We start from the raw sequence: 44,177 nt of genomic DNA on the forward strand, positions 1-44,177 counted from the left end.
TAGATATCTTCATTGGTATAACGAAGATCGGATTAAGATGTCTTTGGGTGGCATGAGCCCGATACAGTATAGAATAAGTTTAGGCTTATTGCCTACAAAGTGAGGACGGTCCAAAAAAACGTCTGCACCCCCCAGATGAAAAATACGAAAAACTGGCAGCCCTATTTCCCAATGCCATTACTGAAACGATTGATGAAAACGGCAACGTCGTCCGGGCTATCGATAAAGACGTACTTATGCAGGAAATCAATACGGATGTTGTAGAAGGACCGCAGGAACGCTACCAGTTTACCTGGCCGGATAAACGGGAAGCAATCCGCTTGGCCAACGCGCCCATAGCCAAAACACTGCGCTTGGACCGGGAAAAATCTGTCGGCCGCGATGGCACCCCTGGCAATATCGACACAGAAAACATCTACATCGAAGGCGATAACCTCGATGCCTTGAAACTGCTGCGGGAAACGTATATGGGAAAAGTGAAGATGATTTACATCGACCCACCCTACAACACGGGCAATGACTTCGTCTATGAAGACGATTTTTCCCAAGACGCAGGCTTATATGCAGAAAACAGTGGTCAGACCGATGACGAAGGAAACCGCCTGGTGCAGAATACGGAAAGCAACGGGCGTTTTCATACGGATTGGCTGAATATGATCTATCCGCGGCTGAAACTGGCTAAGGATTTTTTGACGGATGATGGTGTTATTTTTATTAGCATCGATGACAACGAACAAGATAATCTGTGTAAAATATGTAATGAAATCTTTGGAGCCCAAAACTATGTGGCTACTTTTCCATGGAGAAAAAGAACTGCGAAATCGGATGTTCCCTTTGGCGTTTCTCAGGATTATGAATGGGTCCTTTGTTATGCAAAAAGCGATGCATTTATCGCTAGTATTGAAGGTAAGGGACGAAAATATTACAAGTCTCCTGATTTTCCGGGGAAAGAGTGGAGAATTCATGATTTAACAAAACAAACTACCGCTAGTGAAAGGCCTAATAGTTTTTTTACAATTATAAATCCTAGAACGGGAGAAGAATATCCAGCTAATCCGAATCAGACCTGGAGAATAACGAAGGATACATTTGAAGAATATGATCAAAATCATAGAATTGTGTTTCCAGGAGATTATGACTTTTTAAGAATATCTAAACCAGTGCTTCGGTATTGGAAAGATGATGATATGAAAAAAGATGGAGAAAATTTCGGCAAGGTAGCTGTGAGTACGAAATTCCCTGAAGACATAGGTATGTCGAAAGATGGAACGAAAGAAATTACACAAATTTTAGGAGGAAAATACTTTCCGTTCCCTAAGCCCTCTACTTTAATTAAATTTTTAATATCGATACATTCTTCAGAGGATGATATCATCTTCGATTTCTTTTCTGGTTCCGCGACTACGGCACAAGCGGTTATGCAACTAAATGCAGAAGATAAGAATAACCGTAAATTCATCTTAGTACAACTACCAGAATTGGTTGATGAAAAGAGTGAAGCACGTAAAGCTCATTACCAAACAATTTGTGAAATCGGCAAAGAACGGATCCGCCGTGCGGGAAAACAGATTAAAGAAGAAACAGGAACTGATATTGACTATGGCTTCCGTGTCTTTAAAGTAGACAGTTCAAACATGGCAGATGTGTATTACCGGGCGCAAGACGTTACTCAGGAACAAATGATGGAAATGTTTACTGAAAACATCAAGGAAGGACGGATACCAGAAGATTTGCTATTCCAGTCCATGCTCGAATTAGGGATTCCTCTTTCATCGCCAATTGAAGAAATCACAATTGACGGCAAAAAAGTCTTCTCCGTTGAAGATGGCTATTTGCTGGCCTGCTTTGACGATAAGGTAAGTGATGTAACCATTACGGAAATCGCTAAGCGGCAACCTTTTTATGCCATATTCCGCGATAGCAGCCTGGAAAATGATGCGGTCATGGCAAATTTTGAGCAGATTTTTGCCACCTATAGCCCGCAGACGGAAAGGAAGGTCTTATAAGTGGCGGACATGAAATTCAGATATACAATCCAGCAATACCAGACGGATGCAGTCAATAGTGTAGTCAATGTATTTAAAGGACAACAAAAGACAGACGATTCGACGTATATCAGAGATAAGGGGAATAGAAGAAAGGATGTCAATCTTTTCGAAAAAGAACCGGTTGAGGGGAATTTGGGCTATGCGAACGAACCGGTGCAGCTCGATGCCAATCAGCTTTTAAAAAATATTCACACTATTCAGGCAGAAAATATTATTACCCCATCGGATCAGCTCGTTGCCAATGGCTTAGGCATTTGTTCTCTTGATGTAGAAATGGAAACCGGTACCGGCAAGACCTATGTATACATCAAGACCATGTATGAATTAAATGCCCATTACGGATGGAGCAAGTTTATCGTCGTTGTGCCTTCTATCGCAATCCGCGAAGGTGTACGCAAGAGCTTTGAAACGACGCAGGAACACTTTATGGAATTATATCACAAAAAAATCCGTTACTTCGTGTATAATTCCAGCAAGCTCGATGATATTGATGACTTCAGCAAATCTTCTGCTGTGTCCTGCATGATCATTAATATGCAGGCTTTCAATTCCGCGTTCAATATTGAAAAGAATAAAGAAGGCCGCGGCGGTGATGCGGCTGCGCGTATTATTTTTACCAGCCGTGATGAGTTTGGCTCCCGTAAGCCTATTGATGTCATTGCGGCCAATCGCCCCATCGTCATTATGGATGAACCACAAAAAATGGGCGGCGATAAGACGCAAAAATCGTTGAAACACTTTAAACCCTTGTTTTGCTTAAACTATTCGGCAACTCATAAGGAACATCATAATCTTGTATATGTCCTCGACGCCTTAGACGCGTTCCAAAAGAAGCTGGTAAAGAAAATAGAAGTCAAAGGCTTTGAACTGAAAAATCTGCAAGGGGCCAACGGCTATTTATTCTTAGAAAGCATCGTTGTATCGCCAAGTAAACCGCCACGGGCACGTTTGGAATTTGAAGTGCGCCACAACACGGCTATTAAACGGGAAACGCATATCGTTGACGTAGGCGATAATCTTTTTGTCTCATCCCATGATATGGAACAGTATCGCGGCTATGTCATCAATGAGATAGATCCCATTCGTAACCTCATTTCTTTTACCAATGGCCAGACGTTACAGACAGGAGAAGTCACTGGTGATATTTCAGAAGAAGACTTACGCCGGATACAAATTCGGGAAACCATCCGCTCCCATTTCGAAAAGGAACGGGAACTCTACGGTAAGGGCATCAAGGTCTTGTCCCTGTTTTTCATTGATGAAGTAGCCAAGTACCGTAAGTATGATGAAGCAGGGGAAGAAGTCAATTCCCTGTACGGCCAGATTTTTGAAGAAGAGTACAACCACATTGTCAGCGAATATATCAACCTCTTTGATTCGGCCTATACGGACTACCTGCAAGGCATAGAAACCAGTAAGACCCATGCCGGTTACTTTAGTATCGATAAGCACGGCCATAAAATAGACAGTAAGATGAAACGTGGCAGTGAGGGTAGTGACGACATATCTGCATATGATCTCATCTTAAAGGATAAGGAACGACTCCTGTCTTTAGATAATCCTGTACGCTTTATCTTTTCCCATTCGGCGCTGCGTGAAGGCTGGGATAATCCCAATGTCTTCCAAATTTGTACCTTGAAGCACGGTGGCGATTCGCCGACACAAAAACGTCAGGAAGTAGGTCGCGGTCTGCGCCTGTGCGTCAATCAGAGTGGTCTCCGGATGGATGCAGGTGTCTTAGATGATCAGGTACAGGAAATCAACCAGCTCACAGTCATCGCCTCTGACGGCTATAAGCAATTCGTCTCGGACCTGCAAACAGGCATCCAGAGCGATCTTTATGAACGTCCTACGCAATTAACCCATGAATATTTTGAAGGCCGGCAGCTCGTGCTGGATGGTAATTTGATCACCATTACAAATAAGCAGGCAAACGCCATCATGCATTATTTGATTAAGAACGACTACATTGATGATGATAACCATCTAACCGCAGCCTATCGGAGTGCTGTCAGTGAAGGAAAACTGGCTCCGTTGCCGGAAATATGCCAGAGCATAGAAAAAGGCGTCCATGCTCTCGTGCAACGTGTATATGATCCCCATGCCCTCGATTTTATGATTCCTGATGGACATGCCCCAAAGATTCATGAAAATGACCTGAATGATAATTTCTACAAGAAAGAATTCCAGACCCTTTGGAACTATATCAATCATAAGTATGCCTATACCGTGTCCTTTGATAGTGATGAACTCATTGCCAAGGCCCGGGACCATATTGATGATAAACTCTTTGTATCCATGCTGCAGTACACCGTCGTTTCCGGAACGCAGAACGAAGGCTGGAGCTCGGATAAGCCCCAAAAAGGGGAGATGTTTGTCGTCGACAAGAGCAGAACCTTCGTAATGAATCCTGCAGCTAGCCAGGTGAAATACGACGTAGTCGGTAAAATCGCTGAAGGAACACACCTGACTCGCAGAACCGTCGCTACGATTTTGTCGAAGATTCGCCCAGTCAAGTTCGCCATGTTCCGTCAGAACCCGGAAGAATTCATCTCTAAGGTGATTCGCCTGATCAATGAAGAAAAGGCTACCATGATAGTGGAACACATTTCCTATAACCAGACGGAGGGAACCTATAATAGCGATATCTTTACCAGTGAAAAGCACACCGATTTTTCCCGTGCGTATCGAGCGAAAAAGAATGTTCAGGATTACGTCTTTGATGATGGCTATGCCAGAAACGGCGATAGCGTAGAACGTGCCTTTGCTAAAGATCTTGATGCGGCTACGGAAGTATGCGTCTATGCTAAACTGCCTAAAGGATTCGCCATTCCCACGCCGGTAGGCAACTATTCCCCAGACTGGGCCATTGCCTTCTACGTCGGCACAGTAAAACACATCTTCTTCATCGCCGAAACAAAAGGCTCCATGGAATCTATGGACCTCAAACCCATCGAACAGGCTAAGATTTCCTGCGCGAAAAAACTGTTCCAAAACCTATCGTCAAAAGATGTCGTCTACCATGAAGTAGACTCGTACCAGAGCCTGTTGAACGTCATGGACTCTATCTGATAAAAATTCCACCTGTTCAGTGCGGAGTGGAGAATTGAATCGAAAAACAGAATCACACTGAAGGCTTTAGAAGCCGGAGAGGATGTATGATGGCGGGAATATATACGTAGTTACATCAGTAATGGGCGGATTGAATGCTAGTGTTTTCTGCTATGGGTCTCTATCCCTTGTTATTTTATCAACCTCTATCGGCCGGTATCGCAGTATCATTTTATATATCAACCTCTATCGACCGCTTCGCGGCCACTTTCTCCGGTCACGGAGAAAGCCTTCCGTCACAGGGAAGGCACAGGGAGAAAGCATTCGGGTCATGCATTTTAAATTTAATAAGGGTTTTATTGTAAAACATTTCTTTCTTAGTATTTGAAGAACGGTGGCTTTCCCCGGCGTTCGACCGGGGAGAGTACGCGCGGCTCGTCCGCGGGGGAGAGAGGTAGGGTGTTGAAAAGCTGAAGGGGGTAAACCGCATGCCAAGGCGTGGCAAGAATATACAATTATATTTAATGGATGGTGAGGCTGGTGGCCGGATTAAGTGCACGCTGGCTAATTGGACTGGTGTAGCTTATAAGATCCCGCGGACGGAGCTGGAGCGGTGTCGTGATCGTCAGGATTTGAAGCAGAGTGGTGTGTATTTCCTTTTTGGCAGTTCTGATGAGACGGGCCGTGGTGTTGTGTATGTTGGCCAGGGCGGGGCGCGGAAGAATGGCGAAGGGCTTCTCATGCGGCTGCAGGCTCATAAGCGGAATCCGGAGAAGGATTACTGGACCGAGGCTGTGGCTTTGACGACGACGAATAATTCTTTAGGGCCGACGGAGATTAGTTACCTTGAGAACCGGTTTTGTAATTTGGCCTTAGAGGCAGGGCGTTTTGAGGTTAAAAACGGAAATGAACCGACACAAGGGAACATTACAGAAGAGAAAGAGTCGGAGATGGAGGAGTTCATCGACTATTCTAAGGTCATCATAGGCACGTTAGGCTACAAAGTATTCATCCCGCTCGATAGGACGAAGGAACCGGATCGTGATGATGCGGCCCAGGCGGAGGCGGTGCGGTTGCTGTATTTGAAGCGGACAATCAAAGGCGTAGGTCATATCGAAGCCACAGGGAGTCAGACGGCAGAGGGCTTCGTCGTCTATCGGGGCAGCGGGATTGCTACGCTTGATGATAATACGGTTTCGCAGGTCATGAAGGAGCGCAGAAAAAAAGCGATCCAAGCCTTTTCGGAAAACGGACATGAGGGACAAGCAGGTGAAGAAAGCGGCTGCGTCCTGCTGCAGGATGAGCTTTTTACCAGCCCGTCAGCAGCGGCTATGTTTGTCACCGGGAAGAATGCCTATGGCATGACTAGCTGGAAGACGGCTGATGGCGTGACACTGAAGGAACTGGAGAGAGAAGCGGGTTGTTGAGATTGCTTTCCCCGGCGTTAGACCGGGGAGAGTACGCGGTGCCTTCCCCGTGGCGGGCACAGCGTGCCTGTGTGCACGCTGTGGTTCTTGCGTCCGCAAAAAGGACGCAGGAAGGGGAATGGGTGGCCGCGTAAGCGGACGGGAGAAGCGTATCGTGCGCATTGGCTACCTGATTGAATTTTTCAATCAGGTAGTAGTAAGGCCGCAATGCCCGCACAGGGGCATTGCGCATTACGCTTCCGTCCAGGGAAGGCAAAATGGGGAAAGCCAATGTTTTATATAATTTAAATTTATTAGAAATTACAGTTTAGAAACTTTATTGTTTTTTGTATCAACCTCTATCGACCGGTATCGCATCAACATCATTACTACTAATTTCGACTCTTCCGTCACCTTCGCCGTATCGTGCACACGGGCACGATACGCCTTCCGTCACAGGGAAGGCACAGGGAGAAAGCACGGTATTTCCATAGAAAAAAGCCCGGGCGGCGTGTGCGTTTACGTCGTTCGGGCTTTTTCCTTTTGCATTTGAACTTCCTATATATCTTTCCCTGCTCCTTTGGGGGCGGAGAGGGATTGATACCGTTTGGTTATGGGTGTTCTATTTTTTTGTCTAATATGGCATTTTTATATTATCTATTATAGAGACTGATGGATAGGTCCGCAATTATACGAAAGTATATTGTTTTGGCCGGAGGATGTTCCAGGGGCGCTGCTTGGAGGTATGGATATGACAAGAAAGGCCCGGGCGTGTGCGGTCGCCCGGGCCTTTCTTGGTTCTTAGTCTTGTATGTGCATCCAACCTCTAAAGTGGGGGAAGAGTGATGCTTTGGTTCATTTGCTTTCCCCGGCGTTCGACCGGGGAGAGTCCGCGGTGCCTTCCCCGTGGCGGGCACAGCGTGCCTGTGTGCAAGAGGAGAAACTGGTAGCTAAAACGTGGAGCTAATAAAGCCTAATAAGCGGGGGAGAGAGGTGAGTTGTAGACAATTATATGTTTTATTATCAACCTCTATCGACCGGTATCGCATCAACGTCATTACTACTAATTTCGACTCTTCCGGCCGCATTGCGGCCACCTTCCCTCCAGGGAAGGCAAAATGGGGAAAGCCAATGTTTCATATAATTTAAATTTATTAGAAATTACAGGTTAAAAACTTTATTGTTTTTTGTATCAACCTCTATCGGTTCCTTTGGAACCACTTTCTCCGGTCTCGGAGAAAGCCTTCGCTTTATCGCATCAACGTTAGGGCTACTAATTGGCTCGAGACTTGATTTCATTCAAGTCTTGAGTAGTAACGGCGAATCGTGCACATTGGCTACCTGATTGAATTTTTCAATCAGGTAGTAGTAAGGCCGCAATGCCCGCACAGGGGCATTGCGCATTACGCTTCCGTCCAGGGAAGGCACAGGGAGAAAGCACACAGCGGTCCGCTTTAATGGCCAATGATTGGCTCCATTTTGATCCTGTTTATTTTGTGTATTCAACCTCTATCGGTTCCTTCGGAACCACTTTCTCCGGTCTCGGAGAAAGCCTTCGCTTTATCGCATCAACGTTAGGGCTACTAATTTCTCCTCTTTCGAGCGCTTCGCGCCCACCTTCTCCACATGGAGAAGGCATAGGGAGAATGCTAAAAAACCCACGTGACGAGGTGGGAAGTTTCCCCGTCATGTGGGTTCTTTTCTGCCAGCAGGCAGTTATGGGAAGCTGGGCGTTGGTTCCTTAGCGAAGGGAGCATATTTCTTTGAGAAAGATTTATTGATATACCAACGCCGTGCTGTACCATCAGTGTAAGTTCATCATGGTGATGCCGGACTCTGTTGTCCAATTTCGAAGTGGTTGTGGTAGGTTGTTGTTTGTAGGAACTGCGGAAGTGTAGGTGGGTTTAAGCCTGTCCGGGGCCTGCACCGGATACCCCCATATCCATTGCTGGTGCAGGCATGCCGTACGGGCTGTAGCGACTCTACTACTTCTTTTGACGCAGTGGTTACACTTTTCCGTGTCTTCGGATATATTCTTCCTTAACAATAAGAGAAAATCACGACCCCGTTAGCAGCAGGGTAATTTTTCTTATATATATCGTCAGATCTTGTCAACCTGTAAGAAACAGAACCGGTATCGTGTGCCGCGCCTTGTTTGTCTCCACATGTTTATCATAAACGGTCTACAATTACTTGTCAACTACGTGAAATAAAGTAGAAAATTTGTAAACAAAATGCCTGAAAACCGCATAAGATAGACTTTTGTGAGGTATTGTTAGCTTTGTGTGAATATTTCGTATGGAGAAATGAATATTGCGTTTTGCAATAATGGTTTTGGAAATGAAAAGAATTAGTCTAAATCGTAAAAAACAACAATTAGTCAAAGAGATAAGGGGAAAAAATATTTATTGATAATAAACATCCAGAATAGACTTAAAAGCGCATAAAATGGCCTTTTGTTTGATAGAAGATTAAATCAGTATAGTTTAAAATATAGCAAAATGATTGTCCATAGCGAAAAGACATATAAACGTACTGTTATTTCAATACCCAAACCGCATAATTGAATGGCTAACTATATAAGTTTTGCATATAACAAAAATAAACATAAAAAGTGTTGCTATTGCAATTGACAAAGGTACTGATACCCTCATACTAATGATCAAATGGAAATATGAACTGATTGGGGAAGGGGTGTTATGGAAAAGATGTCAAAATGCGAATTGTTCCTGTTTGCAGGGAGATTGCGCTTTATTGGCTGCTGGATTGAGACTAGTTGATGCTATGTGTTTTTGTGGATTCAACCTCCATCCCCGGTTATTAGGCTTTATCATATCAACGCTATTACTACTAATTTCGACTCTTCCGGCCGCATTGCCGTATCGTGCACACGGGCACGATACGCCTTCCGTCAAGGGAAGGCCATGCTCCCGACCACTTTCTCCGCTCTCGGAGAAAGCCTTCGGGGCCGTATACTTTGAGCCTGCTGATGTAGTTGATTTGGGAGCCTGGTTCTTTTTTTAGTATCAACCTCTATCGACCGCTTCGCGGTCACTTTCTCCGGTCTCGGAGAAAGCCTTCGGTTCATATGTTTTAAATTTACTAATGATTTAAGATTTGAGTCTTTATTTTTTTGAAGTTGGAAAGCGTTGGCTTTCTCCATTTTGCCTTCCCCGTGGCGGGCACAGCGTGCCTGTGTGCACGCTGTGGTTCTTGCGTTCGCAAAAAGGACGCAGGAAGGGGAATGGGTGGCCGCGTAAGCGGACGGGAGAAGCGTATCGTGCCTGTGTGCACGATACGGCCTAACTACTACTAGATTGAAGTCATTCAATCTAGTAGCCAACTAGTTGCCATAGCGTTGGTACAATAAAGCTCACTAACCGCGGTCGATAGAGGGTAATTTATAGACAATTATATGTTTTATCATCAACCTCTATCCCCGGTTATTAAGCTGCATGGAATCCACGTTATTACTACTAATTTCGACTCTTCCGGCCGCATTGCCGTATCGTGCACACGGGCACGATACGCCTTCCGTCAAGGGAAGGCCATGCTCCCGACCACTTTCTCCGCTCTCGGAGAAAGCGTGAAACGGCCCAGCTGATTTCTCAGCTGGGCCGTTTGTCTTACTTTATTTTTTTATTTGGTGATGGGTGTTCCGTAGATGTCGCGTTGGTCTTGTTGGTCTTTTTTGTTTTCGTTATTGACGCGTACGCGGTCTACTTTGTAGCGGTCGTTGTCTTCACCGGAGATGCGGTCTACGCGGAAGCGGCCGCCGGAGATGACTTGCATTTCGGGTCCGAATTCTTTTACGGCTTTCTGCATGGGTTGGTCCATGGGTGCGCCGTGCTGGAGGGCCCGGTAGAAGAGGGCTGCCCATTCGTAGCGGGTCATGGTGCGGTCGCCGTGGAAGTCGCCGTCGGGGTAGCCTTCGAGGTAGCCGTTACCGGCGAGGGTGGCTACGTATTTGTAGGCCCAGTGGTTTTCCGGTACGTCCGGGAAGTTCTTTGTCTGGTCCGGATTGAAGCCGTTAATGAAGGCGTTCATGCGCTGATCCATTGCGTCGAGGCGGGATTTGAGGGCTTTGTTTTCTGCCTTGAGGTCGAGGATTTCCTTGGCCATGGCGACGCGGGAGGTGGTTACGTGGTTGCTCTGGCCGAGCTTGAAGCTGACGCCGGCGTTGACCATGTTTTCGCCACCGCCGAAGCTGCCGCCGATGGAGAACATGGTGTCTTCGTTCGGGCGATAGAAGGCGCCGACGGATACGGCATGGGCATCCTTATAATTGCCGTAGCCGGCTGCAAAGTCCCACTTGTCGTCGGGATCGAAATCGAGCGGATGGAGTGCTGCGAGAGCGGCGGCTCCAGCGCCTACACGATTTACGCGGCTATCCAGTCTGTTGATGGAGGTGCCCAGCTGGCCGACGGAGTTGTTGATCTTTTCATCGAGGTTCTTCGTTACGGTGTAGACCTGGCCACCGTTGACGGCGTCCTGAGAGCCTTCAGAGATGTCGCCGTTCTTGACGTTGGTGATCTTAGAGCCGTTCACGTTGACTACTTCGTCGCCGAGGGTGACGGTCGTGTTGCTGCCGTTGCTGATGGACGTAATGCCCGTCAGGTCTTTGGCCAGACGCACTTTCAGGTTGTCTTTGCCGTCCGATACGACGCCGATGTTATCGGTGGTCGTCAATTTTGTTTGGTCTGTGATACCGCCGATGACGTTGACCTGGTTGTTCAGCTTCTTGGCAATGACGTCGCCTGTATCGCCGCCGTATTTCATGCCGTCGTCCAGAGTAGCTACCTGGTGTTCACCGGTCTTGTCTTCATAGACGATACGGGTGATGCCGTCTTTGCCGTCTACGCCGGTTGCGCCGTTGACGCCATTGGTGCCGTTATAGCCGTTCTTCACGGAAATATCGACAGCATTGGTGCCATCTTTGCCGTTCGTGCCGGCCGGGCCTGTGAGGCCGATATGGCCGACGCCGTCTTTACCGTTAATGGCGACAGCATCTTTGCCGTCAGCACCTTTGATGGAGATACCATCATTGCCGTTGATACCGACTTCGCCTTTGTCACCTTTGACAGAAATACCGTCCTTGCCATCGATGCCGACACCGGACTTGCCATCCTTGCCGTCGACGCCGATATGGCCGTCCACACCGTCCTTGCCGTCTTTACCAGGGCCGCCAATGTTGAGGTTTTCGGAAAGATCGACAGTGTATTCCTTGCCGCCTTCGGCATTGGTGCCTTCCGTAACGGTCAGGTTCTGGTTGTTTCCGGCTTTAACGGTCGTGTGCTTACCGGCTTCTTCGCTTACGTTCGTAATCTGCGTGTTGATGTTCTTGATGGCGTCAGCGTTCTTGCCAACTTCGTTGGCTACGCTGTAGAGCTGGCTGCCATTTACGGCATCGGTGCTATCGGCGCTGATCTTGCCGGCAGCTACGTTGATAATCTGCCGTTCGCTGCCCTGGGCGCCTACGCTGACAACGCCAGCCGGGCTGGTGCCGGCAAAGCCGCTGTATTCACGGGTCGTGCCGTCAGAGAGGGTAATGGTGCCCTTCGTTTCACTCGTAGCAGCACGGTCGGTGGATGCAGAGCCGAGGACGACGCTGCCCGCCTGGGTCGTCGTCACGCCACTACCCAGAACGAAGGTATTTTCCTGTTCTACCTTATTGCGTACACCTACGGCAGCAGAATTTTGTGCCGTTACATGGTTGCCGTTACCTACGGCAGTGGAAGAGAGCGCCGAAGCTTCATTGCCTACGCCGAGAGCAGAGGACCATTGGCCCGTAGCTTTGTTCGAATAGCCTACAGCTGCGGCCCGGTCGCCCGCTTCGGAATAGAGGCCGGCTGCCAAGCTGAAATTGCCTGCCTTGCTGTTATCACCAATAGCGACACCGCCGGCAGATGTTGCGCCTGTACCGATGGCGATGTTGCCAAAGAGATAGTTGCTGTCCGGCGAGCCGGCTGTAGCGCCATCGCCGATGGCAATACCGCTCTTGCCGATGGCCTGGCTGCCGTGGCCAATAGCCGTTGCATTCGTTTGTGTCGTTTTAGCGTCAAGGCCTATGGCTATACTTTGCTCGCCATATGCATACGCATTCACGCCGGCTGCCAGAGAATCATGGCCTTTGGCACCGTCATTGTTGTAGTTGGAGCCAGCGCCCTGTTTGCTGCTCCTTACACTGTAGTAGTGCGTAGCAGAAGCGGAAACGGAATCGTTTACTACTTGGTTCAGCTGGGCCAAGTTGACGGCGTCTGTAGCTGCCGTGCCGGTTGCTACGTTGGTGATCTTCGAGCCATTCATGTTGACTACCTTGTCGCCGAGGGTAATCGTCGTATTGCTGCCGTTGCTGATAGACGTAATACCCGTCAGGTCTTTGGCCAGACGTACCTTCAGGTTGTCTGTGCCGTCCGATACGACGCCGATATTGTCGGTGGTCGTCAATTTTGTTTGATCTGTAATACCGCCGATGACGTTGACCTGGTTGTTCAGCTTCTTGGCGATGACGTCGCCTGTATCGCCGCCGTACTTCATGCCGTCGTCCAAGGTGGCTACCTGGTGTTCGCCGGTTTTGTCTTCATAGACGATGCGGGTGATGCCGTCTTTGCCGTCTACACCGGTTGCGCCGTTGACGCCATTGGTGCCGTTATAGCCGTTCTTCACGGAGATATCGACAGCATTGGTGCCATCCTTGCCATTCGTGCCGGCCGGGCCCGTGAGGCCGATATGGCCGACGCCGTCTTTGCCATTGATGGCGACAGCATCTTTGCCGTCAGCACCTTTGATGGAGATACCATCGTTGCCGTTGATGCCGACTTCGCCTTTGTCGCCCTTGACGGAAATGCCATCCTTGCCATCGATGCCGACACCGGAAACGCCGTCCTTACCATCGATGCCGATGTGGCCGTCCGTACCGTCCTTGCCGTCTTTACCAGGGCCGCCAATCGTGAAGGTATCGGAAAGGTCTACAGTGTATTCCTTGCCGCCTTCTGTATTGGTGCCTTCCGTAACGGTCAGGTTCTTGTTATCCCCGGCCTTGACGGTCGTATGCTTACCGGCTTCGGTGGTGACGTTTGTAATCTGCGTGTTGATATTGCTGATGGCGTCAGCGTTCTTGCCAACTTCGTTCGCTACGCTGTAGAGCTGGCTGCCGTTTACGGCATCGGTGCTAGTGCTGGAGATATTGCCGGCTGCTACGTTGATGATCTGACGTTCCTGGCCTTGAGCACCGACACTGACCACGCCTACAGGGCTGGTGCCTGTGAAGCCGCTGTATTCACGTGTAGTGCCGTCGGAGAGGGTAATGGTGCCCTTCGTTTCATTCGTAGCGGCCCGGTCGGTAGAAGCGCCGCCAAGGACGACACTGTTATGCTGGGTTGTCGTAACCTTGCTGCCCAGGACAAACGTATTTATCTGCGCTACATTATTGCTTACGCCTACGGCAGCAGAACTTGCTCCGCTTACCACGTTAGCATTCCCTACAGCCGTAGAGGAGATTGCAGTCGTCTGGTTGCCTACGCCCAGGGAAGATGAAAAACCTCCCGTAGCATGATTCGAATAGCCTACAGCAGCGGCCCGGTTGCCAGCTTCGGAATAGAGACCGGCTGCCAAGCTGTAATCTGCAGCCTTGGTGTTATCACCGATAGCAATACCGCCGGCAGAAGAGGAACCTGTACCGATGGCGATGTTGCCATAGAGATAATTGCTGGATTCGGAACCGGCTGTAGCGCCGTCGCCGATGGCTACACCGCTCTTGCCGATGGCCTGGCTGCCGTTGCCAATGGCTACGGTATTACGGGCGCTTGTCAGTGTCCCATTACCGATGGCGACGGAGCTGGAGCCATTGGCCGTAGCACTCGTGCCGGCTGCCAAGGAGTCACTGTTTTGGGCAGCGGCTGCTTTACCAATAGAAATGGCATGTTCGTGGCTGGCAATAGAATCTGTGCCAATAGCAATGGTATCTTCGTCGCTGGCTGCGGCATTCGTGCCGATGGCAGTAGCATTCAGTGCTGTCGCTTTGGTCATGCGGCCCATGGCGTTCGTGTTATCGGCGACAGCCCGGGCGTTGAAACCGATAGCTGTCGACTCTTTACCCAGGGCAACAGGGGAAGAGCCAATGGAAATGACGTTGCGCGTATTCGTCGTGGTGCCATAGGCAGTGGTGACACCTTGAGCCGCACCGTTGGCAAAGTTACCGATCATGACGCCGCGGTCGTTATTGGTATTTTCGCCGCCTGCCTGATTACCGAGAATAATCGTACGGTCCAACGTAGAGTTATACCCGGACAAATGGCCCATGAGGATGTTACCATCACCTACGGTCATGCTGCCGGCAATGCCACCGATGGCAATGTTGTCATCACCAGACAGCCCTTGAGCTGCTCGGGCACCGATGGCGATGTTCGCACCAGAGCCAAAACCTGGGAATGTCTGATTCTTGCCGTCGTTACTGGATAAACCTTGTCCGGCATAGTCCCCTAAGAGAATGTTGTGGCCGGCATTTGTGTCCGTAATGTTTTCACCGGCACCACTGCCCAAGGCGATGTTGCCATAGGAAGCGGCGTTATGGCCGGCATCTTTACCGATAAGAACACTGGGACTACGGTTGCCATCAGCTACAGCGGCCTGGTTTTGTTTGGCTGTGTCACTTTCGATGTAGCCTGCCTGGAAACCAATAGCAACGCTGTAATCCTTTTTGGAGTTGGCACTGGCCTGGGTACCGATGTTGACGTTCTGGATATTCCAGTTATCTGGCGTGCCCTTGCCAGCGTCTTCACCAATGGAAATGACGCGGCCGCCGTCGGCTGTCGCTCCGACACCGATGGCGATGTTATCCCGCTTGCCTACAGTCGTACGGTTATTCGGGTCCTGAGGATTGCTCATGTCATCACGGCCAGCTGTACTGCCATCACCAATGGCAATGGAGCCGGCCGTTACAGCCGTGCCCGGCACAATGCCGCCATTGGCAAGTGGAGCTTCCGCCAGCGCTGCAGAAATGGGCAGTGCCAAGGATGCCGAAAGACAAAGAAGGAGATACTTTTTTTGCTGTTTGTCATACTGATTGCCCCTTTTTTTCGCAAGTGAGTCGGCTTGCTAGTCTTTGCATCTGGGGGAAGATGCAAGAAGAGGAAGAACGTATTTCTTCCAGGTGTGAAGACAAAAAGGCGCAAGGTAGTAAGACACTCTTTAAGTTAGAAGTTAAAATTATAAAATATGAAAGAGTGTACCTTAAACTTATAATAAAAAGGGGTCATTTTACTGTCAATGTTAAATACTTATTAATACGAAATATTCGATAATAGAAAATTATGATTGATAGCGGCAAAACAGGCTGTACTATGATGGTTTTGCCAAAATGGGGCAGAAACGTTCAAAAATGGGGCAGAAACGTTCAAATAAGTAAAATTTTTTTTCTCACTTATGGATATTGGCAGGCAATGTAGTGTGTAGAAGCGGCTCTGACCGTGTAAGGAGCCCTAAAAAAGCACAAAAAAAGAGCAGCAACAGAATGATCAGTTCTATTAGCTGCTCTTTTTTTGTATGGAGGGGTACCCTTTGGGAAGGAGGGAACCTTGCTACTAAAGTGGGGTCTTACTGTGCGTTCAGTTTGGAATCGACAAACAACTGGCTTGCACGGCTGTCACCGGCAAAGGTGAATTCATCGACCAGATCGCGGGCGATGGCTTCTTCTTCGACCTGTTCGTTGACGAACCAATCGAGGAAGTTTACTGTTGCATAGTCTTTTTCTGCTGTTGCCAGTGCGTAGAGTTCGTTGATCTTACCGGAAATGAGCTGTTCGTGGGAAAGGACGATTTCAGCTGCTTTCAGCGGATTGTCTACTTTGGTTGCAGAAGATTTGATGTCGCCAAGAGTAACGCTTTCATTGCGTCTGCCGAGGTAGTCTACAATCTTAAAGGCGTGATTCATTTCTTCCTGATAGTGTGTGCGCAGCCAGCCGGAAAATCCTTTGAAGCGTGCGTCAGCCATGGAAAGGGAGAGTGCCAAATACAGATAGGCAGAGTTGAATTCAAAAATTACTTGGTCGTTTAATGCTTTTGCTAAATTCTGATTCATATACATTACCTCCTCGGCGAAACTACTTGTTTGCTTATCTCTAAGTACAGTTATATTCTAACACATTAAATAGTAAATATCAACGGATAATTGTAATTTTTTAATAAATTCATAGAAGAACATATAGCTATACAAAACAGAAAAATAAACCCATAAGAATGGCTTAGGTATGGCGTTTTTCTTATATTTTGGCTGTCATATGATATGATAAATTGATATATTAAGATTAGGAAAAATGACCAATTTTTGCTAATTTGTTATCAAATAATTTAAATAACAAATAAAATACAGCAGCCCGAAAACGGACTGCTGTATGGATAACGTATATTTTTGGCTATGTCTATTCGTACTTCTGTACGAGGGCTGTGAAATCAGCGACATGGGCAGGATACCAGGCAAGGAACGGCGACTGGGCGGCGTTGAGGATTTGTGTCAGTTCGACGAAGAAATCCGGTACCTTGTCTTCGACGATGGTGCCGACAGGATCGCTCATGTGTTCTTTACCGACTGCGTAGTTACCGCCGGCGTAGATGAGGAAGGCCGGGACTGGTTTGTCGTCGACGCGCTTGGACGAGCCGCGCAGGCCCAAGGCCCCGAGCTGCTGTGTCGTGCACGTCGAGGCGCAGCCGGAGAAGCGGCATTGCGGCAAGAGGGATGTATCGAGGCCTTTTTCTTTCAGTGTCTGGAGGACGCGGACGAGCATACCATGAGAATCGCGCAGGCCTTGCTGGCAGACCGTGGCGCCGATGCAGGAGACAGAGTTTTCAAAGGCTGTAACGGCAGCATCGCTTTCTGTAATGGCTGCGATCTGGCGGGCTTCAGCAGCTGTCAGGTTGATGATATATGCCGTTTCATCGGCATTGAGGCGGATTTCTACACCGTCCAGGTCAGAAGCGGCTGTGAGGAGCTGGTGGAAGACGCTGATATCCGGCGTGCCACCGGTGGGATGGTAGGCTACATAGTAGAGGCCGTCCTGTTTCTGGGCGTGAATGCGCGGGTTCGAAAGGACCGTGTCGTCTTTGCCGCTCTTGGTCAAAGCCGGTTCGGCTGTGACCTGCAGGCGGAAGTTTCCTTCGGTGCGGGCTTTGGCAACTGCTTCGCGGACGATGCGGCGGAATTCGTCGTCACCGAACTTAGTAAGGATGAAACGGGAACGGGCGGTGCCGCGGTTTTTGTAATCGCCATGGTCCATGTAGACATGGGCATAGCCTAAGACGTAATAGGGAGTATCGGCCGGGTCGATTCCTTCGTCGACGCAGATGCCGATACGGGAACCGTTGACGCCGAAGCCGCCGCCGGCGTAGACGTCGACTTTGCCGTCCGGACGGGCGACGAAGCCCAGATCCTTGAAGGTAGCGTGCCCTTCGTTGTCGGTGCCGTTGGAGAAGCTGATCTTGTATTTACGCGGCAGGTTCAGGCTGGGAATGATGTTCATGACGAAATCGGCCGTGCCTTTGATGTAGGGTGTAAGGTCGAAGTATTCCTGAGGATCGACGCCGTGGAGCGGGCTGGCCGTAAGGTTACGCGGGTTGTCGCTGCCGGCACCGTAGCAGTATACGTCGTGATCGAGACAGTCCTGATAAAGATCGAGGAGTTCTTTTTCTTTTAAATGATGTACCTGCAGTGCTTCGCCGGTCGTGAAATGGACCAGTGACGGCTGGTACGTGTCCAAGGCGTGGATGAGAAATTTCATGTTGGCCTGGGTAATAGCGCCGCCGGGAAAACGGAGACGCAGCATGCATGCTTCGCCGCCTTTTTCACCGTAACAGCCGAACTTGCCCGACGTCCCCTTGTATTTCGCCGGGGGCAGTTCTTTAGCGAAAAAAGCGTGCGTTGCTTCTGCAAATTTTGGGAAACGAGAGCGGATTTCTTCTTTTGTTTCCGGTGTGATTCCTGACATAATACATACCTCCTAATTTGTCTACTGTACGATAATAGGTCTTTCCCTATTATACAGCAGATTGTTCAATATACCCATAGGAAATTATAGCAAATATCACTTTTTTTGTCAGGTATTAGAATGTAATTCGCTACACTTTTAGAACATAATTCTATTACTAATACTCATGTATTGGAAAAGTGGTACTGGAAGAAATGTCACAGTTTTCTACAACGAATTGTCGCTCATTTGGTATATCTTTGTCATAGAATTGTCACATTCGTTCGCTATACTGTGTAGTATCAAAAGGGAAGAGGAGTTGACCCACTATGATGAAACTAAATAAGATGTTAAAAATGGTAATGGTCCTTGTCGTGACGCTCGTAAGCTTTAGCGGTGCGGCACTGACGGCGCAGGCTGCCGGCCCGGGCGGCTGGCACAATGACCAGCGTTGGGAACAGCGGGACAACCGTGGTGATCGCAACTGGCGCAATGACCGCAGACCGGAACCGCCAAAAAAAAAAATACACGGCCAGCGACAAGAAAGCCGATATCGCCATTGGCGTGGCAGCCGTGGCGGCAGTCATCGCCCTTTCGAAGTAAGCCACGATAAAGAGTACGGCCGCTAAGGCGTACCTTGAAAAAACAGGCTCTGCCAGACAGGAACTATCCTGCGGGCAGAGCTTTTTTGCGTACTTTTTTCGCAGCTCTTTTGCCTTATGCAGGTACGCAGGCAGGTAACATAGAGTTGACAAAAATTTTTTTAAAATGGTTTTTTATAAGTGTAACAAATTTGAACAAAAGGGCGTGGGAAACCGTTTTATGTAGCCTGCGAGAGCCGCTTTTCATGTCCTTTTACGCACCCGTTACGTAGATATATAATAGTATGGCGGACATACATATGTCCTTTTGTGCGAAAATATTACAAAATGCTTGCTAAAAGTATGATTTATGGAACTAAAAGTTATTTTTGTAGTAAAATAGTGCAGAATTTTTACTACGTATGATTAGATAAGAATTTTTCTTTAGAAAAATATAATTGATATATAGCAAAATGGCAATTACTGAAAGCTATAAACAGAAAACGTGCATAAAAATTTTAAGAATTAACCAAAACGTTATAAGATAACAAGGGAAAACTCTTTAAAAATTTACATGGATGTGGTAATATGATATTGAAAATATGTAATATTGCTATGAGTTATACGTAAAAAGAACTTAAAAATAGCAATGCGATTTATCAATAAAATAAAATAATTAAAATTGTTATTATGCAAAAAATATGCTTATTGTAAAAGCAATCGCCACTGCTGCCGGCGACGGGAAGAGAATTCCTGTTCGATAGATGACAGCCTATATATGGCGTCACATTCCACATGAAAGTGACGTGGGATTTTCAATATCTTTGAACTAGCAATCTTTTGCTACGTACCTCATCCCAACCTCAAACCTCAAGAAACAGAAAAGCCTCTGCCAGACACCCATTGTGTCGTGCAGAGGCTTTTCTGTTGCAGCAGAGGTTGGTGACTCGCAGCCATAAGTCCGGGGGAAGAATCATATTTTCTTGTGACGATGTAGAGGACACGTTAGGAAATAATCTTTCTTTATTTTCATATAGCTAATGAATAAAAACGAATCAATATAGCTATAATATACTATACTGATTGAGCATAGGAATACTGCGGAAAAAAAGAGGATAAAGAAAGTCTTGAAAATTAAGAATGCCCTATTTTCCCACTACAAAAGTATTAACCCATATGATAGAATAATCGTAAGATTGTGTAGTAACATAATTTAGTACGCTAAAATATAAGGAGAGATCAGGATAAAATTACAGGAAAATACAAAAATAATAATGCTAATAAAAGGCAGTCTTATTGTTTGTTTGAAATAGACATGTCTTGCCAATTTTTAGGAAATACTATCTTTTAAATGTTGCAAAACATACGGGAATATTTTGCAATGTACGTCGTGGGAAGGCGTACATGAAATGAGGTATTAAATACATGAGAAAGAATTGGGGAAGAAGAGAGTTGACTCTCGTATTGACGCTGAGTATCATGGGCGCAGGCCTGGGTGCACAGAGCGTACAAGCTGATTCGAGTACAATAACAGCAGATCGGACGGGACCGGTCTATACTGCGACGAAGGATGGGACCTCTTACGCGGCCTTAACCATAGGGGACGCTCAGGCGTCGCCGACCATAACGGGAAATGCATATGGAGGTCTCGGCACTGCTGGCGGCAGTGCGTCTTATTTTAATACGGCAGCGCTGCAAAACGGCACGGTCACGGGCAGTCTGTATGGCGCCTATGATACGGATGCTGCTACGTATAATACGACGACGGTGTATGCCGGCAGCGTCGGGACTAATGTCTACGGCGGTGCGTCGGCTGAAGCTGGCGCAGATCATAATACGGTCCAAATCGGCGTCCCGGTCAATGACGGCGATACGCTGGGCACCATTTCTATCGGCGGCAGTGTCTATGGCAATGCTTCTGCTACGGGCGGTGGTGCGGCGCAGGTCACCATCGGCCAGGGGAGTGGTGTGACTACGACCATTACGGGCGATGTCTATGGCGCCTATGTCACGGGTGGCGGTTCCGATACGAATACCGTCACCATTACAGGCGGCAGCCTCGGCGGCAGTGTCTACGGCAGTTATGGCACGGAAGGTCGGTCCAACACGCTTACCCTGGGTGCTGCGGACAGTACGACCGGTCCGTCTATTGACGGTTCTCTTTATGGGTCCTATGGCACGTCCGGGCAGGCCTATGCCAATGGTCTTACGATCAACAGCGGCGAGGTGAAAGGTACCGTCTATGGCAGCTGGGGAAGCCTGGCTACGCAGAATACGCTGACCGTAAACGGCGGCACCATTGATCAGGGCATCTACGGCGGCTATGCCACAGGTCTGGTGGGCAATAATACCATTACCCTGAAGGGCGGCACCGTGTCCGGTAACGTGTATGCCGGTTATTCCACCGAAGGCTCTGCCAACGACAATACGATCAACCTCTACGGCGGCACCCTCACTGGCGCCAGCCTCTATGGCGGTGTCGGCGCCACCGGCAGCGGAGACAACACTTTAAACGTCTATACCTTGGGAAATACGCTCCAAAATCTGGGCGCCTTCCAGAATCTCAATTTCTATGTTCCTGCCGCAGCTGCTACGACGGCCAATGCTACCATGCTGACCGTCACAGGGACGGCCGATGTGACGGGCAGCACGATCAGTGCCGGTGTAGAAAATATCAACGACTTTGCGACGAATCAGGTCATTACCCTCCTGACGGACAGTAACGGCATTACGGGCCTCGATGGCGTCACCTTTGGCACCCTGACAGACGCAGGCTTTGCCCAGACCGGGTTTTATCTTTCCAAGACGGCAGATAACCATACGGTCACCCTGACCATTGGCACGAAAACGGACGACAGCGGTTCTAGTGATTCCGGCGACGTGACACCGGTGGCAGGTGATGCCGTAGAAATCACCACCAATGGCACCACTGCGTCCTACGGGGATTATCAGACCAGCTACCTGACCAGTGCCGCCGATAACGTGGTTACCGTCAAGAGCGGCACCTATACCAGCTCCATCTATGGCAGCTATGGCGGCGACGGCGGTACCAGCAACAAGGTCAGCATCGGCGCAGTCGGTACGGACGGCCCGTCCATCACAGGCGATGTCCTGGGTGACAGTGGTACAGGGACAACGTATTTTAACGAAGTTACGGTAAACAGAGGTACCATCACGGGCACGGTCTACGGCGCCAAGAGCAATACGGCGACCTACAATACGATTACCGTAAACGGCGGCACCATCACAGGCGGCATCTACGGCGCCTACAGCACGAGTGATGCCAACGGTGCCATCAATAGCAACACGCTGAACCTCCTGGGCGGCAAGGTTTCCGGCGCTATTTACGGCGGCTATGCCGAAAACGGTTCCATCGGCGGCAACACGATCAACCTGAATGGCACCGATGTATCCGGCGCCAGCCTTTATGGCGCGGCCGGCACGGGCTCGGGCATGGACACGAATACGCTGAACGTCTACACCCTGAATAACAGCGTCGTGAACCTGAGCGGCTTCCAGAATATCAATTTCTATCTCCCTGATGCGGCTAAGACCACGGCCGATGCCACCATGCTCACCGTCACAGGGACAGCAGACATCACGAATACAGCTATCAAGGCGGGCATAGAAGACCTCACAGGCTATGCGGACGGCACGATGATTACGCTCCTGACGGATACCAATGGGCTTACGGGCCTTACGAGTGCCAATGTCGGTACGATCACGGACGAGGGCTTTGCCCAGACAGGCTTCTATCTTACCAAGTCCCGGGATGGCAAATCTATCGTTCTCACTATTGGCGAGAAACCTACGGATTACGTCACTATCGTCACGAACGGCAATACGGCGTCTTACCCGGATTACCAGACGGACTATCTCTCCAGCCAGCAGCAAAACAGCGTCACCCTTACGGGCGGCACCTTTGCCGGAGCTATCTATGGTGCCAAGGCCGACAGCGGCGACACAGGCGACAATAAGGTTACCATCTCAGCCGGCACGGTGCAGGCCTCGGTCTACGGCGCCTCCGGCGGTACAGGCGGCGGCAGCAATACCGTCACTCTGGGCGACAGCGGCACGGACGGCCCAACCATTACAGGTAATGTTTACGCCTATGACGGCACGGGTGTGTCCAGCTTTAACGCGGTGAGCGTAGCCAGCGGCTCTGTGAGCGGCACGATCTACGGTGCCAAGACCGATACGGCAACGTACAATACGGTCACGGTGAGCGGTGGCTCCGTGGGCAGTATCTATGGCGCCTATAGCAGTAATAGCAATGGCGGCATTGTGGATAATAACACGGTCACCCTCTCGGGCGGCACTGTCACAGGCGATGTCTATGGCGCTTACGGGGTAAGTGCTTCCGTAGGTTCCAATACGGTAAACCTCTCAGGCAGTACTGTCACAGGCAACGTCTATGGCGCCTATGGGGTAAGCAATTCCGTAGGTTCCAATACGGTAAACCTCCAGGGCAGCACCGTCAAGGGGAGCGTCTACGCCGGCACTTCCGAAAGCGGCTCAGCCAGCGGCAACGCCATCAACCTCTACAGCGGCGACCTGACACAGGCCAGCCTCTACGGCAGCAGCAAGGAATCTGATACGGGCAATACGCTGAACGTCTACAGCGTAGGCAATACGGTGGCCAATCTGGGAGCGTTCCAGAACCTCACGTTCTATGTCCCGGACACTGCCGTGAGCGGTGCTACCATGCTCACCGTGACAGGAAAGGCCGACGTCTCTCATGCGACCCTTTCAGCCGCTGTACAGGACCTGACAACGCTTGTAACCGGTGACGTCATCACCCTCCTGTCGGATACCAATGGCATTACCGGTCTCAATACGGCCTCCATCGGCACGCTCGTAGACAGCGGCTTTGCCACGACGGACTATTACCTTACTAAGAGTGCCGACGGGAAATCTGTCACGCTCACGATCGGCGCGAAGCCTACGGATTACGTCTTTGTCACGACGGACGGCGTCCTTTCGTCGTACAGGGATTACACGACGGGCTATCTGGCCGGTAATTCCGGTAATACCGTGAGCATCACCGGCGGCAATCTGACGACGGATATTTATGGCGCCAAGACTGCTAGCGGCGGCGACACGAGGGATAACACGGTCACCATCTCAGCGGGCAGCGTGACGGGCTCAGTCTACGGCGCGTCCGGCGGCACAGGCGGCGATAACAATACGGTCACTCTCGGTGCCAGCGGCACGGATGGACCGACCATTACAGGAAATGTCTACGCCTATGACGGCACAGGTGTGTCCAGCTTTAACACAGTAAGCGTAGCCAGCGGCTCTGTAGGCGGCACAATCTACGGCGCTAAGACCGATACGGCAACGTACAATACAGTTACCGTAAACGGCGGTACCATCACTAGCGGCATCTACGGTGCGTATAGCATTAGCGACGCCAACGGTGTCATCGAGAACAATACGCTGAACCTCTTGAACGGCAAAGTTTCCGGGGCTATCTACGGCGGCTACGCAGAAAACGGCTCTGTGGGCAGCAATGTCATCAACCTGTATGGCACGGACGTATCCGGCGCCAGCCTCTACGGGGGCGGCGGTTCGGGCTCCAGCTTTAGCAGTAATACGCTGAACGTCTATACCCTGGGAAATACCGTAGCAAATATCGGCAATTTCCAGAATATCAATTTCTACGTTCCTGAGGCGGCTAAGACCACGGAAAACGCTACGATGCTTACCGTCACAGGTACTGCGGACATCACGAACACGGCTATTAAAGCCGGCATTGCAGACCTGACAGGCTATACGGACGGCACGGTGATCACACTGCTGACAGATGCTAGTGGCCTGACAGGCCTCAAGTCGGCTGCCGTAGGCACCTTGACGGACAGCGGCTTTGCCCAGACAGGCTATTATCTTACCAAGAGCAAGGACGGAAAGTCCATTATCCTCACCATTGGTACCAAACCAATGGATTATGTGTCCATCGTGACCAACGGCCTGACCTCGGCCTATCCGGACTATGATACGGAGTACCTGTCTAGTACCAAGGGCAACACGGTTACGGTCACAGGCAGTACCTTTGCGACGAATCTCTACGGCGCCTATGCCAGTGGGGTCGAGACATCGGATGATACAGTCAGCCTGACAGCGGGCGCGGTGAACGCATCCGTCTACGGCGCCTTTGGCGGCACAGTCGGCGATCACAATACGGTCACTCTCGGTACCAGCGGCACGGATGGACCGACCATTACAGGAAATGTCTACGCCTATGACGGCACAGGTGTGTCCAGCTTTAACACAGTGAGCGTAGCCAGCGGCTCTGTAGGCGGCACGATCTACGGCGCTAAGACCGATACGACAACGTACAATACCATTACCGTAAACGGGGGCACCATCGGCCAGGGCATCTACGGCGGCTATGCCACAGGTTTTGTGGGCAACAATACCATTATCCTGAAGGGCGGCACCGTGTCCGGTGACGTGTATGCCGGCTATTCCACCGAAGGCTCTGCCAGCGACAATACGATCAACCTGTACAGCACGAACGTATCCGGCGCCAGCCTCTACGGTGGCGGTGGCACGGCCTCTGAATTTACCAATAATACGCTGAACGTCTATACCCTGGGCAATAGCGTGGCCAATATCGGCAATTTCCAGAATATCAATTTCTATATCCCGGAAGACGCGAAGACTACGAAAAACGCTACGATGCTTACCGTCACGGGTACAGCGAACATCACGAACACGGCCATTAAAGCCGGCATTGCAGACCTGACAGGTTACACAGACGGCATGGTCATCACGCTCCTGACGGACGATAATGGTCTCATTGGCCTCAAGTCGGCTGCTGTAGGCACCCTGACGGACAGCGGCTTTGCCCAGACAGGCTATTACCTCACGAAGAGCAAGGACGGAAAGTCCATCGTCCTGACTATTGGCACGAAGCCTACCGATTATGTGTCCATCGTGACCAATGGCTTGACCTCGACCTATCCGGACTACGATACAGAGTACCTTGCTAATACCAAGGGAAACACGGTTACGATTACGGGCAGTACCTTTGCAACGAATCTCTATGGTGCCTACGCCAGTGGGGTCGAGACATCGGATAATACGGTCGCAGTCTCTGCCGGCACGGTAAAAGCCTCTGTCTACGGCGCCTTTGGCGGCAGTAGCGGTACAAATAACACAGTCACCGTCGGTGCAACAGGCACAGACGGACCCGACCATTACAGGCAATGTCTACGCCTATGATGGCACAGGCATTACCAGCGAGAATACCGTCACTGTCAATAGCGGTAAAATCAGCGGCACGGTCTATGGCGCTAGGAGCAATGCGGTTACGTACAATACCCTTACCGTAAACGGCGGTACCATCGACCAGGGAATCTACGGCGGCTATGCCACAGGTTTTGTGGGCAACAATACCATTACCCTGAATGGCGGCACCGTATCCGGTGACGTGTATGCCGGCTATTCTACAGGAGATTCCGTAGACGGCAATACGATCAACCTGTACAGGACCAACGTATCTGGCGCCAGCCTCTACGGCGGCGGTGGCAACTCCGTTGATAATAATACACTGAATGTCTATACCTTAGGCAACAGCGTAGCGAATATCGGCAATTTCCAGAATATCAATTTCTATATCCCTGATGCGGCCAAGACTACGGCCGATGCCACCATGCTCACCGTCACAGGCACAGCGGACATCACGAACACAGCCATCAAGGCGGGTATCGCCGACCTCACAGGCTATACGGACGGCACGGTCATCACGCTCCTGACAGATGCTAGTGGCCTGACGGGTCTCAAGTCATCTGCCGTAGGCACCCTGACGGACAGCGGCTTTGCCCAGACGGGCTATTACCTGACAAAGAGCAAGGACGGAAAGTCCATTATCCTCACCATTGGCACGAAGCCTACGGATTATGTGTCCATCGTGACCAATGGCCTGACCTCGGCCTATCCGGATTACGATACAGAGTACCTTGCTAATACGAAGGGAAATACAGTTACGGTCACAGGCAGTACCTTTGCGACGGATCTCTACGGCGCCTATGCCAGCGGCGAAGACACGTCGGATAACACAGTCAGCCTGACAGCCGGCACGGTAAACGCATCTGTCTACGGCGCCTTTGGCGGCACAGGCGGCGATCACAATACGGTCACTCTCGGTGCAGCAGGTACGGATGGACCGACTATTACAGGCAATGTCTACGCCTATGACGGCACGGGTATCACCAGCGAGAACACCGTCACTGCGAATAGCGGCTCTGTAGGCGGCGCAGTCTACGGCGGCCAGGCCGCAACGGTAACGAAGAGTACCATCGATGTGAACGGCGGCTCTATTACTGGCGGCATCTACGGCGGTTACAGCACCAGCGGCGGCTCGGTGGATGAAAACGTCATCAACCTGAACGCCGGTACCGTAAGCGGCAGCATCTACGGCGGCTACGCGGAAAACGGCTCCGTCGGCAGCAACGTGATCAACCTATACAGCACGGACGTATCCGAGGCCAGCCTCTACGGCGGCTATGGCGGTTCCGTTGATACTAATACGCTGAACGTCTATACCACAGGCAATACGGTCCAAAATCTGGGCGGCTTCCAGTACCTCAATTTCTACGTGCCAGATACGGCCGTAAAGGGCGACACGATGCTTACCGTAACAGGTTCGGCCGACGTAACGGACGCTGCCATCCAGGCCGGGGTGAAAGATCTGTCGCAGTTTACGGATGGCGACGTCATTACGCTTTTGACGGACACCCAGGGCATTACAGGCCTGAAGAGCGCAGCCTTGGGCACCTTGACGGACGCGGGCTTTGCCCAAACCGGGTTCTACCTTTCCAAGGACGCTGACGGCAAGGCCGTGTACCTCACCATCGGCACGGACCCCAATGGGCCTTTGCCCGGCGATAACGTGACAATTACCACGCATGGCCTTACTGCCTCTTATGGGGATTTCAAAAAGAGCTACCTCTACGATACAGAGGAAAACCAAGTCACTGTTAAAGGAGACAACCTGGGGGACGTGTACGGCGCCTATAGTGACAGCGAAACTACGGACAATAATACCGTCACCCTTCAGGCCGGGACCATCGACGGTTCCGTTACAGGTGCCTACGGGAGGAGAGCCTCCGGCAATCGGGTTACCCTTGGCGCGGCCGGCACAGCCGGTCCTGCAATCACAGGTGAGGTCCTGGGCGCCAGCGTCAGGAGAGTTGCCTATGATAATGCAGTCACTGTAAACAGCGGGACTATTGCCGGAACGGTCTACGGCGCTAAGGGCAGTGCGGCTACGTTCAATACGGTGACTGTAAACGGCGGCACCCTGACCAAGGGGATTTACGGCGGTTATAGTGACGATGATGCCTACGGCGCCATCAATAACAATACGCTGAATCTCCTAGGCGGTACGGTCTCCGGAGTCATCTATGGCGGCTACACCGAAAACGGTTCTGTGGAGGGCAATGTCATCAACCTGTACAGTACGGATGTGTCTGGCGCCAGCCTTTACGGCGGCTCCGGCAGTTCCGTTTCCAACAATACCTTAAACGTCTACACCGCAGGGAATACTGTCCAAAATCTGGGCAGCTTCCAAAATATCAATTTCTACGTTCCGGCAGCCACCGCCGCCGGCAGTACGATGCTTGCCGTGAGCGGCACGGCGGATGTGACGAATGCCGTCATCAGCGCGGCTGTGGCCAATATCAATGACTACACGGGCACAACGCTCATCAATTTGCTCACGGCTGACACGCTGACAGGCCTCGACAGCGTCACCTTCGGCAGCCTCGTCGATGCAGGCTTTGCCACGAGCGGCTTTACGCTCAGCAAGGGCGCCGATGGCAAATCGGTTCTGCTTACTATTGGTACGGCAGCCAATGTGGAAATCACCTCCCAGAGCAGCTCCAAAACGCAGAAGTACGATACCTTCCAAACGGATTACCTGGGCGATACGACGGGCAATACGGTCAGTGTCAGCGGTGGCACCATGACGGCAACGGTCTACGGCGGCTACAACGACAGCACCAATGGCCTGAGCGTCGTAGAAGCCGTTTCCCATAACAGTGTCACCGTCAGCGGCGGTACTGTAGGCGGTGTCAGCGGCGGTTATACGACGAGCGGCAGTGTCACAGGCAACCAGGTTGCCCTGACGACGGGCACGACGACGGACGGCACAGTCACGACCAGTGCCGTTACAGGCAATGTCTATGGTGCTCAGACCGAAAGCGGCAACGTCGGTTCGACGTCGGCAGGTAATAGCGTCACCATCGCTGCCGGCACAGTCAGCGGCAATGTCTATGGCGCGGCTACGGCCAACGGCACGGCCACAGGCAACACGGTCACCCTCAAGGCAGCGACGGATGCTACAGGCAACACGACGAGTGCTGCGGTTTCGGGCAGTGTCTACGGTGGCCAAAGTACCAGCGGCGACGTGGGCTCCAGCGACGGCGGCAACAGCGTCACCGTTGATGCCGGCACGGTCAGCGGCAGTGTCTATGGCGGCGCTACCAATGACGGCTCGGCCATTGGCAATCACGTGGTTATTAACGGCGGCACGCTGGGGACGACGACGAGCGGTACGACAACCCTGCACGGCCTGCGCCTCCTGGCTCTCGTACAGACCGGAACAAGCACTGCAACGAGCTTGTACGGCGGCTATACGACGCAAGGCTTGGCCAGCGAAAACACGGTCACCATCAATGAAGGGACTGTGAGCGGCAGTGTCTATGGCGGCTATACGGATAGTGGCAACGCCACGCAGAACGTCGTCACCCTGAAGGGCGGCAGCGTGAGCGGCACGGTCTATGGCGGCTATACGAATAACGGCACAGCCAGCGGCAACACGATCAACGTCTACGGCGGTGACCTCACGGCGGCCAGCCTGAACGGTGGCTATGGCGTGACTGCAGCTACTGCTACGGCTGCGACGGAAGTTTCCCTCTTGGCTGTGACAGCGGCTACAGATGCCTCTGCGACCGGCCTGAGTTCCAGCGATAACACCCTCAATGTCTATACGACGGGCAATACGGTCGCCGGCGTCAGCAATTTCCAAAACCTCAATTTCTATATTCCGTCTACTGCCGTATCAGGGGACACGCTGCTCACCGTTACGGGTACGGCGGATATTACCAATGCGACCGTAAAAGCCGGTATTGCCGATGCCACGGCCTTGGCAGAAAACACGCAGATTAATCTCCTGAGCGATGAAAATGGCATTACCGGTGTGGCTACGGCTACATACGGAACGCTGACGGATGCGGGGTTTGCGACACGCAGCCTGACCATTACACACACGGATACGGATATTTACGCCCTCGTTGGTCCGGCTACAGCGAAAAATAATGACAACAATAATTCCGGTACCAATACGAATACAGGCATCCACCTGAGCGCGCAGACGAAGATTTTGCCGGAAAGCCGGTTAGCTGCTTTCTCGATGCTGCGGCGTCGCCAATCGGCGAATACGAACCCTTTGCCCTGGCCAGCGTAGGCAAGCTGAAGAACTTTACAGGGTCGTACGTAGAAAATCATGGCACGAACCTGGACTTTGGCTTTGCCCGTACGTTACAGGGCCTGCATAGCACGCTGACTCTCATGCCGTTCATCGAATACGGCCACGGTAATTACACGGCCCACCTCGATGACGGTACGCGTGGTGATGGTAAGAATAGCTTTATGGGGGCAGGCTTCCTGGCCCGCAGCGACAATAAAAATGGCTGGTACTATGAAGGCAGTCTCCGTGCCGGTCACGCCAAGAGCGACTACCAGGGCGTCATTGAAGGCTACAGGGCTTCCTATAGCAGCGATGCCAATTACGTGGCCATGCACGTTGGTGGTGGCAAGGTCCTGCAACAAGGGGAAAAGGATCTCTTCGATTTGTATGGCAGATTTTTCTGGACCCATGAAGCGAGTGATCGCGTGAAACTCATGAGCAGCCTCGGCAGCGCGCCGTATGATTTCGATGCCGTAAATTCGTATACTACGCGTCTGGGCTTGCGCTGGACGCATAATCTAAGTCAGACCCAGCGTTTCTATGCCGGCCTGGCTTGGGATTATGAATTCAGTGGTACTGCCGGTGCTGCGTACCGCACACTGCGTACGTCAGAACCGAGCCTCAAGGGCTCCAGTGCCGTTCTGGAACTGGGCTGGCAGCGCCAGCTCACGAAAGCAAATCCGTGGGGCCTTGACTTAGGCATTACGGCCTATGCGGGAAAACAACAAGGCGCCATGTTCCATACGATGGTGACTTGGAAATTTTAGCCTAATTCTTCATACATCAGACCTTTTATCATCACCTTGCGTGATGGTAGAGGGTCTGTTTTTTTACTTACAAGATATTCTAAAAAGGAATTGAGCGAGAAAAAATATATAATTAAACAGAATAAGAAAACGCTATTCAGACCATAAGCGATACATATTACATGACATATGTCAATACAATAGAGCGGGTTTCAATGAAAATACGTATTTACTGCCTCTTGTAGCTTTCGAAAAGACAAGTTTACGTAAATTCGTGAATGTCAATTCGATGCCTGTGATAAAGAAGGTATAATATAATAAATATATAAACTAATACTATATAAAAGTACGAGGATAGAAAAGGGACATAAGAAAAAGAATTAAATTGATATTTTTAATAGAATTACAGATATTGTTGTAAAACAAAGCATTTTGAACACTTTAACATGATAAATTGAGATAAAAATATTTCTTTTGCTATATTTGACATGTGGACATAAGAGCACTACAATACAATCAATAAAAATTATTTATATATATAAACTATATATCTATGACCGTTCCATGCGGACATGGGGAATAAAATGACGAAAGGGATGAGGGCCTATGCCCAGCCGATGGAAAACGATACAGAAGCAAATTCGTTAGGCAGCCTGCTCAGGAAGCTGGGGGCTGCCTGACTGGTACGAACCCTTTTGCGGGCGATTTAAATAGTGGAGATGTGTAAAAATGAAAAGAATAGGGAAGAAAGAACTGGCATTAGCTATGACCTTAAGTATGCTGGGTGGGGGCCTGGGCATGCAAGCTGTGCAGGCGGCAGATGTCGCCGTTACGACGGATCAGACGGGGCCCGTTTACGCGGCGACCGGTGACGGTGTCGAATCGAATAACCTGACTATTGGCTCAGATACGGCGGCGCCGACTATTACGGGCTCAGCTTACGGTGGTATGGGTACGTCCGGCGGCGCTTACTCGGACACCAATACGGTTACTTTAAATAATGGTACAGTCATGGAAAATCTGTACGGCACGTATGATACGGAAGCGGCTACGCTAAGTACAGCCACCGTCAAGGCCGGCACCGTGCAGGGAAGCGTCTATGGCAGTTATAGCCAAAATGGTACGGCAAATTACAGCCACGTGTATATAGGCACAGATACAGCGAATACGGGTGCCATTTCTATCGGCGGCAGCGTTTACGGCGCCTATTCGGAACAAGGCGATGCCGGCAGCAACAGTGTAGAAATCGACCGGGGTACCGTAAAAGGAGACGTCTACGGCGGTTCTGGCATTGGCGGTTCCGGCAGTTCGGTTACCCTGGGGGCCGCGAACAGTACCTCTGGCCCGTCCATCGGCGGCTCTGTCTATGGCGGTAATACGCCTGGTGGCATGACCTACCAGAACGTGGTGACCGTGAATAGCGGCAGCGTGGCAGGCACGGTCTACGGCGCTTCCGGTGCTACGACGACGTACAATACGGTAACCGTCAATGGCGGTACGATTACAGACGGCATCTACGGCAGTTACAGCCCTACCGGTGGCATGGCGGAAAATAATACCATTACCCTCCAGGGCGGCAAAGTCTCCGGTGATATTTACGGCGGCTATGCCGGCACGAGCGGCAGCTCCAGCAACAACACGATTAACCTCTACAGCACTGATCTCTCGGCGGCCAACCTCTACGGCAGCGGCAATGCATCGGCTCAGGGCAATACGCTCAACGTCTATACCTTGGGCAATACCGTTGCCAATCTGGGCGCCTTCCAAAACCTCAATTTCTACGTTCCGGCAGAGGCGGCGACGAATACGGCTGCCATGCTCACCGTCACGGGCACGGCCGATGTGACGGGCAGTACCATTAGCGCGGCAGTGCAGGATATTTCTGCCTTTACTAAGGATCAGGTCATTACCCTCCTGACGGACAGTAATGGCATTACAGGTCTGGACAGCTTGACCTCCTTTGGCACGCTGGCAGAAGGCACCCTCACGGATGCGGGCTTTGCCCAGACCGGGTTCTATCTGACCCAATCGAGTGATGGCAACTCGGTCCTGCTCACGATTGGCACGCAGCCGACGGCTGACAGCGGCTCTGATGACAATACGGTCGTAGCCGGCGACAATGTGGAAATCAGCTCTGCTGGCAGCACGGCCACGTACGGCGATTTTAAGACCTCTTACCTGGCAGCCAAGGACTCTAATATCGTGACCGTCAAAAGTGGCGACCTCACAGGCGACGTGTACGGCTCCTACATTGCCGGTGGCGATGCCTTTAGCAATGAAGTCCGAGCCCTCAGCGGCACCATTACGGGCTCAGTCATCGGTGCCCACAGCACAGGCGGTGCAGATAACGTCGTTACCATCGGTGCTGACGGCTCCACAGACGGCCCGACGATCACGCAGGATGTGTCCGGCACGGATATTGCCGGCACGAGCGGCAGCACGACGACCAACTACGTGAACATCTACGGCGGTAGCGTCGCAGGAAATGTCTACGGCGCCCGGGGCTTTACGGCTACGCACAACTACGTCAGCCTCTACGGCGGCACGGTCAACGACCTCTACGGCAGCTACGGCAGCGACAGCGGCTCCCACGACTATAACTCCGTTTCTATTTATGGCGGCACGGTCAAGGGCAATATCTATGGCAGCTACGATGAAAATGGCTCCGTATCGGGCAACATGATCAACCTCTACGGCGGCGACCTGACGGCAGCCAACCTCTACGGCGGCGTCGGCAACAGCGTGAGTGATAACAGCCTCAACGTGTACAGCGTAGATAATACGGTGGCCAGCATTTCCGGCTTCCAGGTCCTCAATTTCTACGTTCCCAACGATGTCGTAAACGGTGACACGATGCTCACCGTCACAGGCAGTGCCGATATTACAAACGCCGTCGTCAGCGCCGGTGTAAACAGCCTGGCAGCCTATAGCGGCGGTAAGACCATTACCTTGATCACCGACACCAATGGCCTCACGGGCCTCGATAGCGTCACCACAGGCATCCTAACGGATTCGGGCTTTGCTACGTCCGGTATGACCATTACGAAGTCGGACGATGGTAAGTCTATTATCCTGACCATCGGCAGTGGCAGCGAAAATGGCAATACGACAGACGTTAATGGCCAGACCGTAGATAACTCCGTCTATGGCGCGTACAGTGCCGGATCAACCAACCTTACGGGCAACAGTGTGAAGATCACGGCCAGATCCATTACGGGCAACGTCTACGGTGCCTATTCGGAAAAGGGCGATGTCGATACGAACGGCGTCGACGCCTACTCCGGTATCATCAGCGGCAAGGTTTACGGCGCCTATACGAACGGCGGCAAGGCCGTGAATAACACGGTCAGCGTCGCCTCTGGTACGGTCAACGATGATATTATCGGCGCCTATGGCGTGAGCGGCCATGGCAACAGCGTCACTGTCGGCGCTACGGGAACGGACGGCCCGACACTGAACGGCAACGTCTACGGCGGCGACAGTACAGGTACCATTTATTCCAATACGGTCAACGTCAACAGCGGTACCATCAGTGGCGCAGTCTACGGTGCCCGCGGCCTGGGCACAACGTATAACACAGTCAACATGAACGGCGGTACTGTTGAAACGGGGATCTACGGCGGCTACAGCGCTACCAATGGCTCTGTCGACCACAACACAGTCAACCTCAATGGCGGTACTGTCAGCGGCTCTATTTACGCCGGCTACTCGGAAAAAGGCTCGACCAGCGACAACACGCTGAACCTTTACGGCGGTAGCCTTAGCGGTGCCAGTCTCTACGGCGGCGTCGGTGCTACGACTACAGGTGGCAATACGCTCAACGTGTACAGCCTGAAAAACACGGTCGAAAACCTAGGCGATTTCCAGAATATCAACTTCTACGTCCCGGCCGCGACCCGCACGGGCAGCACCATGCTCACCGTTACGGGTACAGCCGACGTGACGGATACGGTCATCAGCGCTGCTGTCAAAGATTTGACGGCGTATACAGGCAAGACGGTCATCAACCTCCTGACGGACAGCAACGGTATTACAGGCCTGGACACATCAAGCTTTGGTACCGTTACGGACGCAGGCTTTGCCACGACAGGCTTTACGCTGTCGAAATCCAAAGACGGCAAGACCGTTCTCCTCACGATTGGCAGCGACACGACGAACATCCTGCCGCACACGAGCGACGATACAGCCGATTCCGATAATACAGGAAATGAGGACAACGATAAGGCAAACCAGAGCACAGACCCGGATGCTGCTGACGATCATACCGATAGTGGCAATACAAGCAGCAGCAAAGCAAACTGGGCAGATATTCACCTGAATAGCCAGACGAAGATTCTGCCCGAAAGCCGCCTGGCTGGCTTCTCGATGCTCCGTCAGGCCGGCGACTTCCTGACCGGCGCTGCCTATCACAACGTTGCGGCTACAGCCGACCGGGCGCAGACGACGGAATACGTGCCCTTTGCCATCGGCAGTGTAGGAAAGATCAAAGATTTCACTGGCTCGTACATTGAAAACCACGGCATGGGGCTGGACTTTGGCTTTGCCCGCAGACTGCAGCACTCAGGCAGTACGGTGACGCTCGTACCGTTCTTTGAATACGGTCATGGCAACTACACAGGCCACCTCGACGACGGTACGCGGGGCGATGGTAAGAATACCTTCATGGGCGCTGGCTTCCTGGCCCGCAGGGACAATGCCAGTGGCTACTACTATGAAGGTAGCGTCCGCGCCGGTCACGCTAAGACCGATTACAGCGGCACCATTGCCGGCTACGCTGCGTCGTACGACAGTGACTCGAACTACGTGGCTATGCACGTTGGTGCAGGCAAACTGATTCCAAGCGGCACGAAAGACCAATACGACCTGTACGGGAAATTCTTCTGGACTCACCAGGCAGGGGACCATGTGACGCTCAACAGCAGCCTGGGCCAGGCACCGTACGACTTTGACGCCATCAACTCGTACCGTACGCGCTTAGGCTTGCGCTGGACCCATCAGACCAGCAAGAACCAAAGCATCTACGCCGGCCTGGCCTGGGATTATGAATTTAGCGGCACTGAAGGTGCTACGTACCGCGGCCTGCGTACGTTGGAACCGAGCCTCAAGGGCTCCAGCGCCGTCATGGAACTAGGCTGGCAGCGGGAACTGACGAAAGACAGCCCGTGGGGCCTCGACATCGGGCTCATGGGCTATGCAGGGAAACAGCAAGGGGCCATGTTCCATACGCTGGTGACGTGGAAATTCTAAAAAGAAAACCGGGAAGAAGCGAACTGCAAGCCGTCGACAAGGGATCCACGGCACGTTGCTTGACGTTTCGCCTCTATCCCGGCTTTCAGCCGGACTTTGTGGTGATCCACTGCACGATGCTTGACGTTTCGACTCATCCGACTCGCTACGCGGCCCACCTTCTCTCCAGAGAAGGCAGGGCGCCTGCGGCGCTTATTTATTCAATCTAAGCAATCTCTTTTGGTCAATTTGCTACGGAAAAAGACTAGGAGGGATTGCTTTTTTGTAATAAGTAAAAACAAACAAGAGTTTTTCGTTTCAAATAACTATAAATTATAGTATAATGTAAATGTGTAATATGGTTTGCTACATGTACATGGGGAATAGCAAACGGTTGTATCATTTTTTGTATGGTGACCCTGGGGAGGAATGAAAAATGAAACGAACATGTAAAAAGAGTAGAAGAATCATAAGTGGACTTATTTTATCCAGTATTTTAGGCTTTTCCTTGCAGGCTGTGCCTGTTCAGGCGGCAACTGTTTCCATAAATGGGGATGATGTAAAGACCGAAACAGGGGATACCAGTGGTTACGGGATTACGACCACGAACACGGACAATCCGGCCATCGGTAATGGCGCTACAATGAGCGCTGCAGATGCCTCGGGAAATACTGTGAACATCACGGGCGGTACGATCGCCTCAGCAGATCCGGGGGCGGATATTTTTGGCGCCCTTGTCCTGCAACAGACAGGCAATAGTGACCAGACGCAGGTCAGCAATAATACAGTAAACCTGACCAATACCACTATCGGTGACGGTACGGGCAGTGTCAACGTTTTTGGCGCTTACGTAGTGGACAGCAATGAAGATACGCACACCTACAGCGATGAAGAACTACGTACCTGGAATAATCAATTTACCCCGGAAGCGACAGAAACCTTTGCTATTTCCCACAATACAGTGACCATCAAAGGCGCAGCGCCTGCAGAGGGGACCAATGTGTCTATTTATGGCGGTGCCGCCTATGTGACCGGCTCCAGTCCCAACCGGTACGATTACAGATCTTCTATAAAAGTGACTGCCAATGCCCCCGTGACGTACAATGCTGTTTACATCGGTACCAGTGCGGCTGAAGAAACTGCCGGCACGTATGCTACGTCCGGTGATAATGGCTCGTATGATACAATTTTTGGCGGCTATACCAGTAAAGGCACAGCTGCCAATAATACGGTCGTCGTCCGCAACAGCACGCTGACCAATCTCGTTGCCGGTGGCTATACCGAGAGTATGACGGCTGATGCCAACCAGGTGACCTTATCTGATATTACGGCCGGCGAAGGCCTGAATATCTACGGCGGTTGCAGTCTCCAAGGCTCTGTAACTGATAACGTCGTCACCTTGACCGATGTCGATGGCAGTGCCGGGTCCGTAGTTGCGGCGGGTGGCATTGCGTCAGGCGCCAATGTGTTAACTGGCGATGCTACGGATAATCAGATTCATGTAACAGATGGCACACTTTACATCGTCGCTGGCGGTATTTCCGCAGCGGACGGCGGAAGAGGGAATAGTATAGTCGGAATCAAAGGGATCCGTATTTTGGATTTTCAGGCACCTGCTTATTATTATAATGCCATAGGAAATTTAGTATTTATCGATGAAACGAAACCTAATACGATGAACATCACTGGTGCTGTTTATGGCGGTGTTGCCTTTGGCTATGCCCGGAAAAATGAAGTTCATGAGACGAGTGGCACTACATCTGCGGCTATAGGCGGCTATTCTTTGTATAAAGATGCCACGGATAATATCGTTACCATCGGGTCAGCCGATTTTTCGACAAGCCCCGTTGTCGGTACTACCCTCATAGGTGGTCTTTCTGATAGTGGGAGCACGACAGGAAATAAGGTATACGTCTATGGCAGCACCATAGGTAGTAACACCAATCCTGTAGCTGTAGAAACGTTGCCCGGCGTAGGCTGGTCTATCGAAACCTTGCCCAACGGTGTAATTGCCGGCGGCTTGGTTAATACAAATGATAGCTTCTTCGATGATGATTCGGCAGATAGCTCGAATAATGAAGTGTATATCAGCAATAGCACCATCGAAGATGGCATTACAGAAATGTATGGTGGCTTGGGTGTAACAGCAGCCAACAATAATACGGTCACTCTCGCTGATACATCCATAACCTTAGGGGATTCTGCTTTATATCAAATACCAAGTAGCTCAACGGAAGGAATAGCTGCAGATTTGAAAAGCAGGATTGTCGGCGGGGAAGCAGAAAACGGCTCCGCGTCAGGCAATACGGTGACGATCACCGGTACCGATACTACGATAGATAATATAGGAGAAATTATCGGCGGCAGAACCTTCGTAAGTCAGTATACTCCGGCAGAGACAGCAGCAGCCTCCGGGAATACCGTTTCCATCAACGATGCTACCATCACGGGGACTACGCCGACGCAGGATACATCGGGCCTTACTATCTACGCTGGGAATGGTATCAGTGGAGCGAGCGACAACACTCTTTCTATTACGGATGCTACCTTAAAAAATGTATCCTCTATGCACGGCAGTTATACTTCAAGTGGCGCTGCATCGGGGACAACGGTTTCCTTCAGCAATAGCCATATTTCAGGTGCCTCCATGAACGTAGTTGGGGCAGAGGGAGACACAGAGGCCAATAATAATACGTTTAGTGTCACAAATCATACAGAGTTGGTTGGAATTTCCCAATTAATAGGTTCAAATTCAAAATCAGGATCAGTCTCAGGCAATACCTTTTCTATTTCCGATAGCCTCCTTTCTAATGAAGATGGATTTTACATAATAGGCAGTCAAGGGCATACAGAAGCCGTTAATAACAACCTGTACATTACAGATAGCAAGTTGTCCGGCTTGCTGATGCTATATGGCGCCTATGGAGATTCGGATGTATACAACAATACGGAAGTATTAACCAATGCCACCATCACCGACACCTATCGTATACTGGGAAATGCGGGCGGCTACGCCCATGATAATGCGTTTTCTATCATAGGAGGGTCCTTGACTTTTTCAGATGGATTATTAGTAGGCACAGTAGGAGAAATAGAAGCTACCCAAAACACGATGACCCTTTCCCAAACCAATATATCAGGAGCTGCCACTATCTATGGAGGCTACAGTAATACGACAGTCTCTGATAATGCCGTCACGATTTCTGATACGACCATTTCCAATATTGCGAATGATGACGGGACGACTATAGCGGCCGGTGTATCAACCGGGGTGACGGCAACGGCTAAAGATGATGAGTCAAAGACCATTCTGCCTGGGGCAGATGACAATAGTATCTATATCGATGGTGGTTCCGTCGACGTTTCCCGGATTTACGGTGGCTGGTTACAGGATTCTGGAACGGATGTAGAAGGCACGACGAACAGCAATACAGTCAGCATAGGTGAAGGCGTTACAGCCGGCACGGTCATAGGCGGCAACAATGAGCTGGGCGGCTCGTCGTCGAAGAATACGGTCACCATCAACGGCGGCACCGTAGAGGAAAACGTCGTAGCCGGCCAGACCACGGCAGGCGATGCTTCTGGCAACACATTGGACATCTATGATGGCACCATCGGCACGACAGACGCCGTAGATGAAGACGGCAACCTCATCGCCGCAGGCTACACGAAAGACGGCGCAGCCGACAGCAACACGGTCAACGTCTACGGCGGCACTCTGGGCGTCATGATGAGCCTCTACGGCGGTTATACACCGACGGATAAAGCGAAAAGCACGAATAATACACTCAATCTTTATACGAAAGATAATACCGTAGAAAACCTGGGTTACTTCCAAAACCTCAACTTCTACGTCCCCGAAGGTACAACAGCAGGGGAAACGATGATTGAAGTCACAAATACCGCTGACGTCAGCGGCGCTGCCATTACAGCCGGTGTCTACGACAACACGCAAATCCGTCCGGGCCAGGTTATCAACCTCATCCACGACAGCGCCAACGGCGTCACCACCGATGGAAACACGACGTACTCCATGATGAGCGGCCGCGACTACGTCGTCACGCCGGGCCTCGTCCGCTACAACGTCCTCATCAAAAAGCAGAATTCGGAAACGGTCGTCCTCTACATTCCGGAAGATAGTCAGGGCACGATTATCCCGGCAACTAAGATCATGACCTCCCAGCGTAGGCAAGCTGTCAATACCGTCACGGACGTGACGGACACAGCCTCCACCAGCGGCTACGAAACAGCCGTCGCCACGTGGAACGCAGAAATGGGCAGCCACGCCGGCTGGGATGACCACGAAGTCTGGAAGAAATACACACCCTACGTCCTCTTAGGCGGACATGACCTCCGCTACGACACAGACTCGACTACCAACACGCAAGGCTTCAATAGCGAACTGGGCTTCGTCAAACGCTCGTACCACGACGACTACATCGACACGTACATGCCGTTTTTAGAATACGGCAACGGCAACTACACCGAACGCTATCAGGGCGCCCGCGGTGACGGTAACCAGCAGTACATCGGCGCTGGTTTCCTCGTCCGTCGCGACCGCACCGACGGCCTGCACTACGAAGCTGTCCTCCGCGCCGGCCAGCTCAATACGGACTATCACGCCGACATCGCCGGCCACCACATCAGCTACGACACAGACACAAATTACATTGCAGCTCAACTGGGGCTGGGCAAACTCTACACCCACAAGGATAACGACTACGACATCTACACGAAACTCTTCTGGTCCCACATCTTCAGTGACGACGTAGACATCTACAGCGACCTCGGCAAAGCCCAATACCAATTCGACAGCGCTGACTCCGTCCGCAGCCGCATCGGCTTCCGCTGGACGAAGCATTACCAGGAAAACCAAACCTACTACGCAGGACTCGGCTGGGACCACGAATTTGACGGCACAGCCAGAGCGTCGTACAACAACTTCGACCTCCCTGAAAGCAACGGCAAAGGCGACGCCGGCTTCTTAGAACTGGGCTGGTCCAGCAAGAGCCACGCCGACAACCCCTGGAATGCCGACGTCAAACTCAGAGGCTGGGTAGGCATGAAAAAAGGCATAGACTACACCATCACCATCGGCAGAGCTTTCTAAAAAGCAAAGCGGGAAAGAGGAGAAATACAAGCTGTCGACAGTGGATTAGCTGCTCGCACCATGGCGTAACGCCCACACAGGCACGTCACGCCCCGGAGAAAGCAAAGCTCCTGCGGCACCGTGATCCACTTTATACAGCTGTCCGTTTCACCTTTATCCCGGTCGTGCGGTATGTTCTGCGCTGGTGTCTTTCAAATATTAGCTGACGAAAAACCCGCTCTTACAGGTACGAACCTGTAGGAGCGGGTTTTTGCAAACTAACGCCTTATTGTCCCAGTTTCCCGCCGAGTTCAAAGGCTGCTTTCAAGTCTTCGGGGAATTGTTTTTTCCCCAGTTCCAGTCGTTCCTTGCCATCGAGAAGGCTCATGGCATATTTCGTATAATCAGCCACCTGAATCGTACCACAGGAGGCTACGGCTGACACGTCGCTGTGGAGTACCATAGTGAAGAGGGATTCTATTTCTTTGAATTTTTCCTTGTACGTTGATTCGTAGTATTCCTGTGGCGCGTTCATATCATAAATGATGCCGACAGGCAGCTTGCCTTGGAAATACGTCGTTCCTCCGTCGTAGGAAAGACAGCAGAAGAGAAGACGTTCCAAGAAGCCTCGGAAGAGGGCTGTCGGTTCGGAGAAGTAGATGGGCGTGCCCAGGATCACGGCATCGGCTTGCAGGACGCCGTCGATGACTGGCGAGAGGTCGTCATGCCAAAAGCATTTGCAGCGTGCGGCATCCTTGCGTTTACAAGCGAGGCAGCTCTGACAGCCTTTGAAGGTGAGACTGTTTAAATCGATATATTCCGTTTCCGCGCCTGCAGCCTGAGCGCCTTTTTCCGCTTCCCGGAGCAGCTTTGCCGTATTAAAATTCTTGCGGGGACTCGCGTTTAATAAGATGACTTTTTTCATATGTATATTCCTCCTTAAATGGAATGACCAATGGCTGCCGCAGCAGCTACACTAGCAGGATCGTCGGCCTTGCCGGCACCATAGAGACTACCGTGCCCATAGACGACACCCAAATCCTCCCAGCCCATGGCCTGCGTGAAGAGCTCGTGATACCACGTGACCGGTGTCTGACACCATGTCGGCTGATTGGCTGTCAAAAGCAAGGCTGATTTCTTATTCGTGAGCTCTGCCTGGGGCAAGGTCTGCCACAGCGCAAAAAGCCGGTCAATGGCCGTCTTCAACGTTCCCGTAATAGACGCAAAGTAAATCGGCGAAGCAAAGACGATGACCTGGGACTCCCGGAACGCCGGGTATATTTTTTCCATATCATCTGTTTGCACGCAATCCTTGCCAGCCTTGCCGCACTGGTGACAACTCAAGCAGCCGTGGATCGTCATGCCTTGCAGGTGAAACTCCTGCACGACATGGCTATCGGCCTGGGCCGCCTCAGAAAAGGCACGGATCAACTCTGCCGTATTACCGTTTTTCCGGGGGCCGCCGTTCAGGATTAAGACATTTGCCATTAGAAAAAGCACTTCCTTTGTTGTAATCTACGAGCCGATATGCTATCATAGGTCTCAATCGAATCGTAGGTACATTTTATGACGTGTAATCGAAATGCGCAAGAACGATTCTGAAACATACCTAGTATCCTGAAACATACCACAAGGAGCGATGCCGCTTGAAGCTAGAACAAGAAATCACCTGCCCATGCCTCATTGCCCAGCGCCTCATCCAAGGCAAATGGGCCATTATCATCATGTACTACCTCAGCCTGGGCCCGACCCGCTTCAATGAACTCCAAAGAAAACTCCCCAAAATGACCCACGCCACTCTGTCTAACCAGCTCAAGCAACTAGAAGCAGAAGGCCTCATCCACCGCAAAGAATACGCCCAGATTCCGCCTAAGGTAGAGTATTCTCTGACAGATATTGGCAAAGAATTTCAGCCCGTTTTGGACAGTATTGGCGCCTGGGGAGCCAAGTATATTGCGTATCAAAAAGAAAAAGATATGTAAAAATAGCCCGAAAAAGCTATTTTTTGTATATACTTGCATATAGTTAGTAATACGAAAAGTATTTAGCCCAGGTATTAATTGTAGTTATGCAGTTTTTTGATTGTAGGGGAAATTAGTACTTTTGATGGATTTGATATATTTTGCATAAAAATTTCATAAAATATTTTTTGGTAGCAATCTTTCTGACTTATAGTAAGCGAAAGATTGCTTTTTTTGCGCATTTTCGAGAAAATTCGCGCATAAGAAAGACCTAAAATGAAAGAGTTTGACCGATGTTGGTGGTATTATTTCTACTAATTATGATTGATTAGTTTATAAAATTTGAAAAATGTTTAAAAGTACTGTATAGTAAGTTCATGCCATTCATATTTTTTATGAATGCATAAGCTGAATTTTCCGTTTTACCCGTGGGAAGGTAAGACGTGAGGAAGCGAAAATGTAAGGCATGTGCCTGCACGTGGTATGCTAAAGTTGGACATGGAGGGGGTAGAAATTGGATACTAAATGTAGTAATCTTGGATAAAAGATTTTCTAATTAGTATCCGATGCCCTCAATTGTTAGATGGGAGGTTGCCACGTGAAATTAACGAAAGAACAACGATTAGAAATAGGTCGC

At 50.8% G+C, this 44,177-nt stretch carries 16 protein-coding genes; 11 read left to right on the plus strand and 5 right to left on the minus strand.

Going from position 1 to position 44,177, the window contains the following annotated elements:
• The 4 genes from H8J70_RS08590 to H8J70_RS08605 all read left to right on the plus strand — a co-directional run.
• Window positions 1-103 (plus strand): IS3 family transposase (locus tag H8J70_RS08590; RefSeq protein ID WP_186503584.1); only part of this gene is annotated, 103 nt, incomplete at its 5' end.
• A 133-nt stretch (window positions 104-236) separates the two neighbouring features.
• Window positions 237-2,006, plus strand: a complete 1,770-nt coding sequence (locus H8J70_RS08595) for a site-specific DNA-methyltransferase (RefSeq protein ID WP_222433649.1) — start codon at window positions 237-239, stop codon at window positions 2,004-2,006.
• A 9-nt stretch (window positions 2,007-2,015) separates the two neighbouring features.
• Complete coding sequence (locus tag H8J70_RS08600; protein WP_186503586.1) at window positions 2,016-5,120, plus strand: type III restriction-modification system endonuclease; 3,105 nt, start codon at window positions 2,016-2,018, stop codon at window positions 5,118-5,120.
• 467 nt (window positions 5,121-5,587) lie between these two features.
• Window positions 5,588-6,526 carry a GIY-YIG nuclease family protein gene (locus H8J70_RS08605; protein WP_186503588.1) on the plus strand — a complete coding sequence of 313 codons (939 nt, stop codon included), beginning with the start codon at window positions 5,588-5,590 and terminating at the stop codon, window positions 6,524-6,526.
• A 3,618-nt stretch (window positions 6,527-10,144) separates the two neighbouring features.
• Here H8J70_RS08605 and H8J70_RS08610 read toward each other — a convergent pair.
• From H8J70_RS08610 to H8J70_RS08620, 3 genes are all read right to left on the minus strand, one after another.
• A complete protein-coding gene (locus tag H8J70_RS08610; protein ID WP_186503590.1) occupies window positions 10,145-15,517 on the minus strand; it encodes a YadA-like family protein in 5,373 nt (1,790 codons plus the stop codon).
• A 582-nt stretch (window positions 15,518-16,099) separates the two neighbouring features.
• Window positions 16,100-16,582, minus strand: a complete 483-nt coding sequence (locus H8J70_RS08615) for a ferritin (protein WP_186503591.1) — start codon at window positions 16,580-16,582, stop codon at window positions 16,100-16,102.
• Between the two features lie 340 nt (window positions 16,583-16,922).
• A complete protein-coding gene (locus H8J70_RS08620; RefSeq protein WP_186503592.1) occupies window positions 16,923-18,482 on the minus strand; it encodes a nitrite/sulfite reductase in 1,560 nt (519 codons plus the stop codon).
• Between the two features lie 308 nt (window positions 18,483-18,790).
• Here H8J70_RS08620 and H8J70_RS08625 point away from each other — a divergent pair, with 308 nt between their 5' ends.
• The 6 genes from H8J70_RS08625 to H8J70_RS08650 all read left to right on the plus strand — a co-directional run bounded on the left by H8J70_RS08625 (window position 18,791) and on the right by H8J70_RS08650 (window position 41,600).
• A complete protein-coding gene (locus H8J70_RS08625; protein WP_246415324.1) occupies window positions 18,791-19,090 on the plus strand; it encodes a hypothetical protein in 300 nt (99 codons plus the stop codon).
• 1,377 nt (window positions 19,091-20,467) lie between these two features.
• Window positions 20,468-26,269, plus strand: a complete 5,802-nt coding sequence (locus H8J70_RS08630) for a beta strand repeat-containing protein (RefSeq protein WP_186503593.1) — start codon at window positions 20,468-20,470, stop codon at window positions 26,267-26,269.
• Window positions 26,217-30,515 (plus strand): beta strand repeat-containing protein, encoded by a 4,299-nt coding sequence (locus H8J70_RS08635; RefSeq protein ID WP_186503594.1) that lies wholly within the window; start codon window positions 26,217-26,219, stop codon window positions 30,513-30,515. The genes H8J70_RS08630 and H8J70_RS08635 overlap by 53 nt, the downstream gene beginning before the upstream one ends.
• 104 nt (window positions 30,516-30,619) lie before the next feature.
• Window positions 30,620-31,285, plus strand: a complete 666-nt coding sequence (locus tag H8J70_RS08640) for an autotransporter outer membrane beta-barrel domain-containing protein (RefSeq protein WP_222433650.1) — start codon at window positions 30,620-30,622, stop codon at window positions 31,283-31,285.
• A gap of 708 nt (window positions 31,286-31,993) precedes the next feature.
• Window positions 31,994-36,511: a beta strand repeat-containing protein gene (locus H8J70_RS08645; RefSeq protein ID WP_186503595.1), complete on the plus strand. Its 4,518-nt coding sequence runs from the start codon at window positions 31,994-31,996 to the stop codon at window positions 36,509-36,511.
• 415 nt (window positions 36,512-36,926) lie between these two features.
• Window positions 36,927-41,600, plus strand: a complete 4,674-nt coding sequence (locus H8J70_RS08650; RefSeq protein ID WP_186503596.1) for an autotransporter outer membrane beta-barrel domain-containing protein — start codon at window positions 36,927-36,929, stop codon at window positions 41,598-41,600.
• A gap of 265 nt (window positions 41,601-41,865) precedes the next feature.
• Here the strand turns inward: H8J70_RS08650 and H8J70_RS08655 are convergent, their stop codons facing one another.
• Window positions 41,866-42,504, minus strand: coding sequence for a flavodoxin family protein (locus H8J70_RS08655; RefSeq protein ID WP_186503597.1), 639 nt, complete (start codon window positions 42,502-42,504; stop codon window positions 41,866-41,868).
• Between the two features lie 14 nt (window positions 42,505-42,518).
• Complete coding sequence (locus H8J70_RS08660) at window positions 42,519-43,067, minus strand: flavodoxin family protein (RefSeq protein WP_186503599.1); 549 nt, start codon at window positions 43,065-43,067, stop codon at window positions 42,519-42,521.
• A 158-nt stretch (window positions 43,068-43,225) separates the two neighbouring features.
• Between H8J70_RS08660 and H8J70_RS08665 the strand changes: the two genes are divergently transcribed.
• On the plus strand, window positions 43,226-43,561 hold the full coding sequence (locus H8J70_RS08665; RefSeq protein ID WP_246415325.1) for a winged helix-turn-helix transcriptional regulator: 336 nt from the start codon (window positions 43,226-43,228) through the stop codon (window positions 43,559-43,561).
• Window positions 43,562-44,177 lie beyond the last annotated feature (616 nt).

The organism is Megasphaera hominis, assembly GCF_014269395.1.
Lineage (GTDB): Bacteria > Bacillota > Negativicutes > Veillonellales > Megasphaeraceae > Megasphaera > Megasphaera hominis.

Coding starts and splice junctions, on each gene's coding strand:
- H8J70_RS08595 (WP_222433649.1), top strand. CDS start 237: ATGCAGGAAATCAATACGGATGTTGTAGAAGGACCGCAGGAACGCTAC.
- H8J70_RS08600 (WP_186503586.1), top strand. CDS start 2,016: ATGAAATTCAGATATACAATCCAGCAATACCAGACGGATGCAGTCAAT.
- H8J70_RS08605 (WP_186503588.1), top strand. CDS start 5,588: ATGCCAAGGCGTGGCAAGAATATACAATTATATTTAATGGATGGTGAG.
- H8J70_RS08615 (WP_186503591.1), bottom strand. CDS start 16,582: ATGAATCAGAATTTAGCAAAAGCATTAAACGACCAAGTAATTTTTGAA.
- H8J70_RS08620 (WP_186503592.1), bottom strand. CDS start 18,482: ATGTCAGGAATCACACCGGAAACAAAAGAAGAAATCCGCTCTCGTTTC.
- H8J70_RS08625 (WP_246415324.1), top strand. CDS start 18,791: ATGATGAAACTAAATAAGATGTTAAAAATGGTAATGGTCCTTGTCGTG.
- H8J70_RS08630 (WP_186503593.1), top strand. CDS start 20,468: ATGAGAAAGAATTGGGGAAGAAGAGAGTTGACTCTCGTATTGACGCTG.
- H8J70_RS08640 (WP_222433650.1), top strand. CDS start 30,620: ATGCCGTTCATCGAATACGGCCACGGTAATTACACGGCCCACCTCGAT.
- H8J70_RS08645 (WP_186503595.1), top strand. CDS start 31,994: ATGAAAAGAATAGGGAAGAAAGAACTGGCATTAGCTATGACCTTAAGT.
- H8J70_RS08650 (WP_186503596.1), top strand. CDS start 36,927: ATGAAACGAACATGTAAAAAGAGTAGAAGAATCATAAGTGGACTTATT.
- H8J70_RS08655 (WP_186503597.1), bottom strand. CDS start 42,504: ATGAAAAAAGTCATCTTATTAAACGCGAGTCCCCGCAAGAATTTTAAT.
- H8J70_RS08660 (WP_186503599.1), bottom strand. CDS start 43,067: ATGGCAAATGTCTTAATCCTGAACGGCGGCCCCCGGAAAAACGGTAAT.